Here is a 56014-nt window from a genome sequence, read left to right on the forward strand (position 1 = left end):
ACGTTTCAGCGCCATATGAAGCAGAACGCAGCTCCTCCCACCACGTTCCATGATGGTGCGCTTTGAACGTCGGATTAGCAAGTGGCATCAAATGGGGAAGAAGGCTTTCTGAGCCAGAATCCTAGCGCCTCAGAACCGCATCGTAACCGCGCGGGCGGTCCATCAGTGAAATGCCGAAAAAACCGGCGATGAAGCCGCCTATATGCGCTTCCCAGGCGATGCTGGAAAGGTCTGCACCGCCAGTCGAGTAGAGACCGGTAATGATGTTGATCAGGAACCAGACCCCGACAAAGGTCAACACAGGCTTCAGCGTCAGGGTGAGCCCCACCGGAAGTACGGGCCCTGCAAATTCTGATTTGCGTCCGTGGCCGATGCGCCGGAAGCCGTAGCGCGCCGCAGCACCCATCATGCCCGAAATCGCTCCCGAAGCCCCCACCAGCGGTGAAATGCTGTCCGGATAGATCGCATAATGGGTCAGACCGGCGATAACCGACGTGAATATCCAGAAAACTATCATCCGTCCGGTACCGATGCGGCCCGCAAGCGGAGAACCGAAGGCGGCGAGCCAGATCATGTTGACGACCAGGTGCGCAATGCCGCCATGCATGAAGGAATAGCTGATGAGCGTGAAGAGCGCGGTCGGATCGGTAAAGCCACCCGCAAGCGAGAATCGCGCCGGAATGAGCGCGAAGTTCAGCATGAAGCTGTAGTTCTGCTGCTCGCTGATGAGATAGTTCTGATAGACATACACCGCCGCGCATAGGCCGATAAGCGCAAGAACGACGCCGGGTATATTGAAGATCGGCTCGCTGCCGCCTGACCGGCGGTTACTGCCGTCTGTTTCCGGCTGGGGAACGCTCATGAACTGCTGCTTTCTCATCCTTGCACGCCGACAACCGGGCCAGGTCGGTCCCTTGCATCGGGTGGAAGCATCTAGATAGGGCAAAATCTGTTAAAAATAAAGGCCGACGGAGATACCCGATCGGCCTGCCCGCGAACAGAATATTTCGCGAAATTAAATCTGGAGCTCAGAAAAACGCCAACCAAGTCAAAGGCTTCGTCTGATGGCTTATCAAAGCGCGTCTTTTAAAGCAGTGCAACCATTACTTTATTGTTAACCTTAACGGACGAGCCCGGTGGATGAACAAAGGGTTAAACTGGCATCCTCCCCGTTAATACTATTTTAATGCGTCCACCAGCGGAGGCGGCCTCCGCGTGCAATGGACAAACCAACGGCGCATGATGAAACACCGCAGTACGATCGCGATTTTCAGCGAATGGCAGCGACTGGCCCGCACGGAACGCGGCACCTTTCGCGCGCCGATGCGCGAGCGGATCGAGCCGCGCAAGCTGGGGCGTCATCTGTCCGACCTCTTCTTTCTCGAGGCTGGAGAGCATGGGGACCTGTCGTTCCGTCTGGCTGGAACGCGCATCTGCACCCTTTTTGGACGCGAACTGAAGAACACGCGGTTCCTCTCGCTCTGGTCCGAACGCGACCGTGCCGCACTTCGTGAAACCTCGCAAAACGTCAGCGGGCTCGAAATCCCTGCCCTCGTCTCGCATGTTGGAATCAGCATGTCGGGACGCAGCCTGGGGCTGGAAATGTTCCTCGCCCCGCTCGAAGCGGCGGACGGCCAGATCAGCATTCTCGGCAGCATCGCTGTGCTTGATTCTGTCACGTGGGTCGGCGCCGACCCAATCGTGCTCGGCCATTTGAATTCCATCGAGCCGGTGGCGCCCGATCTGATTCTCGCGGACGACGTGCGGCAATCGGCAGCCGTAACGGTAAACGCAGCTGGGACAGGCCGGGAGTGGACAAATATTCGCCTGACGGAACTGCATGCAGCGCCGAAATTGCGCGTCATCAATGGCGGCAAAGCCTGAAACAGGTCGCAATCGCGATTTCTCTTTATCAGCCCGTGCTGTAGTGTGCCTGACAGTGAGCGGACAAAATTCGAAATGGATCGGCTTTGATGAACAGATTTGCTGCGGCCCCCACTGCCAGCAATGTGCGGCAGGAAAACTTCAACGCCGTGAATGTCGATCTCAACGGTCGCTACATGCTGGAAAATCGCAGCGAATTTCCGTGTGTTATCAAGCGCATGTCGCCCGGCACGGCCCTGATGAGCGGCATAGCGACGCCGCGCAACGGTGAGCGGATTATCGCCTATATCGACCATGTGGGGCGGATCGAGGGAATTGCCCATGAGGTGACATCCGAGGGCTTCCATATTCTTCTGGCCACGTCCGAACAGAAGAAGGACAAGCTTTCGGCACAGCTGACCTGGCTTGCCAACAAGCACGAGCTTGCCCTGCCCGAAGACCGCCGTCACGAACGCGTCGTGCCGCACAAGAACCGGCAGAACATCACTTTTGCCGACGGCACACAAAGGCTGTGCCGTATCGCCGACCTTTCGCTTTCAGGTGCGGCAATCGAAAGCGAGTTCAAGCCCGCGATCAAAAGCAGTGTCATGCTCGGGCCGATCCGGGGAACCGTCGTGCGTCATTTCCAGGATGGTTTCGCAATCGAATTCGCCACTATCCAGACCAGCGCGACACTGGACAATCTTTTCGGCTGAAAGCATCGGTCCAAAAGATGAATGCGCGTCAAGGTTACGGAATGGCAAACCGCGAAACGACCGAAATCACAAAAAAGCCACAAAAATAGCCCGATTTGCCCTGAATTTGTCCGTCCGTTGACAAAAAGTTTCAGCGTTATTTGCACTTTTAATCGAATTTAACTCGCATTTTCGCGCTTAAATTTGCGTGCCTTCAAATTGTCTAAGTCATCTTGGTCTCCAACAGGGAGACAAAAGAATGACGAAGCAGACCATCATCGCAGCCATCCTGATGCTGCTCGGAATCGGACTGGCCGAGGCTGCAAGTCCCGCCGCCAATTCCCCATGGATGACGACGGGCGAGCGCACATCGCAGCCGATCGGCCATTATGAATTCTGCGACCGCTACAAGTCTGAATGCAATATCACCAGCCGCAACAGCAACATGCTGAAGCTGACCCCGGAAATCTGGAAGCAGATCATCACGGTCAATGCGAGCGTCAACGAAAAGATCGCGCCGATGACCGACATGGAAGCCTGGGGCCGCGAGGAATATTGGGAATATCCGACAACGGTCGGCGACTGCGACGACTACATGCTTTTGAAGCGCCGCGAACTGATGGCGCTCGGCATTCCGGCAAACACCCTGCTTTTCACGGTGGTCCGCCAGCCAAATGGCGAAGGCCACGCGGTCCTGACCGTCCGCACCGACCGCGGCGACTTCATTCTCGACAATCTCGATACCCGCGTTCTCGCCTGGAACAAGACCGACTACACCTACCTGAAGCGCCAGTCGACCACGAACACCGGCAGCTGGGTCTCGATCAAGGGCGACCGTGAGCTGCTCGTCGGCAGCATCAAGAACTGATCAAAAAGAAAAATTGAAGAAGGACGGGCCGCCAGTCTCCCTCTGGTCCCGTCCTTTTTCATTTCACACAGGTTCCAGGCCGCGCATGAAGGACCGTGCCTTCTCGACATAATGCTCTGCCGAAGCCTTCAGCTTTTCAACCGCCGCCTCGTCCAGTTCCCGAAGAACCATTGCAGGAGAACCGACGACCAGCGAGTTATCCGGTATTACCTTGCCCTCGGTGACTAGCGCCCCTGCCCCGATCAGGCAGTTCTTTCCGATTCTCGCACCATTGAGAACAATGGCGCCCATGCCGATCAGTGTGTTTTCACCCACCGTGCAGCCATGGAGTATGGCTCGATGCCCGATGGTGCACCCCGCCCCGACCGTCAGCGGAAAGCCGATATCGGTATGCATGATGGTGTGTTCCTGAACATTGGTATCGTCGCCGATGGTGATAGGCTCATTATCGCCCCGCAAAACGGCGCCGAACCAGAATCCGGCATTTTCACCCACGACGATCTTGCCGATCAGGGTCGCATCGGGCGCGATCCAGTTGCTGCTGCGATCCACGAATTGCGGCTTGTGCCCGTTATAAGCATAGATCGGCATGTGCTTTCCTCCATCAGCAAACTCGATATTGAATCGCTAAGCTGTTTCAGGTCGCCAGACAAGCACGGTTTCACGCTCTGTTAACCATAGAAGACAGATATTCGAGCCAAATGGAAACAGCACCCGATTACACCGCCTCGAAAATGGGCAACCGCCTCTTCGGCTGGCTGCTGTTGGCCGTTGTCGCGCTGGTCCTCCTTTCGATCGCCGTGAATATCGGAGGGCGTCTGCTCGGTCCGCTGATTGCCCGGGGCGGTCATTCCGACAGCACGCAGGCTTATGAGATCATCATCGGCAACAATGTCCTCTCGATTCCCGCCAATATGATCCGCTTTTCGAATCAGCGGCGCGACGGAGTGACGGGCCGCCTCGATCTTTACGCCCGCTGGCCGGGCCTTACCGGCTATACGGAACGCGACCGCGCCATCTTCAACCTTCTTACCCCGAAACGGCACCTGATTTTCATGTCCATCGAGCAGCGCACCATGTCCCGCGACATGAGCGGACGTTACCTCCCGATCTACGCTGAACTGATAGAGTCCGACGGAAAAGCCGCTCCCGGAAACCTGACGGTACACCGGTTTCTGGAAAACAGCGGCTACAAGGGCGAGGAGCTGGTGCTCTCCGACACCAGCAACGGCAAGCCGGAATTTGTCACGCGATGCCTTGCCGACAACGCAGCAGAAAGCTTCAATTCGTGCGAACGCGACGTCCAGTTCGGGCGCGACTTGCAGATCCTCTATCGATTCCCCCGATCCATGTTGGGCGACTGGAAGTCACTGGACAAGGCGGTCGTCGATTTCGCCAATACTCATCTTCTTGATGGCAAACGCGCCAACTGATTCCGGACGAGCGTGATTGAGTGCCGAAGGCCCGGAGAGCCTGTTCAATCGTGGCTTACTGGAGCGGCATCAGCTGTCTCGAGCGCTCCTGTTCGCCCATCAATTCCTGAAATGCTCGTTGTCCCTCTCCGCCGAACTTGACCTGGTTCAACGGAACCCCGCTCATGACATGCTCCTCGGTGGCGCTTAGAACGATTTCCAGCTTCATCATTTCTGCCGATCCGAGCAGCTTCCAGCATCCTTTTCCAACGGGCAGGGAAAAGTTGCTTTCCTTGACGTAGACTGCGACGGCGTGAGCGCCATCGCATTTAGCGACACTTGGAGGTTCATCCAGAATCTCGATCACCGACAGGGAGCCGTCGTCCTGCTCGGTTTCGATGGTGCCTAGAACTTCTGCCCGCGCCGGAAACGACAGGCCGATCAGGAGGACGGTGAGTGAAAAGCGGAATTTCATGAAGTCGCACCGAAATCAGTCGCAGATTTCATAACTGCTCAGTTCAGCATGCCGGACAAGGTCAGAGCGGCGGCAATGATCTTCATGCATCCTCGCAAGCGTGTTTCAACAACAAAACGCCCTCTCCATGGGAAAGGGCGTCAAGAGCATTCCTGCATGGGCATCGGCGTCGTCTGCGACGCGCTTGCCGCTGCGATCAAAGATCGACGTCGAGAATTGCCATCGAGAAATTGTAGGAGAGTTCGCCTTCGTCCTCATCCTTGTAGATCAGGCCCAGGAATTCGTCCTCGAGATAAAGCTCGGCGGAGTCGTTCTTGCGCGGGCGTGCCTTGACCTGCAGGCCGGGATTGTTGAAGGTCCGTTTGAAATAGGCATCCAGTTTTTTGAGTTCTTCGGGTTTCAACCGGCTTCTCCTGATATTGAATTGAGCCGGTTTATTGCACCCGGCATTTTCTTATGTAAACCCCTGACATCGACTATCCCAAGGGGCGTGGCCAGCTAATCGCCGCTTGCATCACAATATAGGCCGCCTGCGGGAGAAAACCAGCAAGCGGCCCGATTTCCTTGACATCGGTTGCCCTCAGTGATGGAAAATGGATCTAGATTCCGTCGCCCAGCATCTGGTCCATGACACGGGAAGGTTCCGCGCAGCCCGTGTCGCCCATGATCCGGGCAGGCACACCAGCGACGGTGACATTGTTGGGAACGGGTTTCAAAACCACCGATCCGGCTGCGATTTTCGAACAATGGCCGACTTCGATATTGCCGAGAATTTTCGCCCCCGCGCCGATCAGCACGCCATGGCGGATTTTCGGATGACGGTCCCCGCTCGATTTGCCCGTACCGCCCAGCGTAACCCCGTGGAGGATCGACACATTGTCTTCGATCAGGGCCGTCTCGCCCACGACAAGGCCGGTCGCATGATCGAGGAAGAGTCCGCTGCCGAGCCGCGCCGCCGGATGAATATCGGTCTGGAAGATCGATGAGGAACGGCTTTGCAGGTAATAGGCGAAATCCTTGCGGCCTTCATGGTAAAGCCAGTGCGCTAGGCGGTGGGTCTGTATCGCATGGAAACCCTTCAGATAAAGGATCGGGTCCATGAAGCGGCTATAGGCCGGATCGCGATCATAAACCGCCTGAATATCGACGCGGACAATCTGCGACCAATCTGGATTGGCATCCAGCATGGCATCAAAGGTCTGGCGTAGAATATCGGCGCTCAGGTCGGCATGGCCGAGACGCTCGGAAATGCGATGCATGACCGCATCTTCCAGGCTAGGCTGGTTGAGGATCGTGGCATAGAGGAACGTGCCCAGAACGGGATCATTCTTGGCCGCCTCCTCCGCTTCGGCACGGATGGAATGCCAGATAGGATCGACCTGACCCAGACCGGGGGTCGCTTTCGCTGATGTGCGAACGGACATATGCATACTCCAGTTTTGCACCGCGCGAGGGAAGAAACAGCCGTGCTTTCGCTCTGTCCCCGCACCGCAATACGAGTTCGGCGCGCAGCATACAGCATTTCCAGCAAAAGTGTGAAACGGTTTTGCGTTCGGAAATGCGTACTTGCAAATAGCAATCCCCGGTTGTCCGGAGGATTGGCTTAAAATGCCTTGCCTTCACACCGCCGAGTTTGGCGCAACTCCAAGGCGGACGCTTTGCTAAGGATCAAACTTCCGTCAGAGCGGGTTTTCTTTCAAAAACCCAAGCACTGCCTGCTTGTAGACCTTGTCGCCAACGGCCAGCATGTGGTCGCGGCCCGGAATGTCAACCGCCTGTCCATTCGGCAGAAGATCGGCGAGTTCCTGTGCGCTGCCGGCAATATCGTCGGTCGTGCCGACTGCAACGAGAATAGGCTGCATGATGCGCGCAATCGCGGCAGCCGGAACAAGTTCCTTGGAGGTGATCACGCAGGCTGCAAGGGCGATACGGTCGCTCCTGGTCTGGTCGGCGAATTTGCGGAACATCTGGCCACGCGGATGCATGATCGTCGTCGGGTCTTCGGCAAGCAGCGCCTCTCCAATCGGCTCCCAGTCGCCCGCGCCCGTGACCATGCCGATGCCAAGGCCACCGAAAACGGCACTGTGAACGCGCTCGGGATGTTCCAGCGCCAGAAATGCCGAGATGCGCGCGCCCATGGAATAGCCCATGACATGCGCCTTTTCGATGCCGAGATGATCGAGAAGCGCTGCCGCATCCGCCGCCATCTTGGTCGGCGTGTATTCGTCCGCATCATGGGGCTTCGCTGAAAGCCCGTGCCCGCGATTATCGATGGCAATCACGCGATATCCGGCTTCGGTCAGCGTTCGGAACCAGCCGGGCGAAACCCAGTTGACCAGACTTGACGACGCAAAGCCGTGAATGAGCAGGATCGGATCGCCTTCACCGTCCTGACGATAGGCCAGGCGCAGGCCGTCATGTTCGAAATATTCGATATCGAGGGCACTCAATTCCTTATTCCTCTTGGAGCATTTCCGAGCCAAGGTGCGAAGCCTTTGCATCAGGAAAATGCGTAAAACAGATAGACAGAGCGGTTCCGTTTTAGCTGGAAACACCTGACAGCGATCAGGACCGGCAAGCACCGCAAATTACGCGGTGGGTGGCCCTGTCGCCGAGCTTTATGCCGGTTTGCTTGACCGTGCCGGCCAGAAGTTCCACGACATACGCCGCCGGAACCTCGGATGAAATGATATTTTCGGAGAATGGCACCGCATTTTCGTGAATGGCCGATACGCGTCCCTTGTCATCAAGGAAGACCATATCGAGCGGCGACGGCGTATTCTGCATCCACATCATGACGCGGCGCATCTCGCCAAACACGAAGATCATCGCCCGGTCCCGGGGAAAGTCCGTGCGCCACATCAGGCCGCGAACGCGAGCGTCGTCAGTATCCGCCACTTCAAGCGCAAAATTCACCTTGTTGCCGTTGGCGGTGACGAATGTCAGCGGCTCCTTGTCGACCGGCAGCCTCATCGGTTGTGCTTCATCAGCCTGAGCGGTGAATGCGAGAAAAACAAATGCAAAAGCAAGAAAAATGCGGCCCATGACCTGCCTATTCAAAGAAAGAAACCAGGCCGGAACCTATCAACGGGATGGGATGATCACAAGACCGCGTGAAGAGCCGCGCCGCGCCCTCACCTGCTTGTTACAGCGATCGGGTAAAGCCGGCGCACTTTGAACAGCCGCACTCCAGAAAGCGCTTCGATCTGACGGGATCAGATGGACGCTCTGCCTTCTTCTATATCAAGCATAAACTTGAACGCCTTCGTTTCACTCCGGCCGGATTATGCTCTAATGAGAAACAGGAATTGCCGTTCCGATATCCGGATGGATCTCAGCAGCCATCAGGCCCTTGTCGCCCTCACCGAAGCGGATCAGCACCACCTGACCGGGACGCAGTTCCATCATGCCGAAACGACGCAGCGTTTCCATATGGATGAAAATATCTTCCGTGCCTTCGCCGCGCGTCAGGAAACCGAACCCCTTGGTGCGGTTGAACCACTTCACGATCACGCGCTCAAGTCCGCTCGACGGCGTGACGGTGACATGGGTGCGCTGCGGCGGCATCTGCGCGGGATGAACGGCGGTCGAGGTATCCATCGACAGCACGCGGAAACATTGCAGGCCGCGCTCGCCCTGCCGGACTTCACAAACGATGCGCGCACCCTCCAGAGCGGTCTGGAAGCCATCGCGACGCAGTGAAGTCACATGAAGAAGAATGTCATTAAGGCCCGGCTGGTCCGGAACAATGAAGCCGTAGCCCTTGGCTACGTCGAACCATTTGATATGGCCCGAAATTTCGATGATATCGCCCAGCTCTTCCGAGGCGTGCTGGCTGCGAAACTGGTCATTTGACACAGACTTGTCCGCCATGCGTTCGCCCCTCCTCTGTTCTTCCATTGCGATTCCGACCTGATTCTTGTCTAAAGAATAACACTTCCTTAACCGGAGGCGGCAAGTCCAAACTTGTGTCAGTCCCCATGAAGACCACACACTTCACAACTTCATGGTTACTTTTCCCGCGCGGCAGCCCTCGCAACCGGCCAACCACTTCAAATATGGCCGGTCGCCGATTTGGCAATGAGGGTCCGGGGACATTTCCGGTCACATCTGCGGCTCAAAATTCTTGAACCCTGTTCTGTGGGTGATAGCTTGACGTTCGGTCTCCGACATCGGATTCGATATCCCCGCCGAACCAATCGGCATTCCATGCGTTTTCCGAGCGTCAGCCCATGAATTACAACAGCCGAGGAAAAGACTATGCGCTATCTGCACACGATGGTCCGAATTCGCGACATCGATGAATCTCTCGATTTTTATGTAAAGAAACTCGGCCTTGAAGAAATCCGCCGTACTGAAAATGAGAAGGGCCGCTTCACGCTGATCTTTCTCGCCGCGCCTTCCGATACGGACCGGGCAAAGGCGGAACGCGCGCCGGAACTGGAACTGACCTACAACTGGGACCCGGAAACCTATACGGGCGGCCGCAATTTCGGCCATCTGGCCTATATGGTCGACGACATCTACGCCACCTGCCAGAAGCTGCAGGATGCAGGCGTCACCATCAACCGTCCGCCGCGCGACGGTCATATGGCCTTCATCAAGTCGCCCGACGGCATTTCCATCGAACTGATCCAGAAGGGCGAACGTCTGGCGCCACAGGAGCCTTGGGCTTCCGCCGAAAATATCGGCAGCTGGTAACATAAAACAAAAAGCCCGGTCGCGAGACCGGGCTTTTTTTCGATCCTGAACGGTTATTCCGTTCCCTGAATGGCAGCAAGTTGCCATTCGCCGCTATCCTGGCGGGTGAAGGTCCAAAGTTCGACGCTTTCCACCGGCTCGTTCGGATTGCCTTCGACGACGGTGCCGGTATTGCGATCCAGCATGACGTCGATTGCAGAATAGCGGATCGCAACGGTTGCGTATTCGGCGTTGCCTTCGCGCCAGGCTTCGGAAACATCGCCCTGCAGAAGCTTGACGTCCTTCACTTCGTTGCGCATGCCGCTGGAAGCGATCTCGCCCAGCTCTTCAGCCAGATAGGACATGGCTTCCGGGGTCGTGAGCTTGCGCAGCGCCGCATAGTCCTCACGGCCATAGGCTGTCTGGACTTCAGAAAGCATCTGCTCGAACCGGTCCAGATCTTCCTGACCGACATCCATCGGCTCGTCCTCAACAGCCGGGGCAGCCGGAGCAGCTTCCTGCTTCGTCTCGAAAGGGTTTACCGATGGGGTGCGACCACCAAAACCCGCCAGCGGCCCGGCCTGGGGAGCGGCGGATTTTGGCGCGCCAAAGGGCTGCGCGCCTGCATTACCAGCACCTGCCGCTGCCGGCTGGCGGCGGTTCGCGAACATGCGCATGACAAACATGGCAATGAGCGCGATCACGGCAACCTGCAGGATCAGGCCGAACATGCCGGCAAGACCGCCAAGGCCGTTGCCGAGCAGCATGCCGATAAGGCCGCCGACGAGAAGACCGCCGAGCATGGAACGACCGAAATTGCCGAATATGCCGCCGGAACGCTGCGCCTGAGCAGCATTCTGCGTTGCGCCCGCCGCCGGGCGGCTGGTTTGTGTAGCGCCGGTATTGGGCGTCATGGAACGTTCGATGGGAGCTGCGTTATTAGGCGCGGTGCGGGTTGGCGCGGGTGCCGAATAGGTGCGCGCACCACGGCTGCCGAAACCGCCACCGCCCGCGCGGCGAGCCTCGGCGAAATCGACCGCAGCAAAGGAGGCAATCAACCCCAGCACCATTGCAGCTGTCAGTTTGGTCAGGCGGTTTCCGGAACCCGGCATCGGTTTCTCCCACTTAGAGTCATGTCTGAATGTTTAAGTGCTCATATGGGAATTCGCCCCCGCCCCTCACAAGAGCGTGAAGACAAAAAACTGAAGAATTTCAAATGGCCCGGAAACGCTCTAGATTGGCAAAGCCGCGTCCAGAATCTGGATCTGGGGAGTGACCGAGCCATTCCAATGGTTTAGCGACAGATTGCCTGCGACATGGACACTCTGGCCGATATTGTTGAACAGGAACCGTCCGAGATCGCCTTCCGCCGCCCGGAAGGCTATGGCGTTGACGCGCTTTCCATCCGCGCCGCGCAGTGTAACGCGCACATGATCGCGCCCGACGCCCCGCACATCGGCCAGTATGTGATGCGGCAGCGCCAATATGGGCTGCGGATGCGCCGAACCATAGGGCCCAGCCTTCTGCAAGGCTTCATAAAGCGATACGGTGGCGCCCGATGCGGCCAGCGCGCCATCGATGGAAAGGCTCTGATTTTCCCGCAGGCGCGAGACGATATGCGCCGATTCTTCCTCAAGATAGGCCCGCAACGCGCCAAGATTGCCGCGCTCGATGGTGATACCGGCGGCCATGGCGTGGCCGCCGCCCTTGACGAGCAGCCCACGATCCATCGCCCCGCGAACCAGTTTGCCAAGATCAAGCCCCATGATGGAGCGACCGGAGCCCGACCCAACGCCATTGGCGTTGAAGGCGATGGCAAAGGCCGGCCGCCGCGCCTTTTCCTTCAGCCGCGAGGCGAGCAGCCCCACAATGCCGGGATGCCAGCGGTCGCTTGCCGTCACGATGACCGATGCGCCCGCACCACCGGAGATTTCCAGCGAGGCTTCCGCTTCCGCCTCCATGAGCATTTCCGCTTCCATGGCCTGCCGCTCCTGGTTGAGCCGGTCAAGCTCCACAGCGATGCGATCTGCCGTGGCGGGATCGTCCAATGTCAGTAGTCGCGCGCCAAGTCCGGCGTCGCCGATGCGCCCGCCCGCATTGATGCGCGGCCCGATCAGGTAACCCAGATGGAAGACATTGAGAGGCTCTCCAATGCGCGAGACGCGGGCAAGCGCCGCAAGGCCGACATTGCTCTGTGACCGCGCAACGAGCAGCCCCTTCACGACAAAAGCGCGATTGACGCCAGTCAGCGGCACCACGTCGCAGACCGTGGCGAGCGCCACGAGATCGAGCAGGGAAAGCAGATCCGGGCCCGGCCCCTTGCCGCGCTCCCGCAATATCTTGGTCACCTGCACCAGCGTAAGAAAGACCACGCCTGCAGCGCAGAGATGGCCTTGCAAGGAAATATCGTCTTCTCGGTTCGGGTTGACGATAGCCACCGCATCTTCCGGCAGATCACCACCGACCTGATGGTGATCGAGCACGACGACATCGGCGCCTGCCTGCTTCGCGGCTGTAATGGATGGCGCGCTGTTGGTGCCGCAATCGACTGTGACGATCAGGGTTGCGCCCTTGGCGACCAGATCGCGCATGGCATCGGGATTTGGGCCGTAACCTTCGAAAATCCGGTCGGGAATATAGATGGAATGCTGAATGCCGTAATGTTTGAGAAAACGCGACATCAGGGCGGAGGAACAGGCCCCATCCACATCGTAGTCGCCGAAAATGGCAACGGTCTCGCGGCGCAGAATGGCATCGGCAATGCGCCCTGCCGCATTGTCCATATCGGTGAGCGTCGCCGGATCGGGCATGAGATTGCGCAACGTCGGATCGACAAATTCAGGCGCGCCTTCCACCGACACACCCCGCCCAGCCAGCACGCGCGCGACGAGATCGGTAATGCCGTGATGCTGCGCAATGGCAAGGGCCGTGTTGGCCTCACGCAGGCCAAGCCGGTCCACCCATTTCTGCCCGGTTGCGGATTGTTTTATTCCGAGGAAAAAGCGCTCTGTCGTCATGAGATTCTAAAGACACAAAAGGCGGCAGACGGTCAAGCCGGACGATTTTTATCTCGCCAGTCGGCAGGACTGAGCGACGTCACCCGCCGGAACTCGCGATTGAAGTTCGATTTGGGTCTGAAACCCGGATTCAAACATGACGGTCGTTATCGAAATGTCGTCCTTCTCAAGCCGCCGGCAAGCTTCGGCAATTCGATAATCGTTGATGAAACGGGAAACATTCTGGCCTGTCAGCCGGTTGATGGCGCCCGATATCTGGCGCGCCGGAATGGAGGCCCGTCGAGCCAGCCGCGACAGCGTCAGATTTTCATCGAGAAAGAGCTTTTGCTCAGTCAAAAGCGCTTCGACCTTATCCAGAACATTGCGATCTATTTCGGCATCCGGCGCCGGTGGCGTCGTTTCAAAATCCGGTTCTGGCGCAGCTTTGGCGCGAGCTGCCGTCAGCGCGGTCAAGCCGATAAGGAACAGACCGAGCAGATTGGCATTGCCGATGATCGCAGCTGTGTAATCTCCTTTCCGCCATTCGAAATCCAGCACCACCAACAGATCGAACAAGGCAGAAAAGCACAAGGATGCAGCGGCAATGACAAGCGCCCGATGAGCTGCCACCGCACTATCGAGGCGCGCCGCATCCAGGGCGTCGGGACCGGAGCGCCCTAGCAACAGCAGGGCAAGCGCATAGCCAACGTAAAGCCCAATCAGCGCCGCATCGATCAAACCCGGCGCGAAGTAGACCATTGCGGCAATGACGAATGGCGGCAACGCGTGAAACCAGACCAGAACGGTATCGTCTGCTTTCGCCTGATGGATGAGGCTTCTGAAACTCATCAGCGTCAGTCCCGGCAGGCAACTGGCTACAACAGGCAGAACAAAGCGCAGTTCTGTAATCCCGTAGCCCCAGCGCAAACCGACAATGAGCGACTGCAACGCGCACAATCCCAACACGAGCAGGAAGGGCCGGTTCGCTCCGCGCCAGCCGAACCGATGCAGCAGAACGGCCATCAGCAGAAGCATCAAAAGTGAGGAAACGAAAGGCAAGGGAATGAAAATCATAAAACACACACGAGTGAAACGCAGACAGCCGATCATGGCCCAAATCGTGATCCGAAACGACCTGAATCATGATCAAGGACGCCGTTCGTGTGAAAACAGGTGACGGTCTCCCTGTTCCATCAATCAGCGGAGACCGTCATGTTCCCCTATCATACCGTCATATTCCTTCTTGCCCTTTTCGTCGCCGCCCCCAGTCAGGCTCATGAGGTCGGCCAGCGGGAGATCAACTTCACCAATGCGGAAACAGGCCGCACGCTTAAAGTCGGCATATGGTATCCAGCCGCGGCCGGTGGCAAAGCTACTTTGATCGGCGACAATATTATTTTCAAAGGTGCTCCGGCTGTGATCAATGCCACACCGGAAACAGGCAGCTTTCCGCTGATCCTCATGTCGCACGGTTCGGGCGGTCGCTTCGAGAGCATGACCTGGCTGGCGACAGAGCTGGCCAAGGCCGGATTTGTCGCCGTGGCCCCCAACCACCCCGGTACAACCAGTGGCGATTCCACACCGCAGGACACTCCGAAAATCTGGGAGCGCACGGGAGACCTGTCGGCGGTGATCGATACGATGACAACGGACCCGACGTGGCGCGCAATAATCGACAAGGACAGGATCAGCGTTCTCGGCTTCTCGCTCGGCGGTGCCGCCGCCATGGAAATTGCAGGCGCAAGAGCCAATCTCGAAGCTTATGCCCGCTATTGCGATACTTACAGCAAATGGGATTGCGCATGGTACGCCGGCGGCGTTGGCTATCGAAATGGCGGGCAGATCAAGGTCGACAAGGTTGATTTGCGCTCAATCGACAGGAACCGCTTCGAGCAATCCAATCTCGACCGCCGCATTACATCAGCTGTCATCGTTGATCCTGGTCTTGCGCAAGCCTACGATGAACAGAGCCTTGCATCGATTTCAATTCCCATGACCTTCATCAATCTGGGCGAAACCCAGACCGTTCCTCCGGGAGTGGTGGCCGACAAGCTGGCATCGATCACGCCCAAAGGAACTTATGCGGCTGTCGCTGGCGCCACGCATTTCAGCTTTCTGCCCGAATGCAAGGAAGGCGCCGCAGAACATCTGAAAGCAGCGGGAGAAATAGACCCCATTTGCAGTGATGGTGCCACTCGTCCGCGTGCCGACATTCATGCTGATGTCGCACGACTTGTATTGAAGGCGTTGCAGCCTCAGCCAAAAACCTGAACCGGAACAGACAAAGGCGGCATTCTGCAATGCCGCCTTTGAGAAACTTACGCTGATCCAGCTGAACTAAACGAAGGACCGACAGGTCCTAGAACTTCGACAGATCCTGATGGCGCGCCTTGATCTCACGGACAGTCTGCGACGAAGAACGCATCACGATAGTATGCGTCTGGATATAATCGCGGGCAAACTTGACGCCCGAGAGCATGTTGCCGTCCGTCACGCCGGTCGCGGCGAAGAGCACGTCGCCCTTGGCCATTTCTTCCATCGTATAGACCTTCTTTGGGTCTGCGATGCCCATCTTGGCGGCGCGGGCGATCTTTTCGTCGGTATTGAGCTGGAGACGGCCCTGCATCTGGCCGCCGATGCAGCGCAGGGCTGCCGCTGCCAGAACGCCTTCTGGCGCGCCGCCAATGCCGATATAGATGTCGATGCCCGTCTCGTCGGGATTGGTTGTGTGCATCACACCGGCCACGTCACCGTCGCCGATAAGGCGGATTGCGGCACCCGTCGCGCGCACTTCCTCGATCAGACGCGCATGGCGAGGGCGATCCATGATGCAGGCGGTGATTTCATTCGGCTTCACGCCCTTCGCCTTGGCGACCGACATGATGTTGTCCGTCGGGCTGGCATCGAGATCGACGACGCCCTTCGAGTAACCCGGACCGACGGCGATCTTTTCCATATAGACGTCAGGCGCGTAAAGCAGGTTGCCCTTCTCGGCAATCGCGATCACCGCAAGCGAGTTTGGCAGGTTCTTGGCGCAGATCGTCGTGCCTTCCAGCGGATCGAGCGCGATATCGACGTCCGGCCCCTGTTTGGTACCAACTTCTTCGCCGATGTAGAGCATCGGCGCTTCGTCACGCTCGCCCTCGCCGATAACCACCGTTCCGGCAATCGGAAGGCGGTTCAGTTCCTGGCGCATTGCATCGACGGCCGCCTGATCGGCAGCCATTTCGTCGCCGCGGCCCCGCAGCCTCGCCGCCGCCACTGCTGCACGCTCGGCCACGCGGACCAGTTCGAGTGTGAGAATGCGATCGAGTCCGTGGGGTTGCTGCTCTGCGGTCTTGGCCATTTGAACAAAGTCCTGAATTCGAATTGCGTGGATGGGGCGCATGACGCCCGCGACTGCCGCCTCTTATAGCGACACTGTGCAAACCTTTTGTCAAAGTCCCCCGCCCCCTGCAAGGGCGGGAAAGCCAAAAACATTGTACGCTCAAACTCTTAATCGATTTAAGCAATACACGGTTCGTTTCACCTCCCGGCCGGATGTGAACACTCACACCCGGCCAGAAGTTATTAAACAACCGAAAGATGTTGAACTATTCAGCTTCCGATAGCATCAAAGAAAAACTCCGGACTTTCCACCTCGACCAGCTTTTTTCTTTCGATCATCCAGAACCGGTTGCCGACATTGCGAACAAAACTGCGGTCGTGCGAGACGATAAGGCTTGCAGCCTCATTGCGCAGCAGTTCCACCTCCAGCGCTTCCTGACCTTCGATATCAAGATGGTTCGTCGGTTCATCGAGGATATAGAAGTTTGGATTGGTCAGCCGCAGAACCAGCATGGCCAGCCGTGCCTTCTGCCCGCCGGACAGGCGTTCAAGCGGCTTTGCCTGCATCTCGAGCGTCATGCCCGCACCTGCCAGAAGGGACCGCGTCCGCTGGTCGCCAATGTCGAAACGTTTCGCAATCGTCTCGAATGGAGTCCATTCCGGACGCAGTTCCGACAAGGCCTGATCGCTATATCCGAGCACCAGCGAAGGCGTCGCCTTGATACCGGCCTGTGCGCGGTCCGGCGCAAGGATGGCCTCCCGCACCAGCGTCAGCAAACGGGTCTTGCCCATGCCATTGGCACCCAGCAGGACGATACGGTCGCCCGGATTGATCCAGAGCTGCCCCGTCTTGAAGAGCAGCCTGCCGTCGGGTGTTGTAATTTCGGCCCGATCGAGAACAACCAACGCCTTGGCGTGGCTGCCGAGGCTGTTCAGTATGATCTTGCCGGCAGAGCGTTCCACATGGGCTGCCTTGGCGCTTTCCTCGATCTTGTCGGCGCGTGCTTTCAACTGCTTGGTCTTGATCACGAGCAGATCGCTGCCGGAATTGATGCCGATATTGTTGAGCTTCGCGGCCTGCCTGCGCAGTTGCTGGACTGTCTTCATGTCCTTTTCGAACTGCCGGGCATCCGCCGCGTCGATTTCATCAAGAGCAACTCGCGCCTGACTGTATGGCAAGGCGAAAATCGGTGATTTTTCCGCCCGCAGGAACAGCGTCCGCTTCGTCACCCCATCCAGAAAGGCGCGGTCGTGACTGCTGACCACGACCGCGACCGAACGCGGCAGCGCATTCAGCCAGTCTTCCAGCAGCCGCACTTTTTCGAGATCCAGATGGTTGGTCGGCTCGTCGAGCAGGAGAACGTCGGGCTCCGACACCCATGCGCGGGCGAGAAGCGCGAGCCGCTGCCAGCCCCCGCTGAGTTGGCGCACCGGGAGCTGTCGCAATTCCTCGGCAACACGCATGTCGTCCAGAACGATGTCGGCGCGCCAGCTTTCATAATCGCGGGCCTCTTCGTCGAGACCATCCAGCACGAGATCATAGAATGTCCGGTCAAACAGTTGTTCCGGCACATACTGGCTGACATAGCCGATCTTCAATCCACGCGACCGCGTGATCGTGCCGAGCGTCGGCTCGCCCTCCCCGACAAGGAGACGCAGGAGACTGGTCTTGCCGCGCCCGTTGGCAGCAACGAGACCAAGGCGCTCGCCCTCGCCTATGACGAGATCGAGATTGGCAAAAAGTGGCTCATGAAGGGTAAGCGAAAGATTCTGGATAGAAACAAGAGACATGGCAATCTGCTCAATTCTGCCACGCACCAATGCCCGGTTTCCAAACCGCGATATGCATCAATGTGCTGGCGAATGTCCGGCAGCGATCGATGACCGCGCCTTCAGGAAAAGGCAGAATAAGACAGTGTGCTCGTCTTTTTCCGCCCTGCACAAGTTACTTATGCAGGGCAAAACCGGGGCCGTGCTGACGGTGATGATCATGACGCGTCACATACATCATACAGCCCTCCTTTTCCTGTTCATGTCTCTTCAAATGAATCAAAGCCGGATCGATTCCGACCCGGCTTTCATAACAAAGGTGAATTGAACCTGCAAGAGTGGCAGGCCTTCCAGAAAACGCGCTAAAAGTGCAGCGCGTTCTGGTTTTTGTCTAACGCATGTCTTTGTTCCCAAACCGGTATCCGCTTTGGGAAGGCATGCTTTATCCGGCGCGTTCGATGCGGATCATCTGTGGTGTGTCGACCAGATGATCGTCCTTGAGGATCGCTTCCAGCGCTTTTTTGACAGCAGATTCGGTCGTCTCATGCGTGACGAGAATGACCGTCTTGACGCCTTCCCTTGCTGCATCATCCATCGGCGGGCGCTGCACGATCGATTCCAGCGAGATGTCGTTTTCAGCCATGCGCTTGGCGATGGCCGCGAAAGCGCCGATACGGTCAAGCACGGTCAGGCGGATGAAGTAGCCGCCCGCATGTTTGCGCATCTTGGCGCGCTTGTAAGGCTGCAACGCCTTGGCAGGCGTGCCGAACACCGGCCCATGCTGGAAACCCGGACGGCTTTTGGCAATATCGGCAACGTCACCAATGACGGCGGATGCTGTCGCGTTACCGCCCGCACCGGGGCCGGAAAGCAGAAGCTCGCCCAGAAGATCGGTTTCGATTGCCACGGCGTTGGTCACGCCATGCACCTGCGCGATGACCGACGAGGTCGGCACCATGGTAGGATGCACGCGCTGTTCAATGCCTGTATCGGTCTTCTGCGCGACCCCCAGAAGCTTGATGCGATAGCCGAGTTCATCGGCGGCGCGAATATCGGCCAGCGAAATATTGCTGATGCCTTCAAGATAAATGTCATCCGCAGCGATCTGCGTGCCGAAGGCAAGACTGGTCAGCAGCGCCAGCTTGTGCGCCGTGTCATTGCCTTCAATGTCGAAAGTCGGATCGGCCTCTGCATAACCGAGGCGCTGGGCATCCTTGAGACAGGCTTCGAACGAAATGCCCTCTTCCCACATCCGGGTCAGGATGTAGTTGCAGGTGCCGTTCATGATGCCATAGACGCGGGAAACCGTATTGCCGGTCAGCGATTCACGCATTGCCTTGATGACCGGAATACCCCCGGCCACCGCCGCTTCGAAATTGAGAAGGACGCCTTTATCCTCGGCGATCTTGGCAAGCGCAACGCCGTGCCGCGCCAGCAGCGCCTTGTTGGCCGTGACCACATGGCGACCGGCGCGCAAAGCCGCTTCGACAGAAGCCCGGGCCGGTCCATCCTCGCCGCCGATGAGTTCCACGAAAACATCGATATCGGCAGATTTGGCCAGCTCGACCGGATCGTCGAACCAATTGATACCAGAAAGATCAATGCCGCGATCCCGGTTGCGGTCGCGAGCGCTGACCGCCGTGACCGTAACAGGCTTGCCGCACTGGCGCGTGAGCATTTCGGACTTGTCACGCAGGATACGCAACACCGAAGCACCAACGGTGCCGAGGCCGGCAACGCCGATCCGTAATGCATCACTCATTATTTCGACCTTCTGTATGGAGTGGCTATCAGGTGGGATGTCACGGGCGGCGAGGTGCCGTCCGTGACGATTTCTAAAGACTATCCGCGACGACCGTCGAGCGGAATTACATTTTGCAGGTTCTCATGCTTTGCAGAGAGAAAACGCTTGATGTTACGCGCCGCCTGACGGATGCGGTGCTCGTTCTCGACCAGCGCAATCCGCACGTAATCGTCGCCGTGCTCGCCAAAGCCGATACCGGGCGCAACGGCCACATCGGCCTGTTCGACCAGAAGCTTGGAGAATTCGAGCGAACCCAGCGAACGGAAGCGTTCCGGAATCGGAACCCAGGCGAACATGGTCGCAGCAGGCGGCGGAACATCCCAGCCCGCACGGCCAAAGCTTTCGACCAGCACATCCCGGCGCTGCTTGTAGACATTGCGCACATAGGCGATGTCCGATCCCTCTCCATTCAGCGCCGTGGTCGCCGCAACCTGAATAGGCGTGAAAGCACCATAATCGAGATAGGACTTCACGCGGGTGAGCGCTGCGATCAGGCGTTCATTACCGACCGCAAAGCCCATGCGCCAGCCTGGCATGGAGAATGTCTTCGACATGGAGGTGAACTCTACGGTCACATCCATGGCGCCCGGCACTTCCAGCACCGATGGCGGCGGATTGTCGTCGAAATAGATTTCCGAATAGGCAAGATCCGACAGGATGACGATGTCATGCTTGCGGGCGAACGCGACGACGTCCTTGTAGAAATCGAGCGTCGCCACATACGCCGTCGGATTGGACGGGAAATTCAGGATCAGCGCGATCGGCTTCGGGATCGAGTGCTTCACGCCGCGCTCCAGCGTCGGGATGAAGTTCTCGTCCGGCTTTGCCTGGACCGAGCGGATCACGCCGCCGGACATGATGAAGCCGAAGGAGTGGATCGGATAGGTCGGGTCCGGGCACAGAACCACATCGCCCGGCGCGGTGATGGCCTGAGCCATATTGGCGAAGCCTTCCTTGGAGCCGAGCGTGGCCACGACCTGCGTATCGGGATTGAGCTTCACCCCAAAGCGCCGCGCATAATATTGCGCCTGCGCACGACGCAGGCCGGGAATGCCCTTGGAAGCCGAATAACGATGTGCGCGCGGGTCCTGCACGGCCTCGCACAGCTTGTCGACGATGTTCTGCGGGGTCGGAAGATCGGGGTTGCCCATGCCAAGATCAATAATGTCGGCGCCCGCCGCTCGCGCCGATGCCTTCAGACGATTGACCTGTTCAAAGACATAAGGGGGCAGACGACGGACTTTATGGAATTCTTCCGACATGATCCTGTTCCAGTGGAGGGTTGAACGTAATGGCGCGCATGCGCCGCAAAGGAGCTATACACCTGTTCTCGAATCGGGTCGAGACGTGTTGCCGCGTCAAAGGATGCGGATTTCGTCTCTAGAGCACACCCCGAAAAGTTTAACGGTTTCGGATAAGATGCGCGTCATAAACCAAGGAAGAAGTTACTCTTCCCCGCTTTCGATCTGTTTCAGGGTAGCGTCCGTATCCTGCTGCGCCTGCTTGCGCAGGGCAGCAGCCTCGGCGGGCGTGAACCCCGCACCGCCGGTTCTGGATGCCGCCAGACGCGTGCGGTCGGCATCAAGCTTGGTGGTAAGCTGCTGCTTTTCTTCTGCGGTGATCTGCGTGGTCGCAGCCTTCGGCATATGGCCGAATGTCGGGAAAACACCGGTGCGCGAAGCGCCTTCCTGCGGCGTACCTTGAAACTCTTTTCCGCCCGCGCATGCCGTGAGCATCGCCGCCGCTGTTGCTGCCAGCAATAGGTTGGCGATCTGCCGCGTGCGCTTGGTCATGTTTCTGATCCCGGTTGATGCCGCATAAGGCGCCGTTGGTCACAGCGCCACACAAAGATAAAGCAATTGGCAAGGGATAGCACCAAGTCGAGGCATCCTGTCAACAAGTGAGTGATGCAAATCAGAAATTCGCCTTGGGTTGAAGGCCGAAGCGCTGCTTCGAACCATCCGAAATCCCAGCAGGAAAGGAAAATGTAACCAAAGATTACACAAAGTAATATTTCGTTATAAACGAATATTCCGCCTTGGACGCGAAGTCATTTAACGCCAGATGCGCATCAATAGTTGCACTCGGCGATTAAAAAACTTAAAAATTGGTAACGAATTGCCGAACAGGTGATTTGTCCATTACAGCGGAATGGCCGTCATTGCTCTGAAGTGACTATCATAACTCGCTGATATTTCTGAATTTCTTTCCCGGCACGAACAGTCGGGAGCTGTGGGGACGATCAGCCACTGAACGTGACGTCAGCCTCGCACGGGAGAGCCGATCTCCCGAAACCAGGTAGGCCCGGCGAATGCGGGTCGCCAAACTGGTCAGGGAAATCGAGCTGGAGCAGACTGTTGAAATTTGCACATTCTACACACCGGACCTCCGGCAGGTTTCTATCAGGCAGCGTGGCTTTGCTTGCGCTTCTTGTCACGTCCTGCACGTCGACCGGCACAGGCCTTGACGGCAAGCCGCTGCAGATGACCTCCGCCTCCGACGGCTCCGTGATTGCGGATACATTGCAAAGCGCAGCCGATCAGACAGCCGAGGCGGCGACGACCTCGCCTGCGGAGGAGAAAAAGGCGGAAGCCGAGCCCGGTGAAACAAAGCCCGCCGTCGTGGCAGAGGCGGCAAACACCAATAACAAGGAGCAGGCGAAGCCAGCCCCAACTGCCGCACCCGCCGAGCAGCAGCAGACCCAGGTAGCAGCCCTCGCCCCGCAGCAGCCGAAGAGCACATCGCTTTTTGGCATGTTCGGCGGCAGCAAGCCCGCTGCACCTGAAGCGGCTCCAGTGGCAGAACAGCCTGCGGAAGCGCCTCCCGCCGAAACCGCGAAGAAGCCGCAGGAACCGGCAAAGGAAGAAAAGCCCGCCGAAGCAGCAGCGCCAGAACAGACCGCAGCGGCCAAACCTGCCGAAGCTGAAAAGCCTGTTCAGGTCGCTTCGCTCTTTGGCTCCACGAAGAGCGCTTACGCCTCGCCACAGCGCCCAACGGCCTCGCAAGGCAGCATTGCCCGGCTTTTCTCCGACGAATCGACCGGCACGCGATCCGACCGAGCCGAAAGCAGGAAGGTTGCTGTGGTGAAGCCTGTTTCGCCTTCCGCGAAGCATGATTACAATTATTCGCTGCCCGGCGTGCGTCCGAATGGCGGCATCGAAATCAAGCATCGCAACAGTCTCTATGACGATAGCGATATTGATGCGAACGAAGACGATGAATCGGCAAATCTGACGCTTGCTTCTGCTCCCGGCCTTGCGCGCCTTGCGCCCAACGGCCTGAAAGTGCAACGACAGACCGTGGATGTCGCCTGCCTCAAGCCCCAGCTCGTTTCCATGCTGAAAACCATGGAGCGTCATTTCCGCCGCCCGGTGATGGTGACTTCGGGCTACCGCAGCCCTTCCTATAACCGCAAGGTCAACGGCGCGCGGAAATCGCTCCATATGATCTGCGCCGCCGCCGACATCCAGATCGATGGCGTGTCCAAGTGGGAAATCGCGCGCTTCGCACGCTCCATGCCGGGACGTGGCGGCGTCGGCACCTACTGCCACACGACTTCGGTTCACGTCGATGTCGGGCCGGAGCGCGACTGGAACTGGCGCTGCAAGGGCTGACGAAGCGCCCTTACTCAATACCGAAGCCGGATCGCCCGATCCGGCTTTTTCTTTTGTCTTTATTTTTCAACCGAGTAACAAAATCGGCCGCAGGGATTTTCCCCATTTTTGCAGTACATTCGATTTTTTTCAGAAAAGTGTTTTTTGGGGCTTGCGAGTCAGAACCTTCCTCAATATAAGCCCACTCACACCAGCAACGGGCGCCCATCGTCTAGCGGTTAGGACGCCGCCCTTTCACGGCGGAAACAGGGGTTCGATTCCCCTTGGGCGTACCATTGCTGGTTTTTTCTTTTCCCCTTACAATTCAATCTGTTAGCACTCGATGTGCACTGGTTTGCGCTGTCAAAACTTATTCACAGACAAGTGAAAAAGGGGCTTGCATGTCGGAAATTTCCTGACTATAAGCGCCCCACACCAGCAACGGGCGCCCATCGTCTAGCGGTTAGGACGCCGCCCTTTCACGGCGGAAACAGGGGTTCGATTCCCCTTGGGCGTACCATTGCTGGTTTTTCTTTTCCCTCGAAATTGACGCAAATATTACTGGCTGAACTGCCAGGATGTTGCTACGCGCCGGACTGCAACCTTTTTGAAAGGACAGCATGATGCCGAAAGCAACAGCAATCGTTCCTACCACCCATGCCAGCCGTTACCTGCAGCAGCTCTGCAAGCATTGGGCGCACAAATTCGCGGTCGAATTCACTCCTGAACATGGCACGATCGATCTTGGCGAGAATCGTCTCGTGATTCTCGATGCCGATGCTGAAAAACTGACCACGACTGTCGAAACATCGGAAGAAAACCTTGCCCGCCTCGAAGAAGTCGTGGCGAGCCATGTGGTCCGCTTCGCTTTTCGCGAGGAACTCGTCTTCGAGTGGATAAGGCAATAGCAAAGGCGGCAGCGTTTACCCTATCCGTAAAATGCCCGCAAATTGCCCGGAATAGCCATTATCGCATCACAATCCGGGCAAATTCTCCCGCGAAATTCCTCCCAGTTTCAAATGACTGATTTGATGGGGAAGAATAATGACAAGCGAAACAAGAACCACCCTCACCTTTCTCGGCGCCGGCCTGGTTGCCGCGGCGATGGCCCTCGGTGCGGATATGAGCTGGGCCGACGTCATCAAGGCCCTGTTCTGACCGCCACCGCCTATATTGGCTGTTTCCGCGAAGCTGTCAGAAAAGCCTTTCGCATACGCGCCGAACTGCTCTACATCGGCGCATGATTTTTCAAACACCTCTGGTCACCGGCAGGCTGGAACGCCGCTACAAAAGATTTCTCGCCGACGTCACGCTGGATGACGGGCGGTTCATCACAGCGTCCGTGCCCAACACCGGTTCGATGCTCGGACTGACCGCTCCGGGTTCCCGCGTCTGGCTGAGTGTTTCGAATGCCCCTCACCGCAAATATGCCCATACGCTGCAGATTGTTGAGGCGGATAATACGCTGGTTGGCGTGAACACCGGCTTACCCAACAGAATCGCCGAGGAAGCGATCCTGAAAGGTCTCATTCCGCACCTTTCAGGATATGCCAGCCTCAAGCGCGAGCAGAAATATGGCCGGAATTCGCGCATTGATCTTCTGCTGGACGACGGCCCCCGCCAGCGAGCCTATGTCGAGGTCAAAAATGTACATTTCATTCGCACGCTCGGACTGGCGGAGTTCCCCGATACGGTGACGGCGCGCGGAGCGAAGCACCTTGAGGAACTGGTCGACGTGGTTGCCGCTGGTCATCGGGGCGTGATGCTGTTTATTATCCAGCGAAACGATTGCAGCAGATTCAGCATTTCCGGCGATCTCGATCCCACTTACGCACGCGCTTTTGAACATGCGCGTGCAAACGGGGTTGAGGCCTGGGCCGTTCGGTGCCACATAACGGATAACAGCATTGACGCCACTGAACTGGTGCCAATTGAATGATTAAGGTCTAAGACGGATCGAGTGATGGTAACCTATATCGAAGCGACAAGTGCACCCATGAAATATACGGGGCCAGATCAGGCTCTATGGCCCCGAGGCTTTCGAGGGTATGCGCACGGTCTGCAATCTGACGGCACGCTGTCTCGATGCCCTCAACGATATCGTCAAGCCGGGTGTGACCACCAACGAGATCGACCGTTTCGTGTTCGAGTTCGGCATGGATCACGGCGCGTTTCCGGCAACGCTGAACTATCGCGGCTATACGAAATCGACCTGCACGTCGATCAATCACGTCGTCTGCCACGGCATTCCTAACGACAAGCCGCTGCGCGAGGGCGATATCGTCAATATCGACGTCACCTATCTCCTTGACGGCTGGCACGGCGATTCCAGCCGCATGTATGCGGTAGGCGAAATCAAGCGCGCCGCCGAGCGGCTGCTGGAAGTCACCTATGAAAGCCTTTTGCGCGGGATCGCAGCCGTCAAGCCGGGCGCCAAGACCGGTGCAATCGGTGCGGCGATCCAGACCTATGCCGAAGGCGAGCGCTGTTCTGTCGTGCGCGATTTCTGCGGCCACGGCGTCGGACAACTGTTCCATGACGCACCAAATATCCTTCACTACGGCACGCCCAATGAAGGGGTGGAAATCAAGGAAGGCATGATCTTCACCATCGAGCCGATGATCAATCTCGGCAAACCGCATGTGAAGGTTCTAGCCGATGGCTGGACGGCCGTTACACGGGACCGGTCGCTGACGGCGCAATACGAACATACGGTCGGCGTCACGAAAGACGGCTGTGAGATATTCACTCTCTCCCCAGCCAACGTCTTCGGACCGCCTTCCATGAGATAATGTCGAAGTGATATCATCTCGATAATTGTCTGGTCTGTTTTTGCGGGGGTTTAAACAGTATGGCAAAGAGCAAGACCGAGGCGGGTAATGCGCAGATGCCCGGCTTCAGCGATACGCTGCAACTGACGCCAAAAATCGAAAAGCCACATTACGCCGGGCATCGCGATCGTCTCAAACAGCGTTTCAGGGAAACTCCCGACGCGCTGGCGGATTATGAATTGCTCGAAATGCTGCTGTTTCGCGCCATTCGGCGCGCGGACACCAAGCCACTCGCCAAGGCGCTTTTGACCCGGTTCGGCTCGATTGCCGAAGTGCTGGCCGCCCCCGAAAAACTGATCGCCGAAGTTCCCGGTGCCGGCCCTACCGTCGCGCATGAACTCAAGCTGGTGGAAGCTGTGGCCAAGCGAAGCGCTCGCAGCACTGTCATGGAGCGCGAGGTTCTGGGCTCATGGAACCAGGTGATCGAATATTGCACCACCGCCATGGCCTACGAGACCCGTGAGCAGTTCCGCATCCTGTTCCTCGACAAGAAGAACAAGATGATTGCCGATGAAGTGCAGCAGACCGGCACGGTCGATTATACGCCCGTCTATCCGCGCGAGGTCGTCAAACGGGCGCTGGAACTATCCGCGACCGCCATCATCCTGGTCCACAACCACCCGTCCGGCGACCCGACGCCATCACGCGCCGATATCGACATGACCAGGCAGCTCGTCAATGCCGCCAAGGCCCTCAACATCACGGTGCACGACCACGTTATCGTCGGAAAGCACGGTCATGCCAGCTTTCGCGGGTTGGGATTGATCTGACAGGGCATCCACCTCAAGCCGTTACCAATTGTTAAGCATAGCGCAAGGAATGGCTGCGCAATGCATGGAAATCGCTCGAATTTTCTTAAATTTGGACACAATCAGTGGTGAGACGGAAGCCAGAGCGAAGGCAAGGCCTTTCGATGGCAATAATGAATTCAGGCATGTTTCCCGCCAGCGTTCTTCGACGGGAAAATCGGAGTAAAAAATGTTGAAGCGTTCTATCACCGCAGTGGCGCTCGGCGCCGCAATCGTTGCTTTTGCAGGTTCGGCTTTCGCTGCCGACATGATGGGAGCAACGGACTATTCCTATAACGATCCGGTTGCCAGCGGTCCGCATGACTGGTCCGGCAACTATATCGGCGCACAGATCGGCGCTTCCTCGTCCAAGGTTCCCGGTCCCTTCACCAACCGCACCGGCGCTTTGGGCGGCGTTGTTGTCGGCAAAAACATGCAGAGCGGCAATGTCGTGTTCGGTGCGGAACTCGAAGGCAACTTCGCCGAAGCCGAGCATCGCATCGGCCATGGCGGCAGCCTCCAGCAGTCGTGGAACGGCAATGCCAAGGGCAAGGTCGGCTATGCATTCGACAAGACGCTGGTTTATGGCACGGCCGGCTACGGTGTGACCCGCTTCAAGGCCAAGGACAACACCACCTCGGCCCCCGGCTGGGAAGGCGGCGCACTGATCGGCGCCGGTGTCGAGCAGGCGCTGACCGGCCCGCTTTCCGTCAAGGCCGAGTATGACTTCCAGCGCTTCAGCGATGTGAAGTCCCGCGTCAACGGCGTGGAGCAGCGCAACAATCTGAAGAACCATTCGATCAAGGCTGGCCTGAACTACAAGTTCTAGACCTCTTGATCAGATGCGAAACTTCATTCTGTTTTCGCATCAAGCAATTCGCCTTTTGCACAAAGGGCTGCGTTTCACGGCGCAGCCCTTTCGTTTTGCATAAATTTATCTTCATTTCGCAGTCTGACTACGTCATCGGATGGCTTGACTCCGACAGGCACTCACCGCTTATAAATTGCGAGTGGATTGCGGGGAACAATAAGAGCGAAAAGTTCAACCATCATATCGGGAGGTTGTCTTACCTTGCCGTTTAATTCTCCCGCGCCTGAACACTTGGATATGTGGTTCTGCTTCCGCAGGCCATGCAGTCAGGAATGAAAGAATGCAGCGCGTTTTTGACGGACATAATGATGTCCTTCTGCGGCTTTGGGAAAATGCCCGCAAGGGCGAAGACCCGATCAGGGAATTTATCGACGGAACGGATAGCGGCCATATCGATCTCCCCCGCTCTCGTAAAGGCGGTCTCGCTGGCGGCATATGCGCCATTTACGTTCCCTCGGGCGAGCATATCGAACTAGGCAAGCCGGACGCCAATGGCCATTATGAAACGCCCCTTTCGCCACCGCTGGAACGCAGCCCCTCCCTCGACATCGCTCTCGATATGGCTGCCATTGCCCTCAAGCTGGAAGCCGCTGGCGGCTGGAAGCTCTGCCGCAATGGCCGCGACCTCGACGAGACGCTGGACAGCGACACATTCACCGCCGTGCTGCACATGGAAGGCTGCGAAGCCATCGATGAAGATCTGGCCGCGCTTGAAGTCTTTTACGCCGCGGGCCTGCGTTCGCTCGGACCTGTCTGGAGCCGCAACAATATCTTCGCTCACGGCGTTCCGTTCGCCTACCCGATGAGCCCGGATACCGGCCCTGGCCTGACGGATACGGGCAAGCGCCTCGTCAAGGCATGCAATGCCAAGGGCATTCTGATCGATCTGGCGCATATCACCGAAAAAGGCTTCTGGGATGTGGCGAAACTGAGCGATCAGCCGCTGGTTGCCAGCCATTCCAATGCGCACGCCCTCACTCCCGTCGCACGCAACCTGACCGACCGTCAGCTTGATGCCATTCGCGAGAGCAAAGGCCTTGCCGGACTGAACTACGCCACGACGATGCTGCGCGCCGATGCCAAGGAAGACGCCAACACACCGCTTTCCGATGTGGTGCGGCACGTGGATTACATGGTCGAACGGATGGGCATCGACTGTGTGGCGCTTGGTTCGGACTATGACGGCGCAACAATTCCAGCCGAAATCGGCGATGCGGCCGGCACGCAAAACCTTGTCGCAGCTTTGCGGAAAGCGGGATATGGTGAAGAAGAGCTGGCAAAAATTTGCCGGGGCAATTGGATACGCGTTTTGAAACAGGCCTGGCACGAAGCAGCGTGATCTCGAGCGCATCCTGTGAACGGTTATCGGAACAGGACGCGCAGGAACAAAGACAAAATCACAGGAAGGGAACTCTAACATGATGCATTTCGGACGTTTTCGTATTCTGGCTGCCGGTGCGGCACTTGCGGCCGTGCTGGCTGCAAATCCGGCCTGGTCCGCCACGCCAGCCGATACGCTGGTCCAGGCATGGGCCATCGACGACACGATCACGCTGGACCCGGCCGAGTCTTTCGAACTGAGCCCGGCTGAATTCATCGGTAACGCCTATGACATGCTCGTCCGTCTCGACATCAACGACACGTCGAAGGTCGTTCCGGGCGTCGCCGAAAGCTGGACCGTTTCCGATGACGGCCTCACCTATACGTTCAAGCTGAAGAAGGACATCAAGTTCGCTTCCGGCAACCCGATCACTTCTGCCGACGTTGCCTACTCCTTTGAGCGTGCCGTGCGTCTCGACAAGAGCCCGGCCTTCATCCTGACCCAGTTCGGCCTGACGAAGGATAACGTGAACGAAAAGGCGAAAGCCGTTGACGACAGCACCTTCGTTTTCACCGTCGACAAGCCTTATGCACCAAGCTTCGTGCTGAACTGCCTGACCGCGACCGTCGCCGCAGTCGTCGACAAGAAGCTTCTCGAAGAACATGCCGAGAAGGTGACCCCGACCGACGAGTACAAGTACGAAACCGATTACGCCAATGCATGGCTGAAAACCAAATCGGCAGGCTCCGGCCCGTTCGTGATCCGCGAATGGCGCGCCAATGAAGTCGTCATTCTGGAACGCAACGACAATTTCTATGGTGAAAAGGCCAACCTTAAGCGCGTCTTCTATCGTCACGTCAAGGAAAGCGCGACGCAGCGCCTGATGCTCGAATCCGGCGATGTCGATGTGGCGCGCAATCTGGAACCGGGCGACTACGAAGCTGTCCTGAAGAACGACAAGCTTTCCACGACCAGCGCCGCAAAGGGCACGGTCTATTACATCAGCCTCAACCAGAAGAACCCGAACCTCGCCAAGCCTGAAGTTCGCGAAGCTTTTAAATATCTGGTCGATTACGATGCAATCGGTTCGACGCTCATCAAGGGCATCGGCGAAATCCGCCAGACCTATCAGGCCAAGGGCGTTCTCGGCGCTCTCGATGCTGCGCCGTACAAGCTCGACGTCGCCAAGGCGAAGGAACTGCTTGCTAAGGCCGGTCTGAAGGACGGTCTTTCGGTTACGTTCGACGTGCGTAACGGTCAGCCGGTCACCGGCATTGCCGAATCCTTCCAGCAGACCGCTGCACAGGCCGGCGTGAAGATCGAAATCATCCCCGGCGACGGCAAGCAGACGCTGACCAAGTATCGCGCCCGTAACCACGATATGTATATCGGCCAGTGGGGCATGGACTATTGGGACCCCAATTCCAACGCTGAAGCTTTCACCAGCAACCCGGACAACAGCGACGACGCCTCGACCAAGACGCTTGCATGGCGCAACGCCTGGGACATTCCGGAGCTGACCAAGCAGACGCAGGCTGCTCTTCTGGAACGGGACAACGACAAGCGTGCCGAACAGTACAAGAAGCTGCAGCAGGAAGCGCTCGACCAGAGCCCGTTCGTCATGCTGTTCCAACAGGTTGAAGTCGCCGGCATTGGCGGCAATGTGAAGGGCTACAAGCTCGGCCCGACATTCGACTCCAACTTCCTGGCGAACGTCAGCAAGGAATAGTCGGCCATGCTTCGGCGTGTGGAAACAACCACGTGCTGAAACGGCTTTAAATCAACGGGATGGAGCGGTTTTCTGAATCAAAAAGGAAAGCCGCTCCACGAAATTTTCAGCGCTGCCGATCCGGCTTTCCGGAGCGACAGATGTCCTGAAACGCTCTCTGAGCCTGAAACAAAAGGCGGCATGAGTGTGCGAGAATGATGATTTTTGAGTTCCGCGACGGAGTGTACTGGAAGGTACGTCAGCACGGGACGTAAAAAGTTGCCATTTGCAGCCACTCAAGGCGCGACCTTTGAAACAGTCTCTCACTGTCGGAAGCGGTCAAAACATTGAGTAACACTGTCACTACCAAAAAGGTAAGGCGAGCGCCGCGGCGTTCAACGGCCCTTGCCGCGTCGATAGCCAGTTTTCTGGGTATCGTCATCACGACCTATCTGGGCCTTCTGGCCGTAACTTTTTTCATCGGCCGCGTTGTGCCGATTGACCCCGTGCTTGCCATCGTTGGCGACCGCGCTCCAGCGCATGTCGTCGCCCGTGTGCGGGAAGAAATGGGCTTCAACCTGCCCTATTACCAGCAGTTCTTTCTCTACGTGAAGGGCGTGCTGCAGGGCGATTTCGGCACCTCGGTACTGACCACCAACCCCGTCATGACCGATATTCGCCGCGTTTTCCCGGCTACGATGGAACTCGCCACTGTCGGCACGATCATCGGCGCCCTGTTCGGCATTCCGCTCGGCGTTCTCGCTGCGGTCAAGCGCGGCAGCATTGTCGACCAGATCGTGCGCGTGATTGGCCTTGTCGGCTATTCGGTGCCAATCTTCTGGCTCGGCATGCTTGCGCTTCTGATCTTCTATGCACGGCTCGGCTGGACCTCTGGTCCCGGTCGCATCGACATCACATTTGAATATACCTTCACCCCGATCACCGGTTTCTACCTGATCGACGCGATCCTCCAGCGCGACTGGCCAGCCCTCAAGGATATTGTCTCCCACCTTATCCTGCCATCCGTGCTGCTCGGCTATTTCTCGCTTGCCTATATCAGCCGCATGACCCGTTCCTTCATGCTCAACGAACTGGAACAGGAATATATCATCGCAGCCCGCGCCAAGGGCATTTCGGAAACCCGCATCATCTGGGGCCACGCACTGCGCAACGCCGCCGTGCCGCTGGTGACCGTGATCGCGCTTTCCTATGCCGGACTTCTGGAAGGTTCGGTGCTGACCGAAACCATCTTCTCCTGGCCAGGCCTCGGACTCTACATCACCAATTCACTGCAAAACGCTGATATGAATGCCGTTCTGGGTGGCACCATCGTCATCGGGTCGGTCTTTATCGCGCTCAACCTCGTGTCCGATCTTCTCTATCGGCTTCTCGATCCAAGGACGCGCGCACGATGAGCCAAATGACAGATATTTCCAACCTCTCATGGCGTGAATGGCTGCTTACGGAGCGACCACAGTCACGCACACAAGCCCGCCTCGGCCGTGCCTATATGGTCTGGCGACGCTTCACCGCCAACAAGCTGGCCGTCCTTGGCCTCCTCATCATCATCGGCCTTCTTGTCGTTGCAGCCCTGGCCGATGTGCTGGCGCCGCATTCGCCGGTCGCCGGCGATCTGGCCAATGCACGTCTCTTGCCGCCGGGGTCGCCCGGCTATCTGCTCGGCACTGACGATCAGGGCCGCGATATTCTTTCGCGTCTGATCTATGGCTCCCGCCTTACCCTTTATGTGGTGCTGCTGGTCGCCATCATCGCAGCGCCCATCGGCCTTCTGGTCGGCACGGTCGCGGGCTATGCAGGTGGCTGGGTGGATGCCGTGCTGATGCGCATCACCGACATCTTCCTCGCCTTCCCGAAGCTCATCCTGGCACTGGCCTTCGTTGCCGCTCTCGGACCGGGCATCGAAAATGCCATCATCGCCATCGCCATCACTTCGTGGCCGCCCTATGCGCGTATTGCGCGTGCGGAAACGCTCACGGTGCGCAATTCGGATTATATCTCCGCCGTCCGTTTGATGGGCGCCTCGCCTATCCGCATCGTCGTGCGCCACATCATGCCGCTCTGCACATCGTCACTGATCGTGCGTGTAACGCTCGACATGGCAGGCATCATCCTTACCGCCGCTGGTCTCGGCTTCCTGGGCCTCGGCGCACAGCCGCCTCTGCCTGAATGGGGTGCGATGATCGCTTCCGGCCGCCGCTTCATTCTCGACCAGTGGTGGGTTGCCGCCATGCCGGGTATCGCGATCCTCATCGTCAGCCTCGGCTTCAATCTTCTGGGCGATGGCCTGCGCGATGCGCTCGATCCGCGGGGTAACAACCAATGAAGCCTCTTCTGACTGTCGAAGACCTGCGCGTCACCTTCCCGACCCGCACGGGTGCAATCGAGGCCGTGCGCGGCGTCAGCTTCGAACTGGGGCGTGAACGCCTCGGCATCGTGGGCGAATCCGGTTCCGGCAAGTCGCAGACCGGCCGCGCCATCATGGGGCTGACCCCGCCGCATGCGAAGATCACCGCCAAAAAACTCGAGTTTGACGGCATCGATCTTCTGAACGCACCGGCACGCGAACGCCGCGCTTTGCGCGGCGGACGCATCGCCATGGTTTTGCAGGACCCGAAATACTCGCTCAACCCTGTGATGACCATCGGCAAGCAGATTGCCGAAACGCTGAAGGCCCACGGCAAGTTCAGCAGTGAAGAAATCCGCAGGCGCTCCATCGCAATGCTGGAAGCCGTGCAGATTCGCGATGCTGAACGGGTTATGAGCCTCTATCCGCACGAAGTTTCAGGCGGCATGGGCCAGCGCGTCATGATTGCCATGATGCTGGTTGCCGAACCGGAAATGCTGATCGCCGACGAGCCGACTTCGGCGCTCGACGTTACGGTCCAGCTTGAAGTGCTCGGCATCCTCGACAAGCTGGTTGCCGAACGCGGCATGGGTCTGATCTTCGTCAGCCACGACCTGCGCCTCGTTTCCTCCTTCTGCGACCGCGTCATCGTGATGTATGCGGGCAAGATCGTGGAGGAAATCGCGGCCAAGGACCTCGCCAATGCCAAACACCCCTATACGCAAGGATTGCTGAACTGCATGCCGAAAATCGGAGCCGACCGCCATCCCCTGCCAACCTTGCAGCGTGAGGAGGCATGGAAGCTATGACCGGTAAAGCTATGAGCACGGCATCTGCACTGAGCGTCGACAATATCGACGTCTATTTCGACCACTTCCATGCACTGAAATCGGTCAGCATCGAAGTGGCCCGAGGCGAATCCTACGGCCTTGTGGGTGAATCCGGTTCGGGAAAATCCACCCTGTTGCGCGCTGTTGCGGGATTGGCGCCTGTCGAGGACGGCGAAATCCGTATCGACGGGCAATTGCTGAAGACACCGCGTGACAAGGCGTTCTACCGCAATGTCCAGATGGTGTTTCAGGACCCTTACGGCTCGCTGCATCCGCGCCAGACGGTGGACCGACTGTTGCTGGAACCGCTCGCCATCCATAGCGTCGACGATACGGAACAGCGCATCGTGAAGGCGCTCGATGAAGTCGGCCTCGGTTCCGGCTTCCGCTTTCGCTATCCGCACCAGCTTTCGGGTGGCCAGCGCCAGCGCATCGCCATTGCTCGCGCCCTGATCGTCGAGCCCAGCATATTGCTGCTCGACGAGCCGACCTCCGCGCTCGATGCTTCGGTTCAGGCGGAAGTGCTGAACCTGCTCGAACAGGTTCGGCGCGACCGCAACCTTACATTCGTGATGGTCAGCCACGACCTTGGCGTCGTCACCCATATGTGCGACCGGCTTGCCGTCATGCGCAATGGAGAGGTCGTGGAACAGTTGCAGGCAAACGATCTTGTCAGCGGCAATATCCATGCCGACTATACGAAGAACCTGATGCGGGCGAGCGAAGGCTTCCGCAGGTAGAGCAGAAGCGGTCCGTTTCAGGATACGCTAAAAACAAAGGGGACCTCGGGGCCCCCTTTTTCATTGCATCAATCGTCGGACTTACGCGGCGTGTCGCCATCCTGCCCGCGCCGCCAATAGGCGACGATCAACTGCCGATCCTTCGGAATATTGCGTTCCTTGCGCATATAGGTGCGGATCGACCGGAAAGCGTTGAACTCACAACCGACCCAGACGTAAATATCGTCTTGGCCTTCCGGCAATTCGACCGCCCGCACGGCATCCTGCAACAAGGTCGTCGTTCCGGCTTCCGCGCCATTGCGGTCCAGCCACTGCACATCGATATCGGCGCGCGAAAAAAGTTCCTGCTCTTCCTCTGCGCTGCCGATCTCGACCCGCACGACCGCCTTGGTTCCTTCCGGCAACCGTTCCAGAATGCGCCCGATGGCAGGCAGAGCGGTTTCGTCTCCGGCGAGCAGATACCACTTCGCATCACCTGCATCGCCGCCCCCGGGACCTGTCATGCCAACAATATCGCCCGGCTTGGCGCCGAGGGCCCAACCGGAACCCGGTGCGTCGCAATCATCGCCGTGAACGACCATATCGATATCCACCCATCCGGCGACGGTATCGATGTTGCGGATCGTGTAGACACGTGTCGCAAGCTTGGCTGCGCCTTCAGGCCAGACCGGACGACCATCTTCACCGGTTGTGGGCCATTGCGGCTTTGCCAGGCCTTCGGGCGGAAACAGAAGGCGGATATGGAGCCCCAGCTGCGAGAAGCGGAACAGGTTTTCGCCTTTCAGGCGAACGCGCCGCATGTGCGGTGTTACATTCGACACCGAGACGACCTGCATCTCGCGGAAATAGGGCAGCGGCAGTCCGGCAGCCCCATCGCCTTCCCAGATGATTTTCGGTTCGGCGCTGCCCTTGTCAAGAAACTCCAGCACATGTTCGGCAATGGAATATTTCATATAGGCAAGGCCAGTTTCGTCCTCGCTGGAGACATCGACGCTGACCGTTTCATCGTCCCACTGCACATCCGCCTGACCGAAGCTCAGCACCAGCTTTGCCCTGCTGCCCTGACGGTGCACGTCGGCATGCTCGACGAAATGATCGAGAAGCTGATTGACCACATGACCGGCGTTGGTAAGCGCAAAGCGGGTATTGGCGTTGAGTTCGGACATGCCCCGTCCTCCTTTGGGAAACAATTTCCCCAGCCTTACCCGAATATAACATGACTATTCAAGTCATCATTTTGGCTTGAACCCGCAATAAATCGTGACGGGCAGTGCCTGCCGCCAGACATCGAAGGAACCGAGCGCCCCAGCCTGCGCAACCGACAATCGCGTCAGTTCTCCGCCGTACTTTTCACGCCAGTTGAAAAGCAGCATTTCGCTTTGCAGAGTCACTGCGTTGGCAACCAGCCTGCCCCCCGGATTCAAGGCGTTCCAGCAAGCTTCCAGCACACCGTCATCCGTTACCCCGCCGCCGATGAAGATCGCGTCTGGCGCTTCCAAGCCTGCCAACGCCAAGGGCGCCTCCCCCCTGACCAGCTGCAATCCGGGAACGCCCAGTGCGGCGCGATTTCGCTCGATCATCGCCTGTCGCTGTTCGCTGGCCTCAATGGCAATCACACGACACGAGGGATGAACACGCATCCATTCGATGCCAATCGAACCACAACCGGCGCCGACATCCCATAGCAGTTGATGCGGCAAAGGCTGCAATCGCGACAGCGTGACGGCACGAATGTCGCGCTTGGTCAGTTGGCCATCATTCTCGAACGCCTCATCGGGAAGACCAGCGACCGGCGAAAACACGTTCGCTTCCGGTGCAGCGATGCATTCGATTGCCAGAACATTCAGATCGGCGCATCGCCCGTGCGACCAGTTTTCGGCGATATCCTGCACCCGGTGTTCCTTGGAGCCATCAATATGCTCAAGAACAGTCATGCGGCTTTGGCCAAACCCCTTGCCCTTGAGCATTGCCGCCGCTTTTGCTGGCGTCGTACCGTCATTGCTGAGCACCAAGAGCTTCTCGCCGGGCAGGATATGCGGTTGCAGCAATTCAAACGGACGACCGTGCACGCTGACTGTGCGGACATCCTGGAGCGGCCAGCCCATCCGCGCCGCAGCCAGTGAAAGCGACGACGGATGTGGCAGAACCAGCATTTCTTCCGGCGAAAAATGCCGGGCCAAGGTTGCACCCACGCCAAAAAACATCGGATCGCCGCTTGCCAGCACAATGACAGGCTGGCCGCGATAGGCCTCGATCATCCCGATAGCTTCGTCGAATGGAGACGGCCAGGCCACGCGCTGGGCTTTGATAGCATCGTTCAGAAAATCCAGATGGCGTCTGCCGCCGAAAATGGCCTTGGCCGAAGCAATAGCCGCAAGCGCGGTTTTTCCAAGCCCATCAAACCCGTCTTCACCGATCCCGATCACTGTCAGCCAGCGTGCCATGCGCGATGCTCCTTTTCCCGAGTTCGTAGAGCATTTTGCAGTCAGGTGAAATCGCCTGACTTCGCATAAATGCGGCAAAACAAACGGATAGAGCGGAAGGGCGAACGAATGTGAGGCATTTCGCTCTGTCGCGGACAGTAGCAAGTGCATGCGGCAAGGCGTATAAGACTGAAATGCCGAGCAATCCGATCACCAATTCGCTGCAAGCCCAACCCGACAGGCGCAACGCCTGCCCGGGCCTCTCGCGCATGGTGATGGCAAAAGACGGTGCGATTGCCCGTATTAAACTGCGGCTCGGTCGCCTGTCAGCCGATCAGGCACGTTCAATTGCAGCAATAGCTGAACGTTTCGATGCAGGCGCCATAGAGCTGTCGATTCGCTCCAATATCCAGCTGCGCGGTATCGCGCCCGAACATTGGGATAATGTTGTCGCCGCGCTGCACGACGCCGGCCTTGGAGCAGAAAACTCCGGTGCTGATGATATTCGCAACGTGATGGTCAGCCCCACCGCTGGTATTGACGGGGACCAGATAGTCGACGTCACCGAACTGGCCTCATCCGTGCTGGATATGTTGCAGGCGAATGAGGCTTTTCATGCCCTGTCGCCGAAATTCTCTTTGCAGATTGACGGTGGCGAGGACTGCGCCATGATTTCCCATCCGGGCGATATCTGGCTTTCGGCGATGGATCAGGAAACCTTTGCCTTTGGCCTTGCTTCGTCACCTGACAAGCCAGCGCTGGGTGCCATAGAAGCGCAACGCGCCCTGTCCTTCATCGAAGCTATACTGCAAAGTTTCTTGCGTTACGGCAGCTTTGCGCGGATGAAACATCTGTTCGAGGCCGTTTCGCCATCGGATTTTCTGGCAAGTTTGGACAAAGAACTCCCTTTTACCATCCACCCGGCAACCGGCTGGAAGCGCAAGGCGCCGACACCGTTTTCGCATCTCGGTCACCGTCAGCAATCTGATGGTTCATTTTATATCGGTGCCATGCCGCTTTTGGGACGACTGACACCACACCAACTCACGGAGCTGGCAAACCTCTCCGACAACGGAAGGTGTGAGTTGCGGCTTACGCCATGGCAAGGCGTTATTCTCCCTTATGTAAGCGAAACCCAGATTGGTGAAGTAGCCGAAAAACTGCATTTGCTTGGCCTCGAAGCCTCTGCCGAATCGCCACATGCGCGGCTCCGTGCCTGTTCGGGCTCCAATGGCTGCGCATCCGCGCTCGCTGACACTCAGGCCGATGGCGGTAAGCTGGCGACACGTTTAAGTCCGGGAACCTCATCCGTGCATATCACGGGATGCGCCAAATCATGCGCCGCACTTGCACCATTGCCACACACGCTGCTGGCGCGCTCGGCAGGCCGCTATGATCTCTATACGCAGGAGCTGTTTCCGCAAGACGGGGCTGGACCATCGCGCTTCGGGCGGCTATTGGCGACGGATATCACCATTGACGAAGCGGCGCACCTTCTGAACGCCCGACACTGAGAGCGGCCACCATGACAGACTACATCCGCGACGGGCAGGCCATTTACGACCGGTCTTTCGCTATCATTCGTGCCGAGGCTGATCTAAGCCGGATACCTGCCGATCTTGAAAAGCTTGCAGTTCGCGTCATTCACGCCTGCGGTATGGTGGATGTGGTCAACGACCTCGCTTTTTCTGAAGGCGCTGGCAAGGCCGGTCGCGACGCTCTGCTTGCTGGCGCTCCCATTCTCTGTGACGCGCGCATGGTGGCCGAAGGCGTTACCCGCTCTCGCCTGCCTGTCAATAATGAAGTCATCTGCACGCTTGGCCATCCGTCGGTTCCCGAGCTTGCAGCGAAGATCGGCAATACCCGTTCAGCCGCTGCGCTCGACCTCTGGCTTCCCCATCTCGCCAACAGCGTAGTTGCAATCGGCAATGCACCGACCGCCCTCTTCCGCCTTTTTGAACTGCTGGATGCCGGAGCGCCAAAACCGGCGCTCATCATCGGCATGCCGGTCGGTTTTGTCGGCGCGGCAGAATCCAAGGATGCACTGGCCGCAAACAGCCGCAGCGTGCCTTATGTGATCGTGCGCGGCAGACGCGGCGGCAGTGCCATGACGGCAGCGGCAGTCAATGCGCTCGCCTCGGAGCGCGAATAATGACGACAAAAGGCAGACTGTTTGGGCTGGGCGTTGGCCCCGGCGATCCTGAGCTTATAACGCTGAAAGCCCTTCGCCTCCTCAAAAGCGCGCCGGTTGTTGCCTATCACGCCGCGAGGGGCAAGAAGGGCAATGCCCTTACCATCATCGAGGAATATCTTTCGCCCGAACAGGTTCTGGTGCCGCTGATCTATCCGGTTACGACGGAAAAACTTCCGGCGCATATGGATTACGAACAGATCGTCAGCAGTTTCTATGGAGAGATAACGAGCATGATCGCAAGCCATCTTGATCGCGGGCAGGATGTGGCCGTGATCGCAGAAGGCGATCCCTTCTTCTACGGCTCATTCATGTATATTCACGACCGGCTTGCAGAGCGGTATGAAACGCAAGTCGTGCCCGGTGTCTGTTCCGTTCTCGGTGCCTCTGCCGTCCTCGGTGCGCCGCTTGTCTATCGCAACCAGACCCTCTCCATTCTTTCCGGCGTCATGGGCGCGGAGGAACTGAAGCAGCAGCTTGCGGATACGGGAGCTGCGGCGATCATGAAACTCGGCAAGAACCTCGACAAGGTCCGCGCCGTGCTGGTCGATCTCGGTCTTATGGACCGTGCGCTCTATGTCGAGCGCGCCACCATGTCCAACCAGCGCATCGTGCCGCTTGCCGAAGTCGATGGTGACGACTGCCCTTATTTCTCGATCATTCTCGTTCCGGGGCAAAAATGGAACGGCGCATGACCCCTGCGATTCTGGTGCTTGGAGAAGCTGCGGTTCCCACCGCGCAACGGATCGCAATGGCGTTGGAGCGCGCCGAAATACGGGGCCTTCAGAGCCGCGTTGCATCGGTTGACAACACCTTCGTGCATTTCGGCGATGCAATAAGGTCGCTCTATGAGGAAGGCCGTCCGATCATCGCGCTTTGCGCCGCCGGTATCGTCATCCGGACGCTCGCCCCGCTACTTGAGAACAAGCGTATCGAACCGCCAGTTCTCGCCGTGGCTGAGGATGGAAGCGCGGTCGTGCCACTGTTGGGTGGGCTCTCGGGTGTCAACGACATGGCGCGGCAGGTTGCGGCAGCGCTTGAGGTCGCGCCTGCGATAACCACGTCCGGCGAGTTGCGCTTCGGAATCAATCTGCTGCATCCGCCTGCCGAATTGACGCTTGCCAATCCAGACGACGCGAAAAGTTTCATGTCGAACCTGCTCGCGGGACAGAAGTTGCGGCTTGAAGGACAATCGCGCTGGCTTGCGCAATCGAAACTGCCTTTCGCCGACGACGGCGCGTTGACGATCAGCATAACGCCCCACAATTGCGTACCGCGTCCCGACGCGTTGATTTATCATCCGCGCAGCGTGGCGATTGCCGTTGATATGGTCCGCGAAAACCTTCAGGCCAATGTTGAGCATGCGCTTAACCGGGCGGGGATAGCCCGGCAGTCACTGGCCTTGCTTCTCGCCGATGAAAAAGACTGCGCTGCTTCGGAACTTCACGAAGCGGCTCGAATGCTTGGTATTCCGCTGCGTTTTGCGGCGGACGCTGCCCACGCCCGCGAACTCGTCCTTCGTTCGGTCGAGCAGCCGATTGAACTGATAGAAGACGACGGACTCGCCATCGCCGTTGCGCCAACCCCGGCAGATGTGCTGTTTGTCGGTCGAAAGCGCGGCAAGCTGGTCGTTATCGGACTCGGACCCGGATCGCGCAGCCTGATGACGCCTGCCGTCCAGCATGAACTGGAACAGGCTGAAGACATTCTCGGCTATGAGACCTATGTGCGAATGGCCGAGGAGAACCTTCGTCCTTTCCGCCCGGACCAAACCATTCACATGACCGACAATCGTGAGGAAATGCAGCGCGCCCGTCATGCATTCGAACTCGCGGCTTCCGGGCGGCATGTCGTCATGGTTTCGTCGGGCGATCCCGGTGTCTTCGCCATGGCTGCGGCGGTTGTCGAGGCGCTGCACGAAACGGACAATCCCGCGTGGCACGGCGTGGAGCTTGTCATCCAGCCCGGAATTTCAGCGGCAATGGCTGCCGCATCGCGCATTGGTGCGCCGCTGGGACATGACTTCTGCATCATTTCGCTATCGGACAACCTGAAGCCCTGGGAAGTCATCGAAAAGCGCCTGGCGCTTGCCGCCGAAGCCGATCTCGCCATGGCGTTCTACAATCCGATCTCCAGGGCACGCCCGCATCAGCTTGGCCGCGCGCTGGAAATCCTGCGCCAATATCGATCGCCTGAAACGCCCGTCGTCCTTGGACGAGACATAGGCAGACCTGCCGAGACGACACGGACAACCACGCTGGGTGCATTGACGCCAGAGGATGTCGACATGCGCACCGTGGTGATCGTCGGCTCCTCGCATACACAACGGTTTGCGAAGTCCGATGGCTGCGAATGGGTTTATACGCCGCGTTGGTACGGCGAAAAGCCTGAGAAATGACAAACAAAAAGGCAGGGAAAACCCTGCCTTTTTCGCATGTTAGTCCTGATAGTTGAATCAGTTCTTCTTCGCCTTGGCCTTCTTCGGCTGGGCAGCGGCGACGGCGTCTGCCTTGGCCGCGGCTGCTTCGGCTGCAATCTGATCCGCGCTTTTCGGCGACGTGTCGATGACGGCACGCACACCGCCCTTTGCAGTGAGCTGGCAAACAGCCGTGCGCAGGTCCACCTTGAGATCCACATCCGTTCCGCCTGCTGCACCCGGACGGGAATTGACGGCGGAGATAACGCGTTCCGGCAGGAAGTATTTGTTGGCAGCAGCGGTGATGCACGGCTGGGCCAGCGCAGGATCGACATAAGCGGTCGGAGTGAAGCGCGGCATCGAAATCGTCGGCGCGCTAACCGGGGCCTCGGTTTTGCCCGGCATCGCCGTCGTGGTCGGTACAGTCGTCGTGCAGGCAGCGGCAAGCGGGGCCAACATGGCAATGGCTAGGAAACGGGCTCCGGTGCGGGCGCGTCCGTACATGATCAACCTCATAGGATCTGCTGAGTAGGTAAAATTTTAAGTTCGATAACTATTCGGTTTTGCTCGATTGTCGAGTGGCAGGAAGGTCACATTGCCAGAATTTCGATTCGCATCCACAGGCTGAAGTCACTGCTTTGCCAAAATCCAGTTCAGCATTTCCCGCCAATCCGACATGCGGATCGGCGTGCCGTGATTGCCACTCTCGAAACGGCGGAACTGAACCGGATAACCCGGCGCGCGCTTGCGTATCTCGCGATAGAAGGATTCCTGCTTGTCGATGGCGAAAACCGGGTCGCGGCTTCCATGACCGAAAAAAACGGGCACGCGCTTCCTGAATGCTGGAGACTTGAAAAATCCCTCATCCCAAAGCGAGCCGAGCAGGATGAGACCTGCAAGCTGACTACCGGCGTTTTCGTTGCCCGCTATGCGCCAGCACAGCGTTCCGCCCTGCGAGCCGCAGGACAGGATCAAGGGAGCGCTTGGCGACGAAGCTTTGACAGCTTCAATCAGCCCGGCAATCTGCGCCTCGCCCGCATCGGCGAAATCCTTGAAGTCCGGTGTGACATACAAGCCGCCGTTCAATGCAGCGAGATTCTTCACCCGGTTGAAATTGCCGCCGAAGGTAAAATCATTCATGCCTTGCAGGCGATTGCCGCCCCGGCCATGCAGATAGATGACGATGAAGGATGCACCTTCGCGCTTGCCCGCCGTCATGGCCTTGACTGGCCCAGCTTTGGTCTGAAACGTGACGTCCTTCTGGTAGGCGCGCGCCTTCAGCGAGACATAGGCGTCTTTCACCCGCTTTTCGGGCACCGCATCGCGCCCGTTTATATCGCGCATTTCATTGTAATCGACGACCTTGTAATCGCCATTGTCGGCGCTGCTGATGACGCCGGGATAGGCGAAATAGTCGTCCTTGTAAGGCGGCAGCGACGAAGCCCCGGATGCCGTCGCCGCCGAAAGCAGAAACAACACTCCGAGGAGGCTGCGTGTTGCACGTCTCGACATCACAGCTCCAGCGTATGGTAGCGCCTGTTGAGATAAACCAGCGCTTCCTCTTCGGCCCTCGACCGCAGGCCTACCACTTCGCCGAAAAGCACGTGATGGGTGGAATGATCCTGAACGCTCACCACCCGGCAATCGAAAGAGGCAAGCGCTCCCTGCAATATGGGCGCTCCGGTAACCTGAACTTCCCACCGCGCCAGTTCGAACCGCTCGTCCTGCGTCAGACCAATGCGGCCGGAAAACGCGTCTGCCAGCTGCTGATGCGAGCCGGCAAGCGTGTTGACGGCAAAAACCCCATTGTCGATGAACAGCCGGTTTTCCTCGTGTATCTTCTGCAGGCAGATGAGGATTGTCGGCGGATTATCGGACACCGAGCAGGCCGCCGTCAGGGTTAGACCGCGCCGTCCCGCACTGCCTGCGGTCGTGACGATCTGCACTGCGCCGGCATAATGGCTCATGGCATCGCGGTAGGACTTGGATTCCACCGAAGCTGCACTTGAAATGATGTTCTTAATCGTTTGCACGTCCAACAGAATCCATCTCGCCCTATGGGTATGTTACCTGAAGCCAGCTACCATGTTCAGAAGCTTGCGATATCGGCCCCCAGAAACGGGCATTGCACAAAGGCGAGGAAACAGCTACCCACTTTTCGTTGAAAATGCCACGAATTGTTTAATGAAGACGGATCACGTGATCGAGCTAGGGAAACGTCCTGCCGCAGCGCTGACAAGCATTATCCTCTCACTGCTGGCCAGTTCCGTACTGGCGCAGGCAGCAGATATGCGCATCGGCCTTGCAGCGCCCCTGTCGGGAACCTTCGCTCCGTTGGGTAATCAGCTGGCCGAAGGGGCGCGCATCGCGGCCGCGACGAAAGGCGCTGAACTCGTCATTTCCGATGACCGCTGCGATGCCGAAGGCGGCAGGGAAGCGGCGGAACATTTCGTGAGGGAAAACGTCCGGATCGTAACCGGCTTTCTGTGTCCCGACGCCCTTGAGGCGGCGCTCCCGGTTCTCGCAGCCGGCAACATAGCTATCGTGGCCTCAGGCGTCAGTGAACCCACGCTGACCGAAAGGCGCGCACCCGCACCGATGGCAGTATTCCGTCTCGCAACCGGACTCGACAAGGAAACGCAAGCAACAGGCAGTTTTCTCGGCAGTCTCTGGCGTGCCCAGGCTTTTGCCGTCATCGATGATGGCACGATTGAGGGACGCGAACGTGCCGCACGTGTTCTGGCCAGCCTCAAGGAGCAGCAGCTGCAACCGGTTTTTACCGATACCTATCGGCCCGGCCTCGACAATCAGAATGCGCTGGTCGCCCGCCTGCGGCGCGCAGGCGCAACCCATGTCTATGTCGGCGGCGAGCGTGACGATATCGCCGCCATCGGTGCAAGCGCTGCCGCCCTCAATCATCCGCTAACGATTGCAGGCGGCAGCCTGCTTGATGCCGCGCCCGGCGCACAGCCCTTAAGCCAAGGCACTTTGATGATCGCCCCGGTCCGGCCGCAGGACCTTTCAACAGCAAAGCCCGCAATCGACGCACTGCATCAGGCCGCAAAACTGGCCGATGCTTATGCCATCATCGGCTATGCCAGCGCGGAGATTGCTGCGGATGCGATCCTGCGCGCCGACGAGAAGAAGCAGCCGGTGCTTGATACGCTTCGCACAGGTTCCTTCGAAACCGTGCTTGGCACGATCAAATTCGACGACAACGGCATCCGAACGGACAATCCCAACCGCCTCCAGCGGTTCGACGGCAAACGGTTCGTGTTAGCCGACAAGTAGCCCAATGAGACTGGCGGCGATCACCAGCCCGGTCATCAGGCTCATGGTTGACCAGAAAAGGTGAAGCGCGGCATCTATATCATCGGCATTGGCATCCCGTTTGCCGGATGCATTGAGCATGGGACCTTCAACTTTTTCCGTCCCATATTGGCGTGGACCGGCCAATGCCAGCCCCAGCCCGCCTGCAAATGCCGATTCCGGCCAGCCTGCGTTGGGCGAGCGATGCAAGCGCGCGTCACGGCGCATGACCGAGAAAGCTTCCCTTCCGGAAAGCCTGTCTTTCGTGATCGCGGTGGCCAGTGAAGCCAGCAACCCTGTCAACCGGGCAGGAATGTAGTTTGCAACATCGTCCAGCTTAGCCGCGAAACGGCCGAAATCACGATAGCGATCATTGAGATGACCGATCATCGAGTCGGCGGTATTGATCATCTTGTAGGCAAACAGGCCCGGCAATCCGCCCACCAGAAACCAGAACGCAGGCGCGACAATGCCGTCGGATGCGTTTTCGGCCAGACTTTCTATCGCTGCCCTGCTGATGCCGCCCTCATCAAGGTGCTCGGGATTGCGTCCAACAATCATCGACACGGCCCGCCGTCCGCCCTCGAGGCCCTGCTCCCGCAGCGCCAGCGCAACCGCCTGCACATGATCAGCAAGGCTTTTCTGCGCAAGCAGCACCGTCACGATCAGGATTTCGGCAACAGCGCCTGCTGTTCCGGCAAAGGGCAGTAGGAACTCAAGGACAAGCCCCAGAACGACAGAGACAGCCACCAGCCCAACCGTCAGCCACATGCCATTTCGGCGAAGCACCGCAGCAGCGAGATTTCGGTTGTTCCAGCGCTTTTCACCCCATGAAATTGCTTTCCCGAACAGGACAACGGGATGCGGCATCCTTTGCCATAGCTGCGGCGGATCGCCGACAAAGCGATCGAGAAGCAGCGCAAGCGAAAGAATAATCAGCTTTATTTCCATGAGCTTGACCAGAAAAACTGAATCAAAGTTTCAACGCCTTTTCCAAGCGCGCAAGCGCCACGTCATCCAACGGCAGACCAATACGCAACCAGCGCGAGGCGTAATTGAATTTCCGGACCAGAATATGTCTCTGGCACAGTCTGGCATAGAGTTCGTGCGCATCCGGGTGTTCAACAAGAGAAAACAGCGCCGTGCCGCCGATTTCCTTCAGACCGGATTTCTCGAGAACAGCAGACAGTTCCAGCCGCCTCAAATCGATACGCGCACGATAGTTGGAAAGCGCCTCGGCATCGCGGAAGGCATGGCTGGCAATGGCAAGCGCCGGGCCGGATACCGCCCATGGCCCAAGCCGCTGCTGCAATGCCTCGACAAACGGCTTACCGGCAACGGCAAAGCCCAGACGAACGCCAGCCAGCCCGAAAAACTTGCCGAAAGATTTCAGCACGATCATCGGCATGTCTTCCGCATCCGCTGCAACGCTGACATCCTCATGCGTGTCCGCAAAAGCCTCGTCCACGATCAGAAAACCGCCCCGGGCACCAAGTTTTCGCCCCAGATGCTGAAGATCGTCTTTTGAAACCACACGACCATCGGGATTATTGGGATTGACGATAACTGCCGCCGTCGCCTCGTCCGGAATTTCACCGATTGCCGCACACGACACGACCTTCCAGCCGCAGGCAACGAACGAAGCGGCATGTTCCTGATAGGTCGGCCCGAGAACCGCAACCGTCGACGGAGCAACCAACGTCGGGACGAGCTGGATCAAAGCCTGTGTGCCGGGAGCTGCGACAATGGACGCATTCTCACGCAGCCCATAATAGCTGCGGGCCAGCCGCAGCGTTTCCCGCAACACCCCCTCATCCGGCAAGCGGTTCCAGATTTCCGGTGTCAGTTCGGGAAGTGAAAAAGGCTCCGGGTTGATGCCCGTTGAAAGATCAAGCCAGTCTCCCGGCTTTCCGCCAAAGCGCGCGACGGCCTTGTCCAGCGCGCCGCCATGCTCGATTTCTGCACTCAAGCTTTGTCTCCGCAAAAATCGATCACATGCATGAACGAGCCTGAAACGGAACCGATCCTGAGCCCTGCCTCGCCAAGCTCGTCTCCTGCGGCGTCCCGCACACGGAAAAGCCGATCAGCCTCTCCTTCGCGCAGGATGCTTGCATAATGAAACTCGTGCGCCTTCAATGGCTCCTTCCAGGGTGAGCCCTCAAGCGGTTCCAGCAGGCGATAGCCAAGATGCAGCTTTCTTTTCGCGAAGCTCGTTTCAAGCGGCAGAAGACCCAGCATCGGATGCGCAACACCCTCCGCATCCTGCAAGCTCTCGCCAAGAACCATGTAACCGCCGCATTCGCCATAAACAGTCACACCACGCGTTGCGGCGTCGCGTATTGCCGTTTGAAAACGTCCGGCTTGTGCCAAACGGCCGGCGTAAAGTTCCGGATAACCGCCGGGCAGATAGATTGCGTCTGCATCCTGTCTCGGAGCCTCATCTGCAAGCGGCGAGAAGAACGAAATCTCCACACCTCGCCTGCGCCAGCCTTCAAACAGATGCGCATAGGCAAAGGCGAATGCATCGTCGCGGGCAACCGCAATGTGGCTCCCAAGCGGTTTCAGGCGTGGAACATTGGCCATCGCATCGTAACGCTTCGGCCGCGACCAGATCGACTGCAACGCATCCAGATCGATATGCGCTTCAATCACATCGGCAGCATGATCCAGAAAAGTTTCGAGGTCGGAATGCTCGCCCGCCTGCACCAGTCCCAGATGCCTTTCCGGCAGCGAAAGTTCGGTATCGCGAGGCAAGGCGCCGAGAACCGGGATGCCGAGTGGCTCCAGCGCGCCACGCAGCATCGCTTCGTGCCGCGGGCTGCCAACCCGGTTGAGGATAATTCCGGCAATCAGCACATCCTTGCGAAACTGGCTGAAGCCCCACACAAGCGCCGCGACCGAGTGTGATTGCCGTGCACAATCCACCACCAGCACCACCGGCAGCTCGAGAAGCCGGGCCAGATCGGCGGAAGAACCCTTCCCGTTGATCGCTCCGTCAAAGAGCCCCATCATGCCCTCGGCGACCAGCAGCTTGGCGCTGCTTTCGGTCATGCGCGAGGAAAGCGCGCTGATAAGTTCAGGACGCATCGCCCAAGGGTCGAGATTGAAGCAATCCGCGCCGCTCGCAGCCTTGTGATAGGCAGGGTCGATATAATCCGGCCCGGCTTTCACCGGTGCAAGCGCTACGCCCTTGCGTTTCAAAACCCTCAACAAACCCAGCGTTACCGTTGTCTTGCCCGACCCGGAAGCCGGTGCAGCAATCATGAAACCCTTCATGCGGTTTGCGCTCCCTCATTTAGGTTCTTTCTGCCAAGCGGGTCGCTGGACAGGATCTTGCCGCTCAAAGCGCCCATCCAGTCCAATCCATCCCGCAGGCGAACCACCTGCCCCACAACCACGATCGCAGGCGGGTTCAGCCCCGCCGCTTCCACGTCTTTTGCAGCCTGCGCCAATGTCGTTTCGAGCACGGTCTGGCTGGGCAGGCTCGCATTGCACACAAAGGCGACGGGCTCGTCCGGCGAGCGTCCGGCATCGATCAGCCGCCTGGCAATAAGATCAATATGTTTCATCGCCATATACATGACGATAACCGGAGAGGTTCTGGCGATACCAGTCCAGTCCACCCCGTCGGGCACCAGACCGCTGGCGTCGTGGCCGGTCAGAAACGTCACGGACTGATTGATGTCGCGATGCGTTGCTGCGATGCCTGCATAGGCGAGGCCGCCAATTCCGGCAGTCACTCCGGGAACGACGCGAAACGGAACCCCGTGTTCCACTAGCGTCAGCGCCTCTTCTGCTCCGCGTCCGAAAACAAACGGATCGCCACCTTTCAACCGCAGCACCTTCTTGCCTTGTTTCGCAAGTTCGACAAGCCGCAGGGAAATATCGCGCTGTTTCGGCGAAGGCTTGCCGCCGCGCTTGCCTGCATATTCCAGAACAGCATCTGCATGTTTCAGAGAGAAGCAGGCATCATCCACCAGTGCGTCATAGACGATGACATCCGCCTGTTGCAGGGCGTTGACGGCATGAAGCGTCAAAAGGCCGGGATCGCCCGGCCCTGCCCCCACGAGCCAGACGTGGCCGGGCTCCATCGCAGGCAACGCCATTTTGCTTTTAGCAATGACACATGCCGCTATTTCTTCAGCCTTGTTCATTCTCGTCAACCATTATTCTATCTGGCGACACAGCTAGCAGATACATTATAAGGCGTCCATGAATGACGAAACTGCTCCAACGAATAAAAGTCAGGAAAAGGTCGAGCTTCGCCGCGGCTGGACGACTGGCGCCTGCGCGACGGCTGCCACCAAAGCGGCTTTGACGGCGCTCATCACCGGGGAATTTCCCGATCCTGTCGGCATAATTCTACCCAAGGGCGAAGTGCCGTACTTCCAGCTTGCCTATGAAGGACTGGGCGACGGCTATGCGATGGCGGGCATCGTCAAGGATGCGGGCGACGATCCCGACGTAACCCACGGCGCAACCATCATCTCGACGGTATACCCGGCACCGCCGGGAACCGGCGTCGTCTTTCGCGCCGGTGAAGGGGTTGGCACGGTCACGCGTCCCGGCTTGCAAATTCCACCCGGCGAAGCAGCGATCAATCCGGTTCCACGCCGCATGATGTCGGAAATCTGCGAGCAGATTTGCGCCGAATATGGCCTGCCCGCCGACCTCGTGATCACGATATCAGTGCCGGGCGGCGAAGAGATTGCCAAGAAGACATGGAACCCGCGCCTTGGCATTATCGGCGGCATTTCCATTCTCGGCACCACCGGTGTGGTTCACCCGTTTTCCTGCTCGGCCTGGATTCACTCGATCCATCGCGGCATCGACGTTGCGCGTGCTGCCGGGCAAAAACATGTGCTCGGCGCAACCGGTTCCACGTCCGAAGACGCAGCGCAGGCGCTCTATGATCTGCCGGATTTTGCCATTCTCGACATGGGCGATTTCGCAGGCGGTGTGCTCAAATATCTGCGTGACCATCCCATCGACAAGCTGACGATCGCAGGCGGCTTCGCCAAGCTGACCAAGCTTGCCCAAGGCGCACTCGATCTTCATTCGTCGCGCTCGCAAGTGGACAAGGGCTTCCTCTGGGCCATTGCCGAAAAGGCTGGCGCCCCGACAAGCATGAAGGATCAGATTCTCTTTGCGAACACTGCCTTGGAAGTACTTGAACTGACTCAATCAATCGGCATCGACATGGCCACACCGATTGCGCTCAAAGCGAAGGAAACAGCGCTGGAAACTCTTCGCGGCGCAGCTGTGGAGGTTGAGATTATCGTGACTGACCGCAGTGGAAATATCCTTGCGCGGATCTGAGCCGAAGATACTCATTCTGGGCGGAACCGCCGAGGCGGCAGCGCTTGCATCAGCTTTTGCAGAACTGCCTGTTAAAGCCATCACCTCGCTTGCCGGACGCACCAGCAATCCAACCAGACTGGCTGGAACGGTTCGCATCGGTGGTTTCGGCGGACCGGAGGGCCTTGCAGACTATATCAGGGCCGAAAAAATCCACCTCGTGATCGACGCCACCCATCCTTATGCGGCGCGTATATCGCAAAATGCCATCATCGCCACAGAGGCGACGAAAACCCCGCTCGTTCGGCTGGAGCGCCCCGCCTGGGAAAAGCAGCCAGATGACAACTGGATCGATATTTCCGGCGAAGCCGAAGCTGCAAACGCCATTCCTCCTCACGCGCGCGTCTTTCTGGCGCTCGGTCGCCAGCACATCGCCCCTTTTGCCAAGCGCACTGATGTTCATTTCGTCATGCGCATGATCGACCCGCCGGACGCGGCGCTGCCGCCGGATTCCGAGCTTATCCTCGCAAGGCCCGGCGATTTCGCTGCGGAAAAGCAATTTCTGGAGAAACACAAGATCGGATTGATCGTCAGCCGCAATTCGGGTGGCACCATTTCCTATGCCAAGATCGAAGCCGCTCGCGCGCTCGGGCTTCCGGTCATGATGATTTCCCGCCCGCCGGCTGCGGTCAAGAACATCGTCACCTCGCCGGAAGAAGCAATTGCATTTGCCCGCACAAGCTTAGGCTTTTGAACGTGCCGCGTGGTTATGCGCTTCATGATAGAGCGCTGAATCGCGAAAGCTCTTTGGGTCCAGCCCGCGCCCGACAAAAATCATCGCCGTGCGTATCAACCCGGATGCCGCCACCTTCTCCGCTATATCCGCCAAAGTACCGCGCAATGTCTGCTCGTCCGGCCATCCTATGCGATAGGCAACGACAACAGGGCAATCAGCGCCATAAAGGGGCATTAGCTCGGCCTTGATCTTCGTGAGGTTGCGAATGGAGAGGTGAATCACCAGCGTCGCGCCTGACCGGCCAAGCGTGGCGAGGTCTTCGCCTTCCGGCATGGCGGACGATTTCATCGAGGTACGGGTCAAAATGATGGTCTGATTGACCTCGGGAATGGTCAATTCCTGTTTCAGGGCGGCGGCAGCGGCCGCAAAGGCTGGCACACCCGGCGTCACATCATAGGGAATGCCGAGACTGTCCAGCCGGCGCATCTGTTCGGCCATGGCGCCGTAGATCGATGGATCACCGGAATGCACCCGCGCGACATCGAGGCCTTTAGCGTGGGCGACTTCCATTTCGGCGATGATCTCGTCCAAAGTTAGGGATGAACTGTCGACCAGTCGTGCATCCTTTGGTGCTCCGGCGACAAGTTCAATCGGCACCAGTGATCCCGCATAGATGCAGACAGGGCATCGCTCGATCAGGCGCAGGCCGCGAACGGTGATAAGATCCGCCGCGCCAGGACCGGCGCCAATGAAATGAACAGTCACAATTTTACCTTCCTGAACTGCGGAGCGGCGTCGGAACCAGCAATCGCCAAGGCGGCAGTTGTCCGGACGGACGCGGTTTTCTCGACCGCGAGAATACCGTGCGGACCGGCGGCAGCAAGCGCTGCCGCCTCGGCAACGCCATGGCAACCGACTGCCCGGAAAACAGCGTCCGACGGGTTTTTGAGACGCGGTGTTTCCTGCTCCAGTCGCGCGGCATCGAAGAAACAAAGCGCACAGTCATAATGCGACGCAAGCTCCGCCCACACTGGCTCGCCGCGCTTCGCGTTCAAGGTTGCAATAGCATCAGGCCGTACGCACTCGCCCCGAGCCAGCACTTGCTCGGCCAAGGCCAAAAGTTCATCAAGCGTCACGCCCGACGAACCGCCCATGCCAAGAACCCTATTGAAATTTCTAGAACCCACAGGGAGATGACTGGCGCGCTTTGTGCAGCTCTTCCGGCTTGACCCCAAGCGTGTCGGCAATGCGCTGGATCATTGTTGCTTCGCTACGATCAAGGCGATTATCGGAGCAGGCAATCGTCACAAGGTCACCCAGCAGTGCCAGCCGACGCTCCGGCGCCATCTCCGCCAGCATGTTGGCGGCTTGCTTGGTTGTCGTCTCGTAAGCAAAATCCTTGAGATATTCCGCGACTTCCGGAAGCTCTTCCGGTGGAATGCCGAAATTCTTTTCGGCAATTTCCTTGAATGCGGCTATTTCGGCTGGGTGCTGATCACCATCGGCAAACACCACATGCAACAGCAAAAGCAGTTCAGAAGCGAGCGCCGGATCATCGGCGACACGCTGCACGGCGCTCTTCCTGCTCAGAAAAGCTGTGATCCGCTCAAAGATGCTTTCGCTCATGGAACCCCTCTAAACTTTCAGTCTGCTTATAATGAATAGCGCCGGACGCGCAGGAAAACAATCTCGCTCCGAGACCCAGCTTTCTTCCGAGTGCGCCTTTGTTTGACTGGCGTTCGCCAGGCGGCTGCTCTATGTTGCCCCAACCTCTCCTTTAGGCTCCCCCGATGCTTGAATTTTTTGACACGCTTACCCTGCTCCTCACGGCTGCGGCATTCATTGCCGGAATCATCGATTCCATAGCCGGAGGCGGCGGAATGATTACGATTCCCGCCCTGTTGCTGGCCGGAATACCGCCCGTTGAAGCATTGGGCACGAACAAGCTGCAAGGACTGTTCGGCTCATCGTCAGCAACCATTGCGTATGCGCGCAAAGGGCATGTCAACATCAGAGAACAGTGGCCCGAAGCGCTCGCCTCGCTCATCGGCTCGGTATTTGGCGCATTGCTGGCAACCGTTCTGCCCGTGGATATCATGCGCGCGGCCCTGCCGATCCTCCTGATCGCCATCGCAGTCTATTTTGCCGTCAAGCCGAGCCTTGGCGATGTTGACCGGGCGCGACGCTTCGGACCGTTTCTTTTTGGTGTAACCCTCGTTCCGCTGATCGGTTTTTACGATGGGCTTTTCGGTCCCGGAACCGGATCGTTCTTCATGCTCGCCTTTGTGGCGCTTGCCGGTTTCGGCGTGTTGAAAGCTACCGCGCATACGAAGCTTCTCAACTGCGCTTCCAATGTCGGCAGTTTTGTAACCTTTGCCCTCGTCGGCACCATCAACTGGAAAATCGGCATCTGCATGGGTATTGCCCAGTTCATCGGCGCGCAGATCGGCGCAAGCCTCGCCATGAAGGTCGGCTCACGCATCATCAAGCCGCTTCTGGTCGTCGTCAGCCTGGCGCTGGCAGTTCGCCTCCTGATGGACGGAACCAATCCGCTGCGCCAGTGGATAGGATTTTAAATTCTAAGCGCCACCAAAACGACACCGCAGCCAATCAGCAGAATGCCGAACCAGTTGATGGTGGACATGCGCTCGCCGAGGAATGCCGCGCCGAATAGGGCCACCAGCACCACCGACAATTTGTCGATCGGCGCGACGCGCGATGCGTCACCTATCTGCAAGGCCCGGAAATAAGCAAGCCACGAAGCGCCGGTCGCCAGCCCCGAAAGCACCAGAAACAGCCACGACCGCCCGGAAATTTCGCCCGGTTTCTGCCACTGGCCGGTAACGGTCAGGAACAGGCACAATGCACCGATGATAACCAGCGTGCGCACGAGCGTGGCGAAATCCGAATTGATGCCTTGAATACCGATCTTGGCAAAGATCGCCGTCAACGCGGCAAACACCGCCGACATCAGTGCCCAGAACTGCCAGCTGTCCAACATTGAAGCATTTCCAGCAAAAGTGTGAAACGGTTTTGCGCAGGATAACGCGCAAAAGAAAAACTAGAACTCGATGCCCTTCTGTGCCTTCACCCCGGCGCGGAATGGATGCTTGATCATCTCCATCTCGGTCACGAGGTCCGCGGCTTCTAGCAGCTCGTCCTTGGCATTGCGACCAGTGATGATGACATGCTTCATCTGCGGCTTGGCCTTGAGAACCTCTATCACTTCCTCGACCGGCAGGTAATCGTAGCGAAGCACGATATTCAACTCGTCGCAGAGCACCATATCGTAGCTTTCATCCATTATCAGCGCCTTGGCTTGTTCCCAAGCACCGCGCGCCATGGCGATATCTCGCGTGCGATCCTGCGTCTCCCAGGTAAAGCCCTCTCCCAGCGCTGAAATCGTGACCTGATCGGGAAATTTTTCGAGAACCCAGCGCTCGCCTGTGTCCCACGATCCCTTGACGAACTGCACGACCCCGATCTTCATTCCGTGGCCCAACGCGCGGAAAACCATCCCGAAACCGGCGGTCGATTTGCCCTTGCCCTTGCCGGTATGGACAATCACCAGACCTTTTTCCTCGGTCTTTGTCGCTTGGATCTTGTCGCGGGCAGCTTTCTTCTTGCGCATCTTGTCCGCATGACGGGCGTTCAGTTCCTCTTCCGTCATGGACAGAAGTTTTGCAGATTTTTCAGCCATTTGTTCTCATTCCCGGATTCAAAGTCGCAAGTTGTTCCAGTTCGAACCGCGCCGAATTGGAGCGTGGTGTCCAGAAGCCCCGCTCGATGGCATTGTTCAGCTTCGCCGCCGTCTCGGCAAGCGCAGCGGGGTTTTTCTCGGCCATGAAATCATGCACTGTCCTGTCGGCAATATAAGCCTGATAGACCGCCTCGAAGTGATGAGTTCCGACCTTGCCGGTGGTCGCCGCAAAGGCGAACAGATAGTCGACGGTTGCCGCAATCTCTGCCGCGCCTTTATAGCCGTGACGCATCACACCTGCGATCCATTTCGGATTAGCCGCCCGCCCGCGCACGACGCGTGACAGCTCTTCTTCCAGCGCCCGGATCACCGGCTTTTCCGGGCGGGAATGGTCATTGTGATAAACCGCAGGCATTGCGCCGCTCAGACTTTCCACGGTCGCGGCCATTCCACCTTCAAACTGGTAATAATCATCGCTGTCGAGAAGGTCGTGCTCGCGATTGTCCTGATTCTGAACCACGGCCTGAACAGAGCGAAGCCTTTCTTCAAGAAGACCGCGCTCGGCCTGCCCTTCCTCATCTGCACCATAGACGTAGCCGCCCCAGACAAGCCAGGCTTCCGCCAGATCGTTGCGTCCGGCCCAGCCATTCTCGTCTATCAGCGCCTGCAAGCCTGCTCCATAAGCGCCGGGTTTAGAACCGAAGACACGATAGCCCGCACGGCGCTGCGCTGTCTTTTCATCCGCCCCTTCGGCAACAAGACGCGCCTGCTCAATCCGCATACGCGCTGCGACTGGATTGTCCTCGGCATCTTCGTCGAGAGCGCCGACTGCACGCACGGCCTTGTCGAAGAGCGCAATCTGTTCCGGAAACGCATCGCGGAAGAAACCGGAAATGCGCAGCGTCACATCGACCCGAGGACGGCCAAGCTTTGCAATCGGAATGATTTCATATCCCGTCACCCGGCGTGACGCCATATCCCAGAGCGGCTTGACGCCGATCAGC

At 58.2% G+C, this 56014-nt stretch carries 57 protein-coding genes, 2 tRNA genes and 1 pseudogene (1 of these 60 running past the window's edge); 29 read left to right on the top strand and 31 right to left on the bottom strand.

Going from position 1 to position 56014, the window contains the following annotated elements:
• Positions 1-121: 121 nt before the first annotated feature.
• On the bottom strand, positions 122-862 hold the full coding sequence (locus tag OINT_RS06855) for a rhomboid family intramembrane serine protease (RefSeq protein WP_036564513.1): 741 nt from the start codon (positions 860-862) through the stop codon (positions 122-124).
• A 380-nt stretch (positions 863-1242) separates the two neighbouring features.
• Here OINT_RS06855 and OINT_RS06860 point away from each other — a divergent pair, with 380 nt between their 5' ends.
• The 3 genes from OINT_RS06860 to OINT_RS06870 all read left to right on the top strand — a co-directional run bounded on the left by OINT_RS06860 (position 1243) and on the right by OINT_RS06870 (position 3426).
• Positions 1243-1884, top strand: a complete 642-nt coding sequence (locus tag OINT_RS06860) for a PAS domain-containing protein (RefSeq protein WP_036564524.1) — start codon at positions 1243-1245, stop codon at positions 1882-1884.
• Between the two features lie 89 nt (positions 1885-1973).
• Positions 1974-2579, top strand: coding sequence for a PilZ domain-containing protein (locus OINT_RS06865; protein WP_006470308.1), 606 nt, complete (start codon positions 1974-1976; stop codon positions 2577-2579).
• A 238-nt stretch (positions 2580-2817) separates the two neighbouring features.
• On the top strand, positions 2818-3426 hold the full coding sequence (locus OINT_RS06870; RefSeq protein ID WP_006470307.1) for a transglutaminase-like cysteine peptidase: 609 nt from the start codon (positions 2818-2820) through the stop codon (positions 3424-3426).
• Positions 3427-3489: 63 nt separating this feature from the next.
• Here OINT_RS06870 and OINT_RS06875 read toward each other — a convergent pair whose 3' ends face one another.
• On the bottom strand, positions 3490-4017 hold the full coding sequence (locus tag OINT_RS06875; protein WP_006467052.1) for a gamma carbonic anhydrase family protein: 528 nt from the start codon (positions 4015-4017) through the stop codon (positions 3490-3492).
• A 110-nt stretch (positions 4018-4127) separates the two neighbouring features.
• Here OINT_RS06875 and OINT_RS06880 point away from each other — a divergent pair, with 110 nt between their 5' ends.
• The gene (locus OINT_RS06880; RefSeq protein ID WP_006467053.1) at positions 4128-4859 is read left to right on the top strand and encodes a hypothetical protein; all 732 of its coding nucleotides are present in this window, start codon (positions 4128-4130) and stop codon (positions 4857-4859) included.
• Positions 4860-4914: 55 nt separating this feature from the next.
• Here the strand turns inward: OINT_RS06880 and OINT_RS06885 are convergent, their stop codons facing one another.
• From OINT_RS06885 to OINT_RS06910, 6 genes are all read right to left on the bottom strand, one after another.
• A complete protein-coding gene (locus tag OINT_RS06885; RefSeq protein ID WP_006467054.1) occupies positions 4915-5313 on the bottom strand; it encodes a hypothetical protein in 399 nt (132 codons plus the stop codon).
• A gap of 196 nt (positions 5314-5509) precedes the next feature.
• Positions 5510-5716, bottom strand: a complete 207-nt coding sequence (locus tag OINT_RS06890) for a DUF3126 family protein (RefSeq protein WP_006467055.1) — start codon at positions 5714-5716, stop codon at positions 5510-5512.
• A 196-nt stretch (positions 5717-5912) separates the two neighbouring features.
• The gene (gene cysE, locus OINT_RS06895; RefSeq protein ID WP_006470306.1) at positions 5913-6737 is read right to left on the bottom strand and encodes a serine O-acetyltransferase; all 825 of its coding nucleotides are present in this window, start codon (positions 6735-6737) and stop codon (positions 5913-5915) included.
• A 255-nt stretch (positions 6738-6992) separates the two neighbouring features.
• Positions 6993-7763 carry an alpha/beta fold hydrolase gene (locus OINT_RS06900; protein WP_006470305.1) on the bottom strand — a complete coding sequence of 257 codons (771 nt, stop codon included), beginning with the start codon at positions 7761-7763 and terminating at the stop codon, positions 6993-6995.
• A gap of 115 nt (positions 7764-7878) precedes the next feature.
• Positions 7879-8358 carry a DUF192 domain-containing protein gene (locus OINT_RS06905; protein ID WP_006470304.1) on the bottom strand — a complete coding sequence of 160 codons (480 nt, stop codon included), beginning with the start codon at positions 8356-8358 and terminating at the stop codon, positions 7879-7881.
• A 246-nt stretch (positions 8359-8604) separates the two neighbouring features.
• A complete protein-coding gene (locus OINT_RS06910; protein WP_006470303.1) occupies positions 8605-9186 on the bottom strand; it encodes a cold-shock protein in 582 nt (193 codons plus the stop codon).
• A 387-nt stretch (positions 9187-9573) separates the two neighbouring features.
• On the opposite strand from OINT_RS06910, the gene gloA reads away from it, so the two are divergent.
• Positions 9574-10014 (top strand): lactoylglutathione lyase, encoded by a 441-nt coding sequence (gloA, locus tag OINT_RS06915; protein ID WP_006467060.1) that lies wholly within the window; start codon positions 9574-9576, stop codon positions 10012-10014.
• A gap of 53 nt (positions 10015-10067) precedes the next feature.
• Here gloA and OINT_RS06920 read toward each other — a convergent pair whose 3' ends face one another.
• The 3 genes from OINT_RS06920 to OINT_RS06930 all read right to left on the bottom strand — a co-directional run bounded on the left by OINT_RS06920 (position 10068) and on the right by OINT_RS06930 (position 14063).
• A complete protein-coding gene (locus tag OINT_RS06920; RefSeq protein ID WP_006467061.1) occupies positions 10068-11105 on the bottom strand; it encodes a Tim44 domain-containing protein in 1038 nt (345 codons plus the stop codon).
• A gap of 120 nt (positions 11106-11225) precedes the next feature.
• Complete coding sequence (gene recJ / locus OINT_RS06925; protein ID WP_006467062.1) at positions 11226-13010, bottom strand: single-stranded-DNA-specific exonuclease RecJ; 1785 nt, start codon at positions 13008-13010, stop codon at positions 11226-11228.
• A 48-nt stretch (positions 13011-13058) separates the two neighbouring features.
• On the bottom strand, positions 13059-14063 hold the full coding sequence (locus tag OINT_RS06930) for a helix-turn-helix domain-containing protein (protein ID WP_328284837.1): 1005 nt from the start codon (positions 14061-14063) through the stop codon (positions 13059-13061).
• 138 nt (positions 14064-14201) lie between these two features.
• On the opposite strand from OINT_RS06930, the gene OINT_RS06935 reads away from it, so the two are divergent.
• Positions 14202-15260 (top strand): alpha/beta hydrolase family protein, encoded by a 1059-nt coding sequence (locus tag OINT_RS06935; protein WP_006470300.1) that lies wholly within the window; start codon positions 14202-14204, stop codon positions 15258-15260.
• Between the two features lie 88 nt (positions 15261-15348).
• Here OINT_RS06935 and glpX read toward each other — a convergent pair whose 3' ends face one another.
• Positions 15349-16335: a class II fructose-bisphosphatase gene (gene glpX, locus OINT_RS06940; protein WP_006470299.1), complete on the bottom strand. Its 987-nt coding sequence runs from the start codon at positions 16333-16335 to the stop codon at positions 15349-15351.
• Positions 16336-16586: 251 nt separating this feature from the next.
• Positions 16587-18107 carry an ABC-F family ATP-binding cassette domain-containing protein gene (locus OINT_RS06945; RefSeq protein WP_039852645.1) on the bottom strand — a complete coding sequence of 507 codons (1521 nt, stop codon included), beginning with the start codon at positions 18105-18107 and terminating at the stop codon, positions 16587-16589.
• Here OINT_RS06945 and OINT_RS06950 point away from each other — a divergent pair.
• The gene (locus OINT_RS06950) at positions 18106-18414 is read left to right on the top strand and encodes a hypothetical protein (protein ID WP_006470297.1); all 309 of its coding nucleotides are present in this window, start codon (positions 18106-18108) and stop codon (positions 18412-18414) included. The genes OINT_RS06945 and OINT_RS06950 overlap by 2 nt on opposite strands.
• Positions 18415-18528: 114 nt before the next feature.
• Here OINT_RS06950 and OINT_RS06955 read toward each other — a convergent pair whose 3' ends face one another.
• From OINT_RS06955 to OINT_RS06965, 3 genes are all read right to left on the bottom strand, one after another.
• Positions 18529-19848: a homoserine dehydrogenase gene (locus tag OINT_RS06955; RefSeq protein ID WP_006467067.1), complete on the bottom strand. Its 1320-nt coding sequence runs from the start codon at positions 19846-19848 to the stop codon at positions 18529-18531.
• Positions 19849-19928: 80 nt separating this feature from the next.
• On the bottom strand, positions 19929-21152 hold the full coding sequence (locus OINT_RS06960; protein ID WP_006467068.1) for an LL-diaminopimelate aminotransferase: 1224 nt from the start codon (positions 21150-21152) through the stop codon (positions 19929-19931).
• Positions 21153-21335: 183 nt separating this feature from the next.
• On the bottom strand, positions 21336-21683 hold the full coding sequence (locus OINT_RS06965) for a hypothetical protein (RefSeq protein WP_006467069.1): 348 nt from the start codon (positions 21681-21683) through the stop codon (positions 21336-21338).
• Between the two features lie 564 nt (positions 21684-22247).
• On the opposite strand from OINT_RS06965, the gene OINT_RS06970 reads away from it, so the two are divergent.
• The 14 genes and pseudogenes from OINT_RS06970 (at position 22248) to OINT_RS07035 (ending at position 34937) form a co-directional block, all read left to right on the top strand.
• Entirely contained in the window at positions 22248-23504 is a 1257-nt protein-coding gene (locus tag OINT_RS06970; RefSeq protein ID WP_036564508.1) for a YcbK family protein, read from the top strand.
• A 200-nt stretch (positions 23505-23704) separates the two neighbouring features.
• Positions 23705-23779 (top strand) — tRNA-Glu (locus tag OINT_RS06975).
• Positions 23780-23928: 149 nt separating this feature from the next.
• Positions 23929-24003 (top strand) — tRNA-Glu (locus OINT_RS06980).
• A 103-nt stretch (positions 24004-24106) separates the two neighbouring features.
• Entirely contained in the window at positions 24107-24391 is a 285-nt protein-coding gene (locus OINT_RS06985; protein ID WP_006470295.1) for a DUF2218 domain-containing protein, read from the top strand.
• Between the two features lie 332 nt (positions 24392-24723).
• Positions 24724-25422 carry a DNA/RNA nuclease SfsA gene (gene sfsA / locus OINT_RS06990; protein ID WP_006467073.1) on the top strand — a complete coding sequence of 233 codons (699 nt, stop codon included), beginning with the start codon at positions 24724-24726 and terminating at the stop codon, positions 25420-25422.
• Positions 25423-25446: 24 nt separating this feature from the next.
• Positions 25447-26275, top strand: a pseudogene (gene map / locus OINT_RS06995) (type I methionyl aminopeptidase).
• Between the two features lie 59 nt (positions 26276-26334).
• Positions 26335-27084, top strand: coding sequence for a RadC family protein (gene radC / locus OINT_RS07000; protein ID WP_006467075.1), 750 nt, complete (start codon positions 26335-26337; stop codon positions 27082-27084).
• Positions 27085-27292: 208 nt separating this feature from the next.
• Entirely contained in the window at positions 27293-27931 is a 639-nt protein-coding gene (locus OINT_RS07005) for an outer membrane protein (RefSeq protein WP_006467076.1), read from the top strand.
• Between the two features lie 322 nt (positions 27932-28253).
• Entirely contained in the window at positions 28254-29312 is a 1059-nt protein-coding gene (locus OINT_RS07010) for a dipeptidase (protein WP_006467077.1), read from the top strand.
• Positions 29313-29391: 79 nt separating this feature from the next.
• Entirely contained in the window at positions 29392-31023 is a 1632-nt protein-coding gene (locus OINT_RS07015) for an ABC transporter substrate-binding protein (protein ID WP_006467078.1), read from the top strand.
• Between the two features lie 326 nt (positions 31024-31349).
• Positions 31350-32417 (top strand): ABC transporter permease, encoded by a 1068-nt coding sequence (locus OINT_RS07020; RefSeq protein WP_006467079.1) that lies wholly within the window; start codon positions 31350-31352, stop codon positions 32415-32417.
• Complete coding sequence (nikC, locus tag OINT_RS07025; RefSeq protein WP_006467080.1) at positions 32414-33346, top strand: nickel transporter permease; 933 nt, start codon at positions 32414-32416, stop codon at positions 33344-33346. Before OINT_RS07020 ends, nikC begins: the two co-directional genes overlap by 4 nt.
• Positions 33343-34176, top strand: coding sequence for an ABC transporter ATP-binding protein (locus tag OINT_RS07030; RefSeq protein ID WP_006467081.1), 834 nt, complete (start codon positions 33343-33345; stop codon positions 34174-34176). The genes nikC and OINT_RS07030 overlap by 4 nt, the downstream gene beginning before the upstream one ends.
• On the top strand, positions 34173-34937 hold the full coding sequence (locus tag OINT_RS07035; protein WP_006470293.1) for an ABC transporter ATP-binding protein: 765 nt from the start codon (positions 34173-34175) through the stop codon (positions 34935-34937). The genes OINT_RS07030 and OINT_RS07035 overlap by 4 nt, the downstream gene beginning before the upstream one ends.
• A 68-nt stretch (positions 34938-35005) precedes the next feature.
• On the opposite strand, the gene OINT_RS07040 is transcribed toward OINT_RS07035, so the two are convergent.
• Together OINT_RS07040 and OINT_RS07045 are read right to left on the bottom strand one after the other, a co-directional pair.
• Positions 35006-36103 carry a siderophore-interacting protein gene (locus OINT_RS07040; protein ID WP_006470292.1) on the bottom strand — a complete coding sequence of 366 codons (1098 nt, stop codon included), beginning with the start codon at positions 36101-36103 and terminating at the stop codon, positions 35006-35008.
• Between the two features lie 66 nt (positions 36104-36169).
• On the bottom strand, positions 36170-37381 hold the full coding sequence (locus tag OINT_RS07045) for a bifunctional cobalt-precorrin-7 (C(5))-methyltransferase/cobalt-precorrin-6B (C(15))-methyltransferase (RefSeq protein WP_006470291.1): 1212 nt from the start codon (positions 37379-37381) through the stop codon (positions 36170-36172).
• A gap of 173 nt (positions 37382-37554) precedes the next feature.
• On the opposite strand from OINT_RS07045, the gene cobG reads away from it, so the two are divergent.
• Genes cobG through cobJ form a run of 4 tightly spaced genes read left to right on the top strand, consistent with a single transcriptional unit; the run spans position 37555 to position 41949 of the window.
• Positions 37555-38874, top strand: coding sequence for a precorrin-3B synthase (cobG, locus tag OINT_RS07050; protein ID WP_006470290.1), 1320 nt, complete (start codon positions 37555-37557; stop codon positions 38872-38874).
• A gap of 11 nt (positions 38875-38885) precedes the next feature.
• Positions 38886-39512 (top strand): precorrin-8X methylmutase, encoded by a 627-nt coding sequence (locus tag OINT_RS07055; RefSeq protein ID WP_006467086.1) that lies wholly within the window; start codon positions 38886-38888, stop codon positions 39510-39512.
• Positions 39512-40246, top strand: a complete 735-nt coding sequence (locus OINT_RS07060; protein WP_006467087.1) for a precorrin-2 C(20)-methyltransferase — start codon at positions 39512-39514, stop codon at positions 40244-40246. The genes OINT_RS07055 and OINT_RS07060 overlap by 1 nt, the downstream gene beginning before the upstream one ends.
• The gene (gene cobJ, locus OINT_RS07065; RefSeq protein WP_172491097.1) at positions 40243-41949 is read left to right on the top strand and encodes a precorrin-3B C(17)-methyltransferase; all 1707 of its coding nucleotides are present in this window, start codon (positions 40243-40245) and stop codon (positions 41947-41949) included. Before OINT_RS07060 ends, cobJ begins: the two co-directional genes overlap by 4 nt.
• A gap of 57 nt (positions 41950-42006) precedes the next feature.
• On the opposite strand, the gene OINT_RS07070 is transcribed toward cobJ, so the two are convergent.
• The 3 genes from OINT_RS07070 to OINT_RS07080 form a co-directional block, all read right to left on the bottom strand.
• Positions 42007-42471 (bottom strand): hypothetical protein, encoded by a 465-nt coding sequence (locus OINT_RS07070; protein ID WP_006467089.1) that lies wholly within the window; start codon positions 42469-42471, stop codon positions 42007-42009.
• 126 nt (positions 42472-42597) lie between these two features.
• The gene (locus OINT_RS07075) at positions 42598-43479 is read right to left on the bottom strand and encodes an alpha/beta hydrolase (protein ID WP_006470289.1); all 882 of its coding nucleotides are present in this window, start codon (positions 43477-43479) and stop codon (positions 42598-42600) included.
• On the bottom strand, positions 43479-44000 hold the full coding sequence (locus tag OINT_RS07080) for a flavin reductase (protein WP_006470288.1): 522 nt from the start codon (positions 43998-44000) through the stop codon (positions 43479-43481). Before OINT_RS07080 ends, OINT_RS07075 begins: the two co-directional genes overlap by 1 nt.
• A 166-nt stretch (positions 44001-44166) precedes the next feature.
• Here OINT_RS07080 and OINT_RS07085 point away from each other — a divergent pair, with 166 nt between their 5' ends.
• Positions 44167-45258 (top strand): branched-chain amino acid ABC transporter substrate-binding protein, encoded by a 1092-nt coding sequence (locus OINT_RS07085; RefSeq protein WP_006470287.1) that lies wholly within the window; start codon positions 44167-44169, stop codon positions 45256-45258.
• On the opposite strand, the gene cbiB is transcribed toward OINT_RS07085, so the two are convergent.
• From cbiB to cobA, 4 genes are read right to left on the bottom strand one after another with little or no spacing between them, the layout of a single operon-like run.
• Positions 45244-46227 carry an adenosylcobinamide-phosphate synthase CbiB gene (gene cbiB / locus OINT_RS07090; RefSeq protein ID WP_006467093.1) on the bottom strand — a complete coding sequence of 328 codons (984 nt, stop codon included), beginning with the start codon at positions 46225-46227 and terminating at the stop codon, positions 45244-45246. The two genes, OINT_RS07085 and cbiB, sit on opposite strands and share 15 nt — an antisense overlap.
• Before the next feature lie 22 nt (positions 46228-46249).
• Positions 46250-47245, bottom strand: coding sequence for a threonine-phosphate decarboxylase CobD (gene cobD, locus OINT_RS07095; RefSeq protein WP_006470286.1), 996 nt, complete (start codon positions 47243-47245; stop codon positions 46250-46252).
• Positions 47242-48552, bottom strand: a complete 1311-nt coding sequence (locus tag OINT_RS07100) for a cobyrinate a,c-diamide synthase (protein WP_006467095.1) — start codon at positions 48550-48552, stop codon at positions 47242-47244. The genes cobD and OINT_RS07100 overlap by 4 nt, the downstream gene beginning before the upstream one ends.
• Positions 48549-49430, bottom strand: a complete 882-nt coding sequence (gene cobA / locus OINT_RS07105; protein WP_006470285.1) for a uroporphyrinogen-III C-methyltransferase — start codon at positions 49428-49430, stop codon at positions 48549-48551. The genes OINT_RS07100 and cobA overlap by 4 nt, the downstream gene beginning before the upstream one ends.
• 58 nt (positions 49431-49488) lie before the next feature.
• Between cobA and OINT_RS07110 the strand changes: the two genes are divergently transcribed.
• Both OINT_RS07110 and OINT_RS07115 read left to right on the top strand, forming a co-directional pair.
• Entirely contained in the window at positions 49489-50595 is a 1107-nt protein-coding gene (locus OINT_RS07110) for a cobalt-precorrin-5B (C(1))-methyltransferase (RefSeq protein ID WP_006467097.1), read from the top strand.
• A complete protein-coding gene (locus OINT_RS07115) occupies positions 50582-51328 on the top strand; it encodes a cobalt-precorrin-6A reductase (protein ID WP_006470284.1) in 747 nt (248 codons plus the stop codon). Before OINT_RS07110 ends, OINT_RS07115 begins: the two co-directional genes overlap by 14 nt.
• Here OINT_RS07115 and cobM read toward each other — a convergent pair.
• The 3 genes from cobM to OINT_RS07130 are packed head-to-tail and all read right to left on the bottom strand — an operon-like array spanning position 51317 to position 52936.
• Entirely contained in the window at positions 51317-52075 is a 759-nt protein-coding gene (cobM, locus tag OINT_RS07120) for a precorrin-4 C(11)-methyltransferase (protein WP_006467099.1), read from the bottom strand. The genes OINT_RS07115 and cobM overlap by 12 nt on opposite strands.
• Positions 52072-52464: a cobalamin biosynthesis protein gene (locus OINT_RS07125; protein ID WP_006470283.1), complete on the bottom strand. Its 393-nt coding sequence runs from the start codon at positions 52462-52464 to the stop codon at positions 52072-52074. Before OINT_RS07125 ends, cobM begins: the two co-directional genes overlap by 4 nt.
• 22 nt (positions 52465-52486) lie before the next feature.
• Positions 52487-52936: a tellurite resistance TerB family protein gene (locus OINT_RS07130; protein WP_006467101.1), complete on the bottom strand. Its 450-nt coding sequence runs from the start codon at positions 52934-52936 to the stop codon at positions 52487-52489.
• A 164-nt stretch (positions 52937-53100) separates the two neighbouring features.
• Between OINT_RS07130 and OINT_RS07135 the strand changes: the two genes are divergently transcribed.
• Positions 53101-53886, top strand: coding sequence for a TSUP family transporter (locus OINT_RS07135; protein WP_006467105.1), 786 nt, complete (start codon positions 53101-53103; stop codon positions 53884-53886).
• On the opposite strand, the gene OINT_RS07140 is transcribed toward OINT_RS07135, so the two are convergent.
• The 3 genes in view from OINT_RS07140 to cobN are tightly spaced (at most 60 nt apart) and all read right to left on the bottom strand, a layout consistent with a single transcriptional unit that may run on beyond the window.
• A complete protein-coding gene (locus OINT_RS07140; protein WP_006467107.1) occupies positions 53883-54311 on the bottom strand; it encodes an EamA family transporter in 429 nt (142 codons plus the stop codon). The genes OINT_RS07135 and OINT_RS07140 overlap by 4 nt on opposite strands.
• Positions 54312-54371: 60 nt before the next feature.
• Complete coding sequence (cobO, locus tag OINT_RS07145) at positions 54372-55010, bottom strand: cob(I)yrinic acid a,c-diamide adenosyltransferase (RefSeq protein WP_006467109.1); 639 nt, start codon at positions 55008-55010, stop codon at positions 54372-54374.
• On the bottom strand, positions 55003-56014 hold the final stretch of the coding sequence (gene cobN / locus OINT_RS07150; RefSeq protein ID WP_006467110.1) for a cobaltochelatase subunit CobN. Its footprint extends 2768 nt past the window's final position; only the last 1012 of its 3780 coding nucleotides appear in the window; its start codon lies off the right edge, out of view — the gene reads right to left on this strand; it ends in the stop codon at positions 55003-55005. The genes cobO and cobN overlap by 8 nt, the downstream gene beginning before the upstream one ends.

The organism is Brucella intermedia LMG 3301 (genome assembly GCF_000182645.1).
GTDB lineage: Bacteria > Pseudomonadota > Alphaproteobacteria > Rhizobiales > Rhizobiaceae > Brucella > Brucella intermedia.

What these genes read in the sequence shown, in the direction of transcription:
- OINT_RS06965 (WP_006467069.1), bottom strand. Translation starts at nt 21,683, where the DNA reads ATGACCAAGCGCACGCGGCAGATCGCCAACCTATTGCTGGCAGCAACA.
- cobO (WP_006467109.1), bottom strand. Translation starts at nt 55,010, where the DNA reads ATGGCTGAAAAATCTGCAAAACTTCTGTCCATGACGGAAGAGGAACTG.
- OINT_RS07110 (WP_006467097.1), top strand. Translation starts at nt 49,489, where the DNA reads ATGAATGACGAAACTGCTCCAACGAATAAAAGTCAGGAAAAGGTCGAG.
- cobG (WP_006470290.1), top strand. Translation starts at nt 37,555, where the DNA reads ATGCCGAGCAATCCGATCACCAATTCGCTGCAAGCCCAACCCGACAGG.
- OINT_RS06920 (WP_006467061.1), bottom strand. Translation starts at nt 11,105, where the DNA reads ATGCCGGGTTCCGGAAACCGCCTGACCAAACTGACAGCTGCAATGGTG.
- OINT_RS07040 (WP_006470292.1), bottom strand. Translation starts at nt 36,103, where the DNA reads ATGTCCGAACTCAACGCCAATACCCGCTTTGCGCTTACCAACGCCGGT.
- cbiB (WP_006467093.1), bottom strand. Translation starts at nt 46,227, where the DNA reads ATGGAAATAAAGCTGATTATTCTTTCGCTTGCGCTGCTTCTCGATCGC.
- OINT_RS06955 (WP_006467067.1), bottom strand. Translation starts at nt 19,848, where the DNA reads ATGAGTGATGCATTACGGATCGGCGTTGCCGGCCTCGGCACCGTTGGT.
- glpX (WP_006470299.1), bottom strand. Translation starts at nt 16,335, where the DNA reads ATGGCCAAGACCGCAGAGCAGCAACCCCACGGACTCGATCGCATTCTC.
- OINT_RS07015 (WP_006467078.1), top strand. Translation starts at nt 29,392, where the DNA reads ATGATGCATTTCGGACGTTTTCGTATTCTGGCTGCCGGTGCGGCACTT.
- OINT_RS07055 (WP_006467086.1), top strand. Translation starts at nt 38,886, where the DNA reads ATGACAGACTACATCCGCGACGGGCAGGCCATTTACGACCGGTCTTTC.
- OINT_RS06910 (WP_006470303.1), bottom strand. Translation starts at nt 9,186, where the DNA reads ATGGCGGACAAGTCTGTGTCAAATGACCAGTTTCGCAGCCAGCACGCC.
- OINT_RS06935 (WP_006470300.1), top strand. Translation starts at nt 14,202, where the DNA reads ATGTTCCCCTATCATACCGTCATATTCCTTCTTGCCCTTTTCGTCGCC.
- OINT_RS06875 (WP_006467052.1), bottom strand. Translation starts at nt 4,017, where the DNA reads ATGCCGATCTATGCTTATAACGGGCACAAGCCGCAATTCGTGGATCGC.
- cobA (WP_006470285.1), bottom strand. Translation starts at nt 49,430, where the DNA reads ATGAACAAGGCTGAAGAAATAGCGGCATGTGTCATTGCTAAAAGCAAA.
- OINT_RS06950 (WP_006470297.1), top strand. Translation starts at nt 18,106, where the DNA reads ATGGCAATCTGCTCAATTCTGCCACGCACCAATGCCCGGTTTCCAAAC.
- OINT_RS06905 (WP_006470304.1), bottom strand. Translation starts at nt 8,358, where the DNA reads ATGGGCCGCATTTTTCTTGCTTTTGCATTTGTTTTTCTCGCATTCACC.
- OINT_RS06930 (WP_328284837.1), bottom strand. Translation starts at nt 14,063, where the DNA reads ATGATTTTCATTCCCTTGCCTTTCGTTTCCTCACTTTTGATGCTTCTG.
- OINT_RS07045 (WP_006470291.1), bottom strand. Translation starts at nt 37,381, where the DNA reads ATGGCACGCTGGCTGACAGTGATCGGGATCGGTGAAGACGGGTTTGAT.
- OINT_RS07010 (WP_006467077.1), top strand. Translation starts at nt 28,254, where the DNA reads ATGCAGCGCGTTTTTGACGGACATAATGATGTCCTTCTGCGGCTTTGG.
- OINT_RS07070 (WP_006467089.1), bottom strand. Translation starts at nt 42,471, where the DNA reads ATGTACGGACGCGCCCGCACCGGAGCCCGTTTCCTAGCCATTGCCATG.
- OINT_RS06860 (WP_036564524.1), top strand. Translation starts at nt 1,243, where the DNA reads ATGAAACACCGCAGTACGATCGCGATTTTCAGCGAATGGCAGCGACTG.
- OINT_RS07140 (WP_006467107.1), bottom strand. Translation starts at nt 54,311, where the DNA reads ATGTTGGACAGCTGGCAGTTCTGGGCACTGATGTCGGCGGTGTTTGCC.
- OINT_RS06985 (WP_006470295.1), top strand. Translation starts at nt 24,107, where the DNA reads ATGCCGAAAGCAACAGCAATCGTTCCTACCACCCATGCCAGCCGTTAC.
- OINT_RS06945 (WP_039852645.1), bottom strand. Translation starts at nt 18,107, where the DNA reads ATGTCTCTTGTTTCTATCCAGAATCTTTCGCTTACCCTTCATGAGCCA.
- cobJ (WP_172491097.1), top strand. Translation starts at nt 40,243, where the DNA reads ATGACCCCTGCGATTCTGGTGCTTGGAGAAGCTGCGGTTCCCACCGCG.
- OINT_RS07135 (WP_006467105.1), top strand. Translation starts at nt 53,101, where the DNA reads ATGCTTGAATTTTTTGACACGCTTACCCTGCTCCTCACGGCTGCGGCA.
- cysE (WP_006470306.1), bottom strand. Translation starts at nt 6,737, where the DNA reads ATGTCCGTTCGCACATCAGCGAAAGCGACCCCCGGTCTGGGTCAGGTC.
- nikC (WP_006467080.1), top strand. Translation starts at nt 32,414, where the DNA reads ATGAGCCAAATGACAGATATTTCCAACCTCTCATGGCGTGAATGGCTG.
- gloA (WP_006467060.1), top strand. Translation starts at nt 9,574, where the DNA reads ATGCGCTATCTGCACACGATGGTCCGAATTCGCGACATCGATGAATCT.
- radC (WP_006467075.1), top strand. Translation starts at nt 26,335, where the DNA reads ATGGCAAAGAGCAAGACCGAGGCGGGTAATGCGCAGATGCCCGGCTTC.
- OINT_RS07035 (WP_006470293.1), top strand. Translation starts at nt 34,173, where the DNA reads ATGACCGGTAAAGCTATGAGCACGGCATCTGCACTGAGCGTCGACAAT.
- OINT_RS07075 (WP_006470289.1), bottom strand. Translation starts at nt 43,479, where the DNA reads ATGTCGAGACGTGCAACACGCAGCCTCCTCGGAGTGTTGTTTCTGCTT.
- OINT_RS06880 (WP_006467053.1), top strand. Translation starts at nt 4,128, where the DNA reads ATGGAAACAGCACCCGATTACACCGCCTCGAAAATGGGCAACCGCCTC.
- OINT_RS07060 (WP_006467087.1), top strand. Translation starts at nt 39,512, where the DNA reads ATGACGACAAAAGGCAGACTGTTTGGGCTGGGCGTTGGCCCCGGCGAT.
- sfsA (WP_006467073.1), top strand. Translation starts at nt 24,724, where the DNA reads ATGATTTTTCAAACACCTCTGGTCACCGGCAGGCTGGAACGCCGCTAC.
- OINT_RS07005 (WP_006467076.1), top strand. Translation starts at nt 27,293, where the DNA reads ATGTTGAAGCGTTCTATCACCGCAGTGGCGCTCGGCGCCGCAATCGTT.
- OINT_RS06865 (WP_006470308.1), top strand. Translation starts at nt 1,974, where the DNA reads ATGAACAGATTTGCTGCGGCCCCCACTGCCAGCAATGTGCGGCAGGAA.
- OINT_RS06960 (WP_006467068.1), bottom strand. Translation starts at nt 21,152, where the DNA reads ATGTCGGAAGAATTCCATAAAGTCCGTCGTCTGCCCCCTTATGTCTTT.
- OINT_RS07100 (WP_006467095.1), bottom strand. Translation starts at nt 48,552, where the DNA reads ATGAAGGGTTTCATGATTGCTGCACCGGCTTCCGGGTCGGGCAAGACA.
- recJ (WP_006467062.1), bottom strand. Translation starts at nt 13,010, where the DNA reads ATGACGACAGAGCGCTTTTTCCTCGGAATAAAACAATCCGCAACCGGG.
- OINT_RS06885 (WP_006467054.1), bottom strand. Translation starts at nt 5,313, where the DNA reads ATGAAATTCCGCTTTTCACTCACCGTCCTCCTGATCGGCCTGTCGTTT.
- OINT_RS07130 (WP_006467101.1), bottom strand. Translation starts at nt 52,936, where the DNA reads ATGAGCGAAAGCATCTTTGAGCGGATCACAGCTTTTCTGAGCAGGAAG.
- OINT_RS06855 (WP_036564513.1), bottom strand. Translation starts at nt 862, where the DNA reads ATGAGCGTTCCCCAGCCGGAAACAGACGGCAGTAACCGCCGGTCAGGC.
- OINT_RS06870 (WP_006470307.1), top strand. Translation starts at nt 2,818, where the DNA reads ATGACGAAGCAGACCATCATCGCAGCCATCCTGATGCTGCTCGGAATC.
- OINT_RS07125 (WP_006470283.1), bottom strand. Translation starts at nt 52,464, where the DNA reads ATGGGCGGTTCGTCGGGCGTGACGCTTGATGAACTTTTGGCCTTGGCC.
- OINT_RS07030 (WP_006467081.1), top strand. Translation starts at nt 33,343, where the DNA reads ATGAAGCCTCTTCTGACTGTCGAAGACCTGCGCGTCACCTTCCCGACC.